Origin of the sequence: Bacteroides sp. An279 (assembly GCF_002159615.1) — a bacterium.
Taxonomy (GTDB): Bacteria; Bacteroidota; Bacteroidia; order Bacteroidales; family Bacteroidaceae; genus Phocaeicola; species Phocaeicola intestinalis.
This window is the reverse complement of the sequence record NZ_NFJA01000023.1, coordinates 1-44002: the sequence shown is the minus strand read 5'-3', so window position 1 is coordinate 44002 and position 44002 is coordinate 1. Positions and strand designations below refer to the sequence as shown.

Here is a 44002-nt window from a genome sequence, read left to right as displayed (position 1 = left end):
TTATTGTTTGGTACCTTTAAAGATATAACATTTTTCCAATTGACCGGCTGATTTGAGATCTGAAGATGCTTATAACATTATTCTTGAATCAATTCAAAACAGTTTCTTATAATTATATTTTTTTCAGATTCATTGTCGTTTGATTTAGGTGATTCGCTCTTGCGGGAGACTGTCATTTCACCAGCACTGTCCCGCCTTCGGGCTGGATGGTCACTTTCACTCCGGACGGTTTCTTTATCCTTGTCTTTCCCGTCTGAAGGATGCGGTCTTTCGTGTCCGAATAGTACGACACTTCGTCCCCTTCGCTGAGCATAGGAAGGTTCAAGGTCAGCTTCAAGGGTTCTTTCCCGGCATTGATTCCGGCGATGTACCAGCGGTTACCGTGGCGGCGGGCCAGTACGCAGAACTTGCCGGGATAGCCGTCGATGAACACAGTCTCGTCCCATGTGGTAGGCACTTCTTTCACGAGGTCCAGTGCGGGACGGGGAGCGTCGGTCAGGTTGTTCGGCGTGATGGGGAAGTTCTGTATCGGATTCTGGAAGAGGACAGCTGTAGCGAGCTGGAATGCATCGGTGGTCTTTCTGATTGCGCCTCCGTCGTTCGTGCGGTTGTACCGCTTGTTCAGGATGCTGCCACCGAACTCCATGCAGCCTACCGTGTTGCGGATGAACGGGTGCAGGCAGGCGTTGAACGCTTCCATATCGTCATAATGCTGGCTGAACATGAAGTTTTCCGAGGCGAGCACCGCTTCGCTGCCCACATAGTTGGGGTACATGCGCTCCCATCCGCGGGGAAGTGTACATCCGTGGAAAATGACCATCAGCCCGTAGTCGTCCGCATCGCTCAGAATGGCTTCGTAGAGGCGCATCGTCTCCTGCTTGTCTCCTCCGAAGAAGTCTACTTTGATGCCCTTCACGCCTATCTTCTTCATCCATTTCATTTCCTTCTTGCGCTCGATGGGGTTGTCCATTCGGTTGGTCGGTCCCTGCACGATGTCGTTCCAGTAGCCGCTCGAGCTGTACCAGAGGAACAGGTCGACGTTCTTAGAGCGTGCGTAGGAGACGAGCCGCTCGATTCCGTCCTTGCCGATGTTCGTGTCCCACCAGTTGTCGACCAGTGTGTACTTGAAACCCATCTCCGAGGCAAGGTCGACAAATTTCACCTGGTCGTCGTAGTTGATGCTCGCGTCCTGCCATACCAGCCAGCTCCATGTGCCCTTGCCGTACCGGTAGACGTGTTCCGAAGCGTAGCGCGGCTCCACCACGTCCCAGGGGACGGTGGTCTCGACTATCGGCTTGAGGTTGTCGCCGACCGTGATTGTCCTCCACGGGGTCGAGCCCGGCAGGGCAAGGCCGGGGGCGACGGTTCCGTTCCCGTTGTTCTCCTCCGGCATGGGGAAGGCGACGGTGAACAGGCCTTCCGGCGTGGCGTCGCTCAGGTGCGAGGCGCAATACCTTGAGTCTACACCGGTTTCGCTCACCAATGCCCATCCGTCATCGCCGATGCGGAACAGGCCGGGGAAGGTAAACCCTTCGCCGAACTGGGAGCGGGTGGTGAGGGGAGCGTCCGTGATGTATTCTTCTTCGTAGCTCGGTTTGGTACGCTTCCATCCTATCATCGGCTTGCTCTGGGGGGTAAGGAACACGGTGGTGTGCGACGGGAAGTCGAATCCCGTGGCCTCACGCTTGATGACGATGCTGCCCGTCTCGCCGTAGCGCGGCATCTCGTAGCGGAAGGCGATGTCGTTGTCGCTCACTCGGAAAGTCACGTCCACCGGCTTCTTCTCCGCGTTTTCGAGGGTCACCGTCAGTTCGTTGGCACGGTATGCGACCTCCGAACGCTTGATGCGGTCCAGCCGGTAGTTCTCCTCGACGGTACGGGACTTCTGTCCGGCGTAGGTCATCTCCCGGCTGAAGTCGCCGACGTTCGAGACGAAGCCGAGGGGGGAGTTCTCGAGGATAGTTTTCCCCCGGTAGGTCACTGAATAGAACGGATTGCCGTCCGTCACTGATATGTCCACTTTAAGCAGGTTGTCCGGTCCGGAAACCGTGGCCTGTTGCGCCCAGAGGGATGCGCCCCCCAGCGCGAGCACGAATAATGCGATTTGTCTTTTCATGGTGAAAGTTTTGTATGGTTTTGTTGATGAATGCAATCGTTCGTTTTTTTTCGTTATAAAATAATGAATCTTCCGGTCGTGCGCAAGTCCGGCACGGCTGTCCTGACCTCTGACAGCTCCAATCCTGCAGGATAAGCACCGTCCCCGCCGGGGGCAACACTTATCCTGACGTTTTGATACTTTCCCGCCAGGGAACAGTACTTATCCTGTATGATTAGTGTTGTCCTCGGGCGGTATCGGCTTTTTTCCTGACGTTTTGCTACTTTTCCCTACCGCGCGCACGTTATTTCGCGGGTGGAGGCTCCGATGCCTTCCCCCTCCACGGTCAGCGTAGCCGTTCCGGTTCCGCCGTCGCTCTGGAGGAGAATCTGCGCCAAGCCGTTGAACGTCTTCACATGGTAGGTGCGGGCGTTGCGGTTCGTCGGACGCTCGTCCTCCTTGTAGGCCGGGTCTCCGTTGCCCACGCCGAGTATGCGTACCGGGCCGTCCACCGTCAGCTTGAGCGGAACGCAGGCGGCCGGGGTGAAGTTCCGCTTCCCGTCCTGAAGTTCTACGCGGACGACCGCCACGTCACGGTTATCCGCGCATATCGTGTCACGGTCCGCGTCCAGCAGGATGCGCCGCGGCGCTCCGGCGGTGCGCACGGTGCGGACCAGCAGGCGTTTTCCGTTCCGATAGCCGACGGCCTTCACCGTCCCGGGCCGGTAGACCGTCTCCCACGACAGATAGCCGTTCTCCGGCATCGGCTTGCGTCCCAGTTTCTTTCCGTTGACTATGAGTTCCACCTCGTCACAGTTGCTGTACGCCCATACGCTCACGCTGTCCCCTTCGTGTCCTTCCAGATTCCAGTGGGGGAAAATGTGCAGCACGGGCTCGTCCGTCCACCACGCCTTCAGGTACCATGCCTCATTCTTCGGGAATCCGCAGTAGTCGAAGATTCCCTTGTGCGAGCCGGTCTGCGGATATCCGATGGGGTTCGGCTCGCCGCGGAAGTCGAATCCTATCCAGTAGAACAGTCCTCCGAGCCAGGGACGTTCGTCGTAGAACCTCCATCCCCGTCCGATGCGGTTCAGCGTTCCGTCCTTTTCGTCAGGGGTGCGGTTGAGTGTGGCTATGTGTCCCTCCTTCGTGTTGTCGTAATAGATTCCCCTCGTTCCGCATCCGGAGATTTCCTCTGTGCCGATACCGATGCGTTTGGGGTATTCCGTCCGGTATTTGTCTATCGGGTTCTGAAGGATGTAGTTGTAGCCCGCCACGTCCGCGGGTATCAGCACGGACGGACCTCCGGCGGAAGCCACGGTCATGAGCCGCGACGGGTCGAAGCGGTGGCAGTATGCACGCATGGAGGCGACGACACGCTCTCCCTGTCCGCTCCATTCCATCCCCCATTCCTCGTTGCCCACGCTCCATAGGATGATGCTCGGATGGTTCCGGTCCCGTTCTATCATGCGTTTCAGCAGGCGGACATGTTCCTCGTTGACCCCGGTCAGGCGGTTTTCTTCGATGACCAGGATGCCCAGACTGTCACATGCGTCCAGCAGTTCCGGAGTCATGGGATTGTGCGAAGAGCGGTAGGCGTTGCATCCGAATTCCTTGAGACGTTTCAGACGGAAAGTCTGCAGCGCGTCGGGAACTGCGGCCCCGGTTCCGGCGTGGTCCTGGTGCATGTTCACTCCTTTCAGCTTCAGGGATTTCCCGTTCAGCAGGAATCCCCGGTCCGCGTCGAAACGGATGTCACGTATTCCGGTGGTGGTCATGTAGGTGTCCACGAGCTTTCCGTCACGTAATACTTCTGTGCGCACCTTGTAGAGGTAGGGCGTGTCCACGCTCCACAATCTTGGATTGTCTACAGTCAGTTCAGTGGAGATTGTCTGCATGGTTTTCGGTGCCAGCGGACTTCCCTCCTGTTCGTAACTCTTCACTTCCCTGCCTTCCCTGTCAAGCAGCGTGTGGCGCAGACGGTAGGAGGGAACCGTCTCCGTGCCGGAATTCTCCATTGTCGTCTCTATGGTGAGCGTTGCCCGGTCATACGGCTCTTTGAGCGTACTGCGGACGAATGTGCCGAATGGGGCCACATGGAGCGTAGATGTCTTGTTCAGCCAGACATGGCGGTAGATTCCCGCCCCTTCGTAGAACCATCCCTCTTCCATGGTTGCGTCCGCGCGGACGGTAATCAGGTTCTCTCCTCCGTAGTTCAGGTATTCGGAGATGTCATACACCTGAGTGGCATATCCGCTGGGTTCTCCGCCCAGATAGAATCCGTTCACCCAGACGCGGGAGTCGCGGAAGATGCCGTCGAACTGCAGGTAGATGTGCCTGCCTTTATCCGTCTCCGGGATAGCTATAGTCTTGCGGTACCATCCCACGCTCGTCTCGGGATATTTGTGCCCGACGGTCTTGTAGCCGTGGCTGTGGCTGGCATCTTTGGAATAGGGCATATCCACCACCCAATCGTGCGGGACATCCACGCGCTTCCAACCCGAAGCGTCGAATTTCGGTGAGTATGGTCCCGTGTTGTGTACGGATGCGGCTTTGGTGAGGTAGTTGAAGGCTTCCGTTCCGCACCCGAAGTCCTTTTCGGGCGATGCGGCGTTCCCGAAGGCGAATTGCCAGTCCTCGTCAAGCCGGATCCGTTCGCGCTGTGCCCGGATGATGGTGCTGTGTCCCAGCATACAGAACAGGACGGCTGCGGCCAGAATGCGGGTAGTCAGTTTCTTGTGACTCATGCTCATTTGAATGTCCAGTATTTGAATTCGATTTGTTTTCCCTTCAATATGAAGAACAGGTCGGCTGTTCCTTTTATCTTTGCCGAAGGCTTGCATTCCAGAACCTGCATCTCCGTATTGTTTATATTGACGGAGGCGAGGAGTTCGCCTTCCGGAGTACTGCGGCGTACTTCGATCGTTCCCTGTCCGCAGGCTTTCACCTGCAGCGCGGAAGGAGCTTTCCCGAACTTTACTCCTCTTACACACAGAATGCCTGTTTCGCCGGAGACGGTCGCCGCCAGCATCTCGCCGGGCTCTTCCCCCTGTACGAACCGGATTTTCTGAGTGGCTGCAACGGTGGATGCCTGCTGGATGGTGAACGGATTCATGGGCTGTATCTGTTCCACGCCTTTCAGTGTCTGGTTCCCCATGTGGATGTCGAGGTTCTTTTCGTCCACCTTGATTTCATCTACACAAATGTTGCGGAACCCTCCGTCCGTATTGTAACTGTGCTGCAGACTCATCGTGTGGTAGAAAATGTACCATTTCCCTCGGTATTTTTCCAGATGGGTGTGGTTGTTGCTGAAATCGAAGCCGTATTCTCCCGGGTTTTTCAGGTAATTGTGACGGTATTCCCAGCTGCAGCTGTCAAGCGGGTTCTTGCTGGTCATGTATGTCATGCAGCAGGTGGTCGGCTTTTCGGTCGGGAAAGGCCAGTCGCTGTAGTCCTGCCAGTCGGTATTGTATGTATATACATAAGTCCCGTTGATGAAGTTCAGTTCATTTGCCTCAAAATGATGGGGAGCATAGATGGGTACTATCGGGCTGTCAATGCTTGTCATGTCTTTTCCTAACCGCATGATGCGTGCGCATGACCCGCCTACGGCCAACCATCCGATACCTTTGTCGTCAATGACGGCTCCGGGGTCGAAAGGAACCCTACAGTCACCCAACTCGGGATTGTTCCCGTCGATGAGGCTTTTGTCGAGCGGGCTGGACCACGGACCGACAGGAGAAGTGGAGGTCAGTACGGCAGTGCCTACTCCACTGTTGGAAAAATAGAGGTAAAAATGTGTCTTTCCGTCTTTTTCTTTCCGTTTGACGATGGACGGAGCCCATGATGCCACAATCCATGGCGCGATGCTGTCTGTCTTGATCAGACCGTGATAAGTCCAATTCACCATGTCGTCCGTTGACATCATGACCAGTGTTTTGATGTGTTCATACGTGTTTCTGCCGTCACGTCCCACTGCTTCATATTGTTGCTGGTCGTTTGTGCCGTAGACGTACAGTCGTCCGTCGTGGACGATTGCTGTCGGATCGGCGGTAAACATGAAATCCAATATCGGGTTCGCGTCTTTTGAAGTCAGTTTTGGAGAAACTTCCGGAACGACAGGCATGTATTTGAAATTGTCAAAGTCCGCATATCCTTGCCCTTCGGCGAAAAGTCCCAGATAGACACCGGTGAACCCTCCGTTGGTCTCAGTGCTCAAATAACGGGTATTCATACGTCCTGCTTCAGTGTAATGTGTGCCGTCTGTAGAATAAGCCAGGGTGTATGTGGCCGCATCTCCTTTGATTCTCAAATAAATGAAATCATCAGGCACCTGGCAGATATCCTTTTCGTAGCAGAGTTCGCTCAGGCGGTAGCGCAGCTTCAGCTTGTTCTCGGAAACGAACAGGTCATAGTGGGCGGAAGGACAAAGGTAGACAGTCATTCCGGCGTTTCCGTTTCCTCTTGCCTGCATTCTTGTGGTGGCCTGGAAATCGATGTCTTCCTGTCTGCGTCCCACGAATGTTGGTGAACAGCCGTAGTCATCCAGTTTTTTTTCGCTTCCTTTTATGCGGAGGAATCCGTTTTTCTCCGTGAGCGAATAGTTTTTTTTGTCTGGGATGCCAATCCAGTTCCATTCCGCTCCTAACTGCGGATTGTTGAAATCCCAGTCCGGACTGTTTTTGACGGTGGTTTGGGGAAGTGTCTTGACATCTTTCATATCCAGATTGATGGTACCGTCTCCGTTTACGACAGGCCATCCGTCTTCATTCCATGCGACGGGAGCCAGAAATGTTTCGCGTCCCAGCACGTGGTGCTGTCCGTTTTGCGTGCGGAAACCGAGGCATACCAGCCACCAGGAACCGTCGTGTGCCTGCACCATATCGGCATGGCCGACTCCCTGTATCGGATTGTTTTCTGCGTTCTGGTTGATGTGGGTCAGAATCGGATTGTCAGGATTGCTCTCATACGGGCCTCCGATGTTCCGGCTGCGGGCGATGGTCACCTTGTGCCCGTATTCTGTTCCGCCTTCGCTTATCATCAGGTAATACCATCCGTCGCGTTTGTAGATGTGCGGTCCTTCGGGGAAACGTCCTCCTGTGCCTCCCCATATACGCTTCGATTCGGAAAGCTGCTCTCCTGTCTTCGGGTTGATTTCGCAGAGCCAGATGGCACCATCGGGATTGCTCACCAGATAGCAGCGGCCGTTTTCGAAATAGAGTGAAGGGTCGATGCCTCCCTGTCTGATCCAGACAGGGTCCGACCATTCTCCATACGGGTTATCGGTATATACCAGAAAGTTTCCCCTGTCTGAAGTGTTGGTTGTAATCATATAGAAAGTACCGTCATTGTAGCGGATAGTGGGTGCGTAGATGCCGCCCCACATGTTTCCTCCTTTGATTTTCAGTTGGGATTCCCGGTTCAGCACGTGCCCGATCTGTTCCCAGTTCACGAGGTCCCTGCTGTGGAAAAGAGGAACTCCCGGAAAATATTCGAACGAGCTGTTCACAAGATAGTAGTCTTCTCCTGCCTTGCAGATGCTCGGATCGGGATGACATCCGGGAATGACCGGATTTTTATATCCTTGTGCAAGGCTATTTCCTGTTGTCAGGAACAATAGTGTGATCAGATAGAATGCCAGTTTCTTCATGTTTCTTGGTCTTGTTTTCGGTGAATAGACAAAGGCACATCGGCACACAGCCTGCGAGACAGTAGTTTGAAGGCCTATGTGTCTTTGTGCCTTTGAGTTTAAGATTTATCTCAGTATGGATATTGTCCTCTTTCCGCTCCTTCTTTCAGCTGGTTGTACACAGTCGGCAGCAGTATCGTTCCGGTACTGCGGTCAAACAGCCCTCCATTTTGTATATCCCATAAGAAAGGAGCCAGTCCGTTGTTCTTGGCTTGTTCTGTAACATAGCCTGTGAAGTAGCCTTGTGACTCATGACAAATCTCTTGAAGTGAATCGACTGGGTGTGTGCGGTACATGGAGCAGTATTCTCCCAATACGAGAGGTATCCCTTTGTCCACAAATTTCTTTTTCATCTTGTCGAACTGTTTACATACGTGCTCTTCCTGCCATCCTTCGTCGATGGGTCCGTATTGGGCGTACGGCTTTCCCCAGAAATAAGTGCTGGTCTCCTCTTCTTCATTCAGACAGAAATTGAACGGGTCGTAATAGTGTACTTCCACGATTGTACGTGCTGAGACAGTATCTTCCGGCAATTCCATCCACATGTCCGTTCTGTTGATGTCGGTCCGCGGGCCTTGGATGACAAGATTGCGGTAAAGGTTGTTCCCACCTGTTCTTCTGACGGCATGCACAAACGCCTGTTCGTATCTGTTGAGGACTGCCATGTCTTCACGGCTTTCTACCACAGGCTCGTTAGCTCCCGCGAAAAGCAATCGTCCGTCGTAGTCTCTGAATGTGGTGGCTATCTGTGTCCATAATTTATATACTTTTGCTTCCACTCTTGCAATGGCATCGGAGGTCATCATGGAAGCATCGCAGGAACCTTCCATCCATCCTCCGTCCCAGTGGATGTTTATGATAGTGTACATGTCTGCATTCATGCAGTAGTCCACCACTTCCTTGACCCTGTTCATCCAGTCTGGTTTGATGGTTATGCCGTCAGCTTCCAGATACTGGTTCCATGAGCAGGGGACACGGATGGCATTGAAGCCCCATGCTTTCATTTGGTCAATTATAGCTTGGGTCGTATGAGGGGCTCCCCAGGCTTCCTCTCCGCCTGTAGCTTCCAGCGTGTTCCCCAGATTGATACCCATCTGGATGGACTTGATGGTTTCGATGGCATCCTTTTCCATTCCCACAGGGTAAGTCTCCGCATTCTTTGAGGTCTGAGTGACTGTGTACTGACGGATATTTCCGCCTGCGTTCATGGTTATGGTTGCTGTACGTCCCGCATCAGTTGTATTCCTTTCTACCGCGATTTTAATGTATTGTTCGTCAGTCGGGTCGCCTGATACATTTGACAAGGTACACCAGGGTTGGTCGCTTGACAGGCTCCATCCCGTATTGGAGGAAAGCTTCGCCATGACGAAAGTCTGTCCGTAGCCGAACGTGATGCTTGTCGATTCTTGTCCGTCAATGCTGAGCGAGAAAACCGCTCCGTCCACTTTGTCGTCCTTGCAGGACTGTAGTCCAAGGACCATTGTCATAAGGAGCAGAAAAAGGTATGTTGTTTTCGTTTTCATATATTTTCAGTTTATATGGTTAATCTTCTTCTTGTTTGATGGGAATAATCCGGATATTGTCTACATATATTTCTACATTTGTGGCTTTAGTGAGGCCGGGATAATTAATATAGAAATTCAATTCGTCACTTATCTTGTTGTTCAGGAACTCACCCCAGGTCTTTTCTTCTACAAGCTTTGTTAACGGAATGCAACATTGCATCCATTTCCCGGTTTCACTTTCTTCTGTAAAACTGTTGATGGGTACATAGTTTTCTAATGTAAAATATGGATCACCCCCCGTATCAGTGCCGTTGGGATGTCCCATTGAAATTTGGATGACTGGGCCATCCATGGGTAATTCCAGATAACATTCAAATTGGAGTTCCAGTTCAGAAATCTGGGTGTATGATGGAATAACATCGGTTGAAGGCCATTTTGCTGTATTGATGAACTGTTTCCACCAAAATAGGTTGCTGGAGTCAATCGTACCTTTTGCTCCTATGCAATTGCCGGTTGAAACATATGGCGGATTTATTCCGTCTGCTACAAACGGAGGATCAGTTCCCCAGCTGAAGCTACCGATTCCATCATAATCTATTATTACATTTTCTATTGGATAGAATATTTCTTCCATCTCAGTCGTTCCGCCTATTGATGTGATGGTAATATGACCGGAATGTGTAGGTGCTTGTGGCATGATAAACGTAAGTTCATCGAAACTTTCAGAAACTGTTACATCCTCTCCCGGAACTTCAAATTCTCCGTTTATGTTGATGTTTGAAACTTCTATGAAGTTTTGGCCAGTTATTGTTACTTCACTTCCGACTACCGGCATTATAGAACTGATATTTGTAATTATAGGTTTGGGCCCGTTCGGTTTAAACTCTATGCTTGCATCGTCTGTGTAGCAATCTAAAATAATCCATCCATCTTGAGTCATTTGGTCTCCCACTGCAAATGTAAGCTCCTCAAAATCGCTATTGATTTGATAGTTCGTTATTTCTTGAGTCACATTAACAGAGTCTGTCGTGTAATAAAGATGCTGTATCTCATAAAAATTAGCACCGATCAGAGTGATGGAATCACCAGGCTGTAGTGGGTAGGTGGCGGCAATTCGGGTTATACTCGGTCCTGGTGAAAGCACATGTAGCGGAAACACGGCAGTTCCATGATTTGTAACGATACGCAATTCGGCCGGTAGTTCCGGATTGGGACCGGATAGTTTAAAATCCTCATCGTATGGGACTGAAATAATCAGACTTGTAGGGGTTGAATATGTAGAATTAAAACTGATTTCTTGTCCATTGATATAGACTTCCATAACACCGCTTAAATTTTCTCCGATAACTGCAATCATTGTTCCCGGATTTACATCCGTAAATGTACTGTCTGCTAATGCAGGATCAGTGAGTCGGATATATTTGATGACAGGCGTTCCGTTTCCATCTCCTTCATTATTTTTACAGGAAGTGGTGGTAAACGCAAAGAATATGGTCAACAATAGTAGGCTTGACCATCCATTTTGGATTATTGTATGAATTATTTTTTTCATAATCTTTTTAGTTTATTCGTTAAAAGTATAAGGAACCGGTTCTTCTCTCAACAATGGATTCTGGATAACGTCAGATTCCGGATAGGGAAGGAATATATCATTATCTGTGATGTTAATTTCTACAGTTGGAGCTGTCCAATGGTCTGGTCCTTCTTGAAAATTACCTTCTGAATCTCGGTTTCCGAAATGTAAATATCCTTGTTTGTCTTTTATAGTGACATCTGCTCTATATCCTCGTTTCTGATTGTTGAAATAGGATAACATTTTTTGAGGTTGCCAGCAATACCATGACACCATATCATACCAATTGCTGAATTCCGCACAATGCTCTATTCTCCGTTCTTTGATGATGTCATCAAATGTAATGGAAGATTTTCTCCAACTCCCTTTTCCGTTAAATCCTCTGTAGCGTACTTTGTTGAAATATTCCAGTCCCGGTCCTGAACTCAAGGACTCGTTGTTACCTAAACAAGCTTCCGCATAGGTCAAGTATACATCTGCCAGGCGCAGGATATAGGTGTTGAGGGGTGAGTTCATGGCAGCTACATAACCGTCGTTGTCATCATCCGGTCCTCCCGGTACTCCTTTTTTTATAGGCGTTCCGGTTCCTGTATAGGTATACCCTCCGTCTGCCATACAAATATATGGATAATAGGACCCGTTGGTGAAAAACGTTGCGTTTCGACGTAAAGTATCTGCCAGTTCATATTGTTCGAGCATGTCTATACCGCCATAAAAGCCTGACCAGGCATTTACTCCTCCTACTACTTCTGGAGAAAAAGCGAGTTCAGACAATAAAGTGTTACAAACTCCCCATTCTCCCAGCGGTACCCATTGCATGGCAAGCAATGATTCTTCGTTGTTTTTGAATTTGTATTTGAACAGGTCTTCATAGTTGGGGAGGAGCTCCAGTCCGCTGTTGTCGCAGACATCTGCGGCGTATTGTCTGGCGAGTTCCAGATCCCCTTCATCGCGTTGTCCTCCTTTCTTCCAGCCGGAACGTGCCAGATAGACTTTTGCCAGCATTCCTTCAGCACCCCAACGGGTTGCTCTTCCTTGTTGGCTTGCTGTTTCTGGAAGATTTTCAGAAGCGTAAGTCAAGTCATTTATAATGAATTGGAATACGTCCTCTTCGCGGTTTAACGGAAGTACGGGATTATCTACAATTTTTTGGTTATCTTCTATAATGATGACAGGTCCCCATGCTCTAACCATATAGAAATAAGCACAAGCTCTCATCAGGCGTGATTCAGCGATAGCTTTTACTTTTGCCTCTTCACTTACATCTGCTGTACATTTAGTATTGACATCATTAATAGTTTGATTAGCCATTGTAATTACACTGTAAAATGATTTCCATGCATTCGCCAAATCCTCGCTTAGTGCAGTCACTTGGAATGTTGTAAATTCGGGGAAAGCCCATGGACTATAAAAATCATTGGCGCGTGTGCTGCCTAAATACATAATGGGTCTACTGTTGTAGTCGAACCATGCTCGATTATATAATGGAGCTGTCGCCGCTTCAAGTGCTTCGTCTGAAGCATAGAAATTGTCGGCGGTATATGAACTCTCAGGAGTTCTATCTAGAAAGCTGTCTTTGCATCCGGACAAATAAATGCCTACGAATACAAGCAGTGTTGATAATATTTTGTTTTTCATTGTTATGCGTTTTTTATGTTTATATTAGAAACTTAGATTCAATCCAAAAGTATAAATACGTTGTGACGGATAGCGTGCAGAATCTACTCCTCGCAGTAATACGTTGTAGTTATATGCTCCGACTTCCGGATCATAACCTTTATATTTAGTGAATGTAAAAGCATTCTGGATATTCATATAGATTCTCAGATTCTCTATTTTCCATTTACGAATCCATTTTTGTGGAAAAGTGTATCCTAACGAAATGTTCTTGATACGCAGATAAGATCCATCTTCTACGAAACGGTCACTCATACGGTTGTTGTCATTGGCGTCTACGGTGCTGAGACGTTGTACAGTTGCAGATTGTGGATTGCTGACTCGTACATTCCAAATGGCATCAGACGGTGAGTTGGGGTCTATCACTTCTACTTTTGCTATACCTGTCGCTTCTTCCAACAGGTTACTGTTTCTCATCGGGTTTGTGAAATCTTGACGAATCAAATTGAGTAGTTTGTTACCATAAACACCATTGATGAAGATGTTTAAGTCAAAACCTTTATAAGTGAACGTATTGTTGAATCCGTATGAGAATTTAGGTTCCGGATTTCCTAAAAAAGTACGGTCCTGCTCGTCTATTACTCCGTCTTTATTCAGGTCTTCGAAGATGAAGTCGCCTACCCAAGTTTCATCAGGAGCGATATGCTGGTTCTCCGGGAGGGCAACTGGAATCCGACTGCCGTTTTTATCAAGAAGGAAATTTCCGTTCCCGTCTCTTTGATAAAAGTCATCTTCTGTTTTGAACATTCCGGTTACTTTATAGCCATAAAATTGTCCGACCGGTTGCCCCACAACGGAGAGGGTCAGAGTTTGTGTTGCATCTAAAACTCCAGACATGCTTGAAGTTTCCGTATAGAGGTCAGTGATCTTGTTTTTGTTGAAAGAGATGGTTAGCCCCGACCTCCATACGAAATCTTTGGTAGAAATATTGACTGTGTTTAATGTAAATTCAGCTCCTCTGTTTTGCATGGCGCCTGCATTTACCCAAGGAGACTGGATAATTCCACTTACGTAAGTGGGAAGAGAAGCACGCATTAATAGATTGTCTGTATTCTTGAAGTAAGTATCGAATATAAATTCTACTCTATTGTCGAAAAGGTTTAAGTCAAGTCCGACATTGTATGCTTTTGTTTCTTCCCATTTAAGCTTATCGTTTGGATAATTACCTGCATAGAATCCTGTTCCCCAGATACTGGCAGCTGATGCCATTGTCACTCCATATGCATAGCTGTCGGCAGATTGATTACCTACCAGTCCCCATCCGAGTCTCAGCTTTAGATTGTTCAGCCATTTTACATTTTTCAGGAATTTTTCGTTGTTGATTCTCCATGCCAATGCAACGGAGGGGAATACACCCCAACGGTTAGCAGGACCGAAAGTGGACGACCCGTCACCGCGAAGTGTAAATGTGGCAAGATAACGTTCGTCATATCCGTAAGTGAATCTTCCATAGTAGGATTCAATGGCAGATGAACCTCTGCCACTGCTGTTTTTGGCTGTAGTTGCATCCCCCATATTCAGCTCGTGTATCGTGTTGAATATGTAGTTTTGACGACTTCCTTGAAGATTCTCCCATGAATTTTCTTGTGCCTCGTGACCGACCATTGCCGAAATGTTGTGTTTCCCGAATGTTCCGTTGTAAGTTAGAAAAGTTTTGAGAGTCCAGTTGGAACCATTGTTGGCACTGCGTCTTCCTTCTGAGGTTTGTGTATAGTGCCCATAGTCATAAAACGGTTGATAGTAATAATTGTTGCTGTAAGAATAATTTCCGGCATATTCTGCACGGAATACGAGTCCTTTCCATAGTGTCAGGTCTGCAAAAAAGTCAATGTACATTTGTGTTCCTTTGTCATAGTTTTCACGTAAAAGGGCTTCTGCAACCGGATTGGCAAAATAAGTTCCGAAATTTTCTGTTTCTTGTGCTCCCCAACTTCCGTCCGGGTTACGCGCTGGTGTATCTGGTAATTGTTCGATGGCTGTGCGGATGATGTTGCCATTGTCTATCGTATTGTGTTGTGTCGTTTTTGCAACGGAAGCTCTCAGTCCCGTAGATAGCCATTTTGTGATCTTGTTGTCGATGTTGACACGTGCGGAGAAACGCTCGAAGTCGGAACCGATAGCGATTCCTTCTTGTTTCAGATACCCGCCGGATATGGAATATTTTACATTGTCATTACCACCGGATATATTTATCTGGTGATTATGCATGGATGCGTTTTGGAAGATCTCATTCTGCCAGTCTGTTCCATTTCCTAACAAACTGGGATCAGCAAATTCTTCACGTTCACCGAATCCTATTATATCGGCACGCATGTTTTGATATTCTGCATATTCGCGTAGGTTCATGACATCCAGTTTTTTAGGAAGTTGCTGTAATCCATAGTATCCTTCGTATGAAATTTTGGTTTTGCCGGCTTGTCCTTGGCGCGTTGTGATCAGAACGACACCGTTTGATGCGCGCGAACCATAGATGGCTGTAGCAGAAGCATCTTTCAGAATTTCCATGGATACGATATCGGACGGATTGATGGCTGAAAGGACGCTTGAATTAGTGCTGTTGTTTCCGGATATAGCTACACCGTCTATAACGTAGAGCGGTTCGTTTCCGTTGAGTGAGTTGATACCGCGGATGCTGACGGAGATACCTCCGCCCGGAGCTCCCGAGTTCTGGGTGACGGATACACCGGCGGCACGGCCTTGAAGTGCCTGGTCAAGTGAGGTGATGACCGACTGTTTGATTTCGTCTTCGCTAATGGAAGTCACTGCACCTGTCAGGTCACTTCTTTTCATCGTACCGTAACCTACTACAACTACTTCATCCAATATTTTTGAGTCCTCTTTCAACTGTACATTAACAATCGTTTTGTTCGCCTTGATTTCCTGGGTTTGGTAGCCGATGTAGGAGAAAATCAGTGTCTCGTTGGAACGGGCTTGAATGGAATACTTTCCATCTAGATCGGTAATTGTTCCTACGTTGGGCCTTTCTTTTACTTGTACACTGACGCCGATAAGTCCTTCTCCATCTGTACTGGATGTAACTGTCCCTGTTACAGTCCTGTTTTGAAGCGGACTAGCGGAAGTGAGATTAACAGGACCAAATAAAAGTAAGGTCCATGCAATGCACCACAGATAAAGACTTCTGTGCCTTGTTCTAAAACTGTTTTTCATGATACAATATTTTAAAAATTAACCGAATTGTTTCTGTTTTCTTGTCTGTTTGTTTTTTTTAGACAAATGTAAGAAAAGTTGTACCGAAGCGGATGCTAGGATGTTTTTGAGGTGTGTTGTTTTTTCAGAATAGGATGTTTGAATGTTTTTTTCAGATGTCTGGAATGTTGCCTGAATTTTTTCATACCCGTTTCAGAGGGTATTGTAGGCAGGGAAACGGACTTTTGGAATCATTGCGTGTGTTGTTCCTTTTCGTGTGCTTGCTGTAAGTCGGAACTTGCGTCGGGCAGAGGGGGTGTGTCAAATAAAAAGTCATTTTTATTTCAGCACACCCCCTTCTCCGGACGAATGTCGGACTTTGGCAGTCGTCTTTCATGTATGTCGGTTTTCATTTGCCGTTGCTTCCCACTTCCTCCCAGAGGAATACGGTTCCGTTCATCCGGCTTGCCGATGTTCCCGGCCAGTCGACGGCATAGGCTTCGCCCGATGCAGGATCAAGCCCTACATAGCGGTGTGTCTTCAATGACATCAGCATACATTGTCCGTGGAGCATGTCCTGCCACATGAACAGGCAATCCTCCGTTTCCACCGGAGACAGGCGTAAGTCACCGGACATGCCCAAACCGGCTACGGTCATATAGCCTGTCCCGTTTACGGCCTTGAGGACGACTTTTCCATTTCCTCTGTCCTGCACTTCAAACATACAGTCGGAAGGGTTGCGCTTTTTCATGTCTTCCCATACGGAATAGACCATTCTGCGCGGGTTTGCCTGCATCCATTGTCTGTTGCCGAGGTTCAGGAAACTGACGGTCTTGCCCAACGGGATATTGCAGCTGCGGTCGGCAAGAGGCTCTTCCACATTGAAATCGTCGAATTCGGCATATCCGCCTTCTTTCCCTTGGCGGTTGAATGCGAACAGTGCGTATCTCGCGCCTTGAAAGATTTTGGTCTGATACGGTACGGGCAACCGTTTCCCTATATTCCGGAAATTGACGCCGTCAAAGCTGTAACTGAATTCTGCCCATTCGTGCTCAAAGTCGCCGGTGATGCGCAGGAATATTCTTGGTTGGTCCAAAGGCATTTCTATAGTTTCGTCCGTGCCCAGATTATAGTAGTGCAGGCAGGGATTTTTGTCCTTTACGGCGATGCCTACCCACTCATAAGGGATGTTCAGCAGTCCGAGACCGGCAATGTCTCCTTCTTTCATGTGGGAAGCGTCCAGCGTTACGGTAGTGACGGAAACCGGACCGATACCCCGTTGGGTCAGGGTGTTCTTTGCCCAATAGAAGTCTTTGGCAGGCATCGTGTGCAGACGGAGTCTGCCTTTCTTTATGGTCCATTTGCTGTCATCGGGGAGATGGTTCCATTGCCAGACGGGCAATAGTTTCCCTGAGTCGAAGTTGTCGCTGCGGACGTATGGGGCGTGGGGCGTGACTTTCGTTGACACATCGGGCTTGAACCATGTTCTCGGAGAGCGTCCCAGGTTGTTTTCAAGTCCGAAATACGGCCATCCGTCCACCCATGTTACGGGTGAAAGGCAAGTGGTGCGTCCGACCGCAAGGAAGTCCAGCATGGAGAATCCCCACCAGTCGCCGTTTTCCAGTTGCACTATCCCTCCTTGGTGAAGTGTCGCACATCCCATATTGTCTGCATTGGGTTTGTAGGTTTCCATCTTCCATTTCTTCATCTCTGGCATGGCACCGTCCATTGGCACGTTCGTGATCCATGTGGAATGTTCGGTTCCCATTGTTTCGCGGTTGCTGATTACACGTGTTTCATAAGGGCCTTCCAGTTTGTCGGCACGTGCGCACATCATCCGTCCCATAGGCGCGTAGTCTGCACTGATTATATAATATTTCCCGTTAATTTTGTAGGCGTGGTGTCCTTCTCCCATAGCGTTTCCACGGGGGATAAGACACCGGTCACTGCCTTCCACAAAGCCACTCAAGTCCGGTTTGATTTCGATGCAATGAACTTCATCATAGCCGTAAATCGCATATATTTTCCCGTTGTCAAACAATACGGAAACATCATGGGTGGCTCCTCCCATATTGTGATGTTCCCATGGTCCTTTCGGGTCTTTAGAAACGAAAACCTGCATTCCGATTCCGTTGATGTTTGAGAATATGTAAAATTTGCCTTCATGATACCGGATACAGGGAGCCCAGATGCCTTGCCCGTATGCTTCTTTTCCGTCTTCTAGGCGGAATCGGGGGTCGTTGACCGGAATATGATCGAATGCGTAGCTACAGAATTCCCAATTCACAAGATCCTTTGATACCAGAACAACTAGACCGGGGTTACAATGCATCGTTGTACCTACAAGATAGAATGTGTCGTTCACCCGAATCATGTCGGGGTCGGAAAATTCATCGTAGAACAAGGGGTTTGTAAATGTTCCGTTTCCGTTGTCGGCTGTCCAGGATTTTTGCTGTCCCCATGCCGTAAAAATTGTCAGATTGAAAATAATGGCAAATGTCAAGACCTTTCGGATTTGTATGCCAGTCATGTTAGGCGATGGATTCCTTTTCATTGTTTTTGTCCTCCTGATTGAATATTATTTATGTGAATCAGGAGGTGAAAATGTTTCCTGATTCACGGTTTAAAAGTCATTTGTATATGTATATCTGTGATGTCTATAAGTCTTCTCTACGTTTCCATTGCCAGAGATTCGGCTGCAACACCAGTCCCGATTTTACGGACGGGGAGATCCTTGCATAATCGGTTGGTCACCGGTTCTTTGAATATACGAAATCGTAAATACCTTGGGAGTTTTGATGTACATTTATCTGTTCGGCGTGACCCAGACCTTGGTCTCGTTGCATTTCAGGTCAATCCACTGGTCGCCGCACTTGAACTTGAAGTCGCCTTCCTCCAGCCGCCATTTTCCGTCGTAGCCCACGAACGCCATATCGCTTCCTTTCAGTTTCAGCGTGACGGTCTTGGTCTCTCCCGGTTCCAGCGAAATCTTGTTGAAGTTGCGCAGGCGGATGTTGTCGGGCGTGCTGCTCGCTACCAGGTCCTTCGAGAACAGGAGCACGCTTTCCTTTCCGGCTATTTTGCCCGTGTTAGTCACGTCCACCGTGAAGGTCAGTTCGTCATCGGCGTTGAAAGTCGTCTTGTCCGCCTTCAGGTTGGCGTATTTATAAGTGGTGTAGCTCAGTCCGAAGCCGAACGGCCACTGGATATCCATCACCGAGTCGTAGTTGTAGTTTCCGCCCATCTGCCCGATGTTCTCGCACGGCTTGTAGTCGTATGTGGCGAGTGCGTTGATGTGTTTCGGATAAGTGAACGGCATCTTTCCGCTGAAGTTGCTGTCTCCGGCGAGCAGGTTGGCGAGCGCGTCACCTCCGTAGTTGCTCGGGAGCATCACGTTGACGATAGCCTTGGCCAGCGGCTCGATGTCCTTGATGAGGCGCGGGCGGCCCTGGTTCAGGATGAGCACGACGGGTTTTCCGGTCTTCGCCAGCGCCTTCACCAGTTCCTGCTGGTTGGCGGAGAGGTTCAGGTCAGTCAGGTTGCCCGGAGTTTCGCAATAGGAGTTTTCGCCGATGCAGGCGATGATGATGTCCGCACGACTTGCGGCTGCCACAGCCTTTCCGATTTCCGGCGTGTTCTCTTCCCACCAGTTGTCGTTCTTGTACGGAGCGTAGGTCACTCCCGGCTCGTAGATGACGTTCCCTTTCCCGTACTTGTCGCACAGTGATTCATAGATTGTATTGTAAGCCTGCGCGCATTCGTCTGCCCGGTGTCCCTGCCAGCTGTACGACCATCCTCCGTTCAGACAGCGCATGGAGTTGGCGTTCGGTCCCGTGAGGAGAATCCGCTTCCCCTTGGCAATCGGAAGCAGGCCGTCCTCGTTCTTCACCAACACTTCCGATTCCTCAGCAGCCTGCAAAGCGACCTTGGCGAACTCTTCCGAGCCAAACTTGTCGTATTCCTTCACGTCCCAATACGGATTGTCGAACAGACCGAGGCGGTATTTCAGGCGGAGCACGCGCGAAACGGCGTCGTCGATGCGGCTCATCGGCACCTCGCCTTCTTCCACTAGTTCCTTTAAGTAGTCGCAGAAACTTACTTCATACGGCACCATTGACATGTCAATGCCCGCATTGATGGCAATCTTGATAGCTTCCTTTTTGGTCGCTGCAATGTGGTCGCGCGTGCAGAGGTTGTTGATGTCCGCCCAGTCGGTCACGATAAGTCCGTCCCAGTTCAAATCCTCTTTCAGCCATTGGGTGAGGAACTCCCGGTTGGCGTGGAAAGGCATCCCGTTGTCCACACCGGAGTTGACCATCACGCTCAGTGCGCCGTGGCGTACCGCTTCGAGGTAGGGGGTGAAATGCTTCTCGCGCATGTCGCTCCGTGAGATGGACGAGGGTGTGCGGTCTTTTCCCGAGACGGGAACTCCGTAACCCATGTAGTGCTTCATGCAGGCCGCCACGTTGTTCTTGCCGATGTGGTTCGGGTCTTCTCCCTGGAAACCCGACACTGTGGCTTTACCCATTTCCGCGTTCACGTAGCAGTCCTCGCCGTAGTTCTCCCACATGCGCGACCAGCGCGGGTCTCTTCCCAAATCGACTACCGGCGCGAAGTTCCACGGAATGTTGCAGGCCTTGGTCTCGTAGGCAGAGATTTCCGCACTCCGTTTTACGAGGTCTCGGTTGAATGTGGCCGCCATGTTCACTCCCTGCGGAAACATGGTTCCGTCCAGCGTGTAGGTTGTCCCGTGTATCTGGTCCACGCCGTAGATGCAGGGGATTCCGATTTCCTTCATTGAGAGTTCCTGAATCTGCCTGATAGATTCGGCCCATTTTTCCTTGGTCTGGGCAACGCTCAGCGGTACGTTCAGCAAGGAGCCGACCTTGTACTTTCCGATTACGGTGTCCAGTTTCGCCTTGTCGAGAGTAAATCCGTTCTTTTGGCTCGCCTCGAAGTCAGTCACCACGTCGATGGTGATTTCGCACATCTGCCCGATTTTCTCTTCCAGTGTCATCTTGTCCAGCCATTGCCGGATGTTGTTCTCTATTTCCGGATCGGAAGGGATGGCGGGAGCAGTCTTTGTCTGCTGGCAGCCGGTCTGCAGTACAGCACTGGTGCATATCATGGATGCCAGTGCGATTTTAGTAATGTTTTTCATGAATCTTTATATGTTTGGGTTTGTTTTATGCAAATGTAGCAGAAGCCTGTTACACAGATACTGATATTTTTGACGATTAGAACTTGAAAACGATGACGGCCTTTTCGCCTTTTTTCAGTGATAGTTTCATGTAATCGTCCGGCTTTTCTTTTTTCCTGTTCACCAGAACCCGGCGTACTTTCCCGGGCATTTTCAGTGTGATGTCCGGATTCCATCCCCCGGTGATTTCCACCCTTTGAGGTTTCCCGTCCTTCCATTCCAGACTAACGGTCGCTCCTCCGCGTACCTTGAAACCGTAGAAACGTCCTTCTGTCCATGAATCAGGGATTGCCGGAAGCAGATTTATGAATCCGTCTTGGCTTTGGAGCAGCATTTCGCTGATACCCGAAGTGCCTCCCCAGTTTCCGTCTATCTGGAAAGGCGGATGCGAACAGAACAGGTTCGGGAAAGTCCCGCTTCCGTGCTGTGAGGGGGTTGTTGGGGTATAGGCCGGATGGAGCAGGTTGCGTAGCAGGGAGTAAGCCCGGTTTCCGTCACCCAGCCGTGCCCAGAAGTTGATTTTCCATGCCCGGCTCCATCCTGTCCCTCCGTCACCACGTCTGTTTAAAGTCTGTCTGCAGGCTTCCGCCAGTTCCGGAGTCTTGACCAATGAAATCTGGTTGCCCGGATGCAGGCCATATAGGTGGGAGACGTGACGATGATGTATGTCTGTCTCTTCATAGTCTTCCAGCCATTCCATCAGATATCCTTTTCTGCTGATTTGATGGGGAGGCAGCTGTTTCAGGGCTTCTTTCAATTGTCGGGTATATGCTGTGTCGGTGTGCAGGACGGCTGCGGCATCAATTACGTTGGTGTACAGTTCGCGTACCAGCTGGATGTCCATTGTCGGTCCCATACATACGCTGACAGGAGTGCGGTCTGTTCCCACATAGAAGGTGTTTTCGGGCGAAGAACTCGGTGCTGTGACCAGCCATCCGTGCCTCGGTTCCTTTATCATGGTTGAGAGAAAGAATTCCGACGCTCCCTTTAGTATGGGATAGATTTCCGACAGGTATCGCTTGTTGCCCGTGTAGAGATAATGTTCCCACAGGTGTGCGCACAGCCAGGCGCCTCCGGTATTGGTCGCTCCCCAGGAGGGATGTCCTCCGGGGGCTGTGTATTCCCATACGTTTGTCATCATGTGGAGCACCCATCCTTTGGCATTTTCGCCATAGAATGCTTTCGCGCTTGCTTCTCCGTTCGGTACCAGTCGTTTTGTCAGGTCGATAAGCGGTTGGTAAAGCTCGGAAAGGTTTCCCGGTTCTACCGGCCAGTGGTTCATTTGAATGTTGATATTGGCATGATAGTCTCCGTTCCATGGTGTTCCCGGTTCGTTCGCCCACAGGCCTTGCAGGTTGGGAGGAAGGCTTCCCGGACGGGTGCTGCTGATGAGCAGGTAGCGTCCGTAGTTGTAATAAAGTGCGGCGAACGAAGGATCGTCCTGCTTCTGGAATGCTTCCAGCCTTCTGTCGGTGGGAAGTGTGGATATCACGGCATTTTCCGGCAGGCTGACTCCTGTCCGTCCGAACAAGTGCCGATAGCTCTGGACGGTTTCCTGTTTTAGTGTATTCAGGCATTCTTCCTTGCCGGTTACGTCGGCAAGCAGGCGTTCCGCCTTGGTCTGGTAGACTTCTCCGGAAAGGAAAGACGTGGCGGCTGAGACGATTATCCACGCTTCATCGGCTGATACAGCTTCAAGTGCGTTCTCCTGTGGACGCAGACGGCTCTTTTCTCCGGATAGTTTCACTTCGGCCACGGCTGCATAGCGCACTCCTTGCCTTTGAGGATTTCCGCTGTCCAGCTCTCCTGTCAGCTCCAGCTTTCCTTCACAAGGCTTCCGCAGAATTCCCCTTTCCGGACGGCTCAGTGTCAGCCGGAAATGGAGGGAGGCGGGGCGGTCGGTTTTCAAGTGTACGGCGATGACATCCTTGTCTCGTGAAACGAAATATCCGCGAACATAGTTTGTACGCCCTTTCGTGAATGTTGTGTAGGCGACACTTTCGTCAAGGTTCAGCTGCCGCCGATAGGAACGGACGGAGCCGGTGTCGGGATAAACGTAATCGACATACATGTCTGCGAGCATCTGGAATGCGCCGTAGGTGTTCCCGGTTTCCGGCTGTACAGGCACGAAGTCAGAAAACATCCGTTCCTGGGCTTCCTTGTTTTTGCCCTGCATCAGCAGTTCCTTGATGGCGGGAAGGCTCTCGGACGCTTTCGGATTTCTGTAATCCGCTTCCGAACCGCTCCACATGCTGATTTCGTTCAGTACGATATGTTCCCTCTCTATTCCCCCGTCGGGCATCATGCCTAATCTTCCGTTGCCTAACGGAAGAGTTTCCTCCCATTGGGATGCGGGCTTGTCGTACCATAAGGTCAAGTCGGGCGATTCTTTTCTTCCGTAGTCCGCGGGCAGGGAGAATGCGGGCGATGAAAACAGCAGGGCCAATGCAATGATGTGTCTCTTGTTGATTTTCATGGGTGTGATAGCCTTTTTATGAATAATGCGGATTGGGAGCACGCCATCCCTGTCGGTATTCCGGCTCCCGGTTTCTGCAAAGGTAAGTTTTTTACTGGAACGGCAAGGGCTTTCCTTACCATATATATAAGGCGGAATGTTTCAGAAAGGAATGCGGGATGTTGCTTGAACAGGCACAGATACAAATGAATACCCTGTTGGTAACATTTCGTCCGACGATATAACAAAACTTCAATTTTGTAGATTAGAGAACAAAATGTCACATAACACCGGTTTTCTCTGACCGGACCCGATGGAATTTTCCCTGAAATAGAAGCCGTTTCTTAATAAATATAAAGCGTAACCCCGTTCAGAAGCTCTCTGGAAGGGGTGGGGACACGGAACATTTCCGCAAAAATGACCCGATTCGAGGAGCAAAATGTCCCGTCGTTTGCTGGAAAGTGACGGGACATTTCCTATAAAACGTCCCGTTACTTTGGGAAAAGTTTCCCGGAAGCCTTTGGAACATGGCGGAGCGCCCGCTTTTTTCTCCGGAATCTCCTTTCCCGAATCGCTTTGTAGAGTGTTATAAAGAAACTAATTTTTGCCCGTCAGTATCTGTAAGGAAATAGAAAAATCGATTGACGTTATATTTGTTCTTTAAAAACCCGAATATGCTTTCAGTCTGTTTTCCTTGCGGCTTCTTCTCTTTTCGTTTTTCCGGATTCCTCCGGGTTTGCTTCCATGCGGACGATTCTCGCCGCCCGGAATTGACATTGTGTCAGAATGACAAAAAGAGTGTCAGGGCTTGGGTATACCTGTCGGAATGTTTCAATGTGTGTCCGGAAACATTTGATACCTTCCGAAGAAACAAATGAAGTTTCGTGTTTGGCATAGGAGACGTATTTTTACTTTCCTAAAAACTTTAAGGCATTATGAACAGGCATTTATCAGGAATGGGATGGACGGCGGTCGCATGGGCGGCCCTTGCCGTGGTGGTTCTCACGGGGTGTGGAAAGAAAGTAAGTAACTGCATATCGGGCGAAACCCCTTACGAAGTGGCGGCAAGTCTGGGACTGGGGTGGAACCTCGGGAACCAGCTGGATGCGTTCCGTGACGGAGTGGCGGAAGAAACCGCCTGGGGCAATGATTCCGTGACGCAGGAACTGTTCGACGGGCTGGCGTCCGCCGGCTTCACTACCGTCCGCATTCCGGTTACGTGGAAAGGACATTTCGGCGGTGCTCCGGACTATGCCGTCGAACCTGCCTACATGGACCGTGTGGCGGAAGTGGTGGGCTATGCGGAGCGTGCCGGGCTGAACGTCCTTGTCAATGTCCACCACGACGGGGACTGGCTCGACATCAAGCGGGCCGCTGCAGACGAAAAGGTGAACGAAACGGTCAAGGCCCAGTTAAAGGCAATATGGACGCAGATTGCCGTCCGGTTCAGGGACAAGGGGAATTTTCTCGCGTTCGAGGCGATGAACGAGATTCACGACGGCGGTTGGGGATGGGGGAACAACCGCAAGGACAGCGGCAGGCAATATGCCGTGATGAACGAGTGGAACCAGGCGTTCGTGGATGCGGTGCGTGCCACGGGCGGGAACAATGCGGACCGTTATCTCGGCGTTCCGGCCTACGTGACCAATATTGACATTGCGGTGGAGAGCTTCGTGCTTCCGGAGGATAAGGCCGACAACCGCCTGATGCTTGCCGTCCACTTCTATGATCCGGTGGATTTCGCATTGAACGCTACCCGTTCGGAGTGGGGGCATACGGGCGACCCCGCAAAGAAGGCTTCCTGGGGCGACGAGGACAATGTGCGTGCCCAGTTCGGCAAGATGAAGTCCGCCTTTATCGACAAGGGAATTCCGGTATATATCGGGGAGATGGGCTGCGTGCACCGTAGCGACGCGCGTGCAGAAGCGTTCCGCCTGTATTATCTGGAATATGTATGCAAGGCCGCAAAGGACTACGGGATGGCTCCTTTCTATTGGGACAACGGCGGTTCGGGAAGCGGAACCGAGATGTCAGGCTTGTTTGACCGTGTCACGGGCGAGTGGCTGAACAATGGTCGGGAGGTGGTCGAGGCGATGAAGCGGGGTATCTTTACGGAGGATAAGTCCTATACGCTGCAATGGGTTTATGAGAACAGGGCACCTGTGGGAATGAAGGATGAACAATGAACAATTAATAATGCGAATCGGGAGTTGATGCACCGATTCGCATTATATATCTGGTAGACGTACCTCTGTGTTCAAAAAACAAATTCGACACGCCCTCACTGCGGGTAAGCGTGAAAAATGAGGGACGTTCATTTGCGGAAAAGCGGATTTTTTCTTTTCTTTGTCCTTAAATCAAGATAAACACACGATGAACAGAACAGTAGCCTTATTTGCTCTCCTGATAGCATTTCTTTCATTATCTGCCCAACCTTTCATGTTCAGACATCTGGAGGTGGCCGACGGATTGTCGAACAATTCGGTCTATTCCATATTCAAGGACAGGGACGGCTTCATGTGGTTCGGCACGAATTCCGGACTGAACCGTTTCGACGGATATACTTTCAAGATTTACCGGCATCTGTCCGGTGATTCCTGTTCGCTTCCCAACAATTACGTCTGGGGGATAATGGAGGAGCCGGACAACTATTTCTGGCTGAAGACAGGCACCGGATATGCCCGGTTCGACAAGGCGAAAGACACGTTTGAACCCGACTTGAAAGGCTTTATGGGGAAGTTGGGGAGCAAAGGAATGCCTGAATGCGTTTATGTGGATTCCTCAGGGTATACGTGGATATCTGTGGCGGGGGAGGGTTTTTACCGTTACAGGGAAGGGGAGGAGACGAAATTTCTTTCCTTGTATGTCTGTGGACTCCCCGATGCGGGAGTGACGGCTATCGGCGAGTGTGCCGGATGTGTCCTGCTGCTGTATAATTCGGGAAAGTTTGTTTGCGTCAACCGGTCTGAAATGACGCAGAAGTGGGTGAAGGATGACATAATGGACGGTAGAAGTTTAGGTGCTTTCTCCTTGTTCGTAGATAAGGAGGGTTGTGTCTGGATTTACAGCTCTTCGGGTTTGTGGGTGTATGATACGGTGGCGGACAGATGGCGGACAGACTTGGCTGCACATTGGAAAGGACAGAACGACATCGTTCATGCCGTGTCGCAGGACGAGGAAGGCCGGATATGGGTAGGCAAGGACTATGGAGGTATCGACGTGTTCGACAAGCGTACCGGTGGAATCGTCCGGGTGGTCAATGATGCGGGCGCTCCCCGAAGCCTGTCGCACAATACGGTTTATTGTCTGTATGTCGACCGCAACGGGCTGATGTGGGTGGGAACTTACAAGAAAGGTGTCTCCTGCTACGGGAAAAGTATGTTCAAGTTCAACATGCACGAGTTGGGGGACATCACCTGCATTGAGCAGGCCGATGAGGAACGTCTGTGGTTAGGGACGAACGATGAGGGGCTTCTTCTGTGGAACATCCGGACGGGCGAGACGGAGAAGCGGTATGACTTTTCCGTTCCTGTCGTGGCTTTGCTGAAATCTGGGGACGGACGTTTGTGGATAGGTACTTTCAACGGCGGGCTTTATTGTCTGGACAAAAGGTCGGGACTGACCGGCTATACTTCCGGAAAGGACGGTTTGCTGGGGAACAGCGTCTGGACGCTGGCCGAAACGGACGGACGGCTCTGGATAGGCTATCTGGACAGAGGGCTCCAATATTGGAATCTGAAGGACAACACGCTGGAGACATACGAGGGGATAAGTGGGTTTGTGGCTTCTTTGAGTGTGTCGGATGACAATACTTTGGCGGTCGGTATGCCCATGGAGGTTGCGCTCGTCGACCCCAGCACGTTGGAGAAGCATACGATTCCCGATGGAAACACGTCGGGCAGGCAGGATGTCAATCAGGTGTATTGCGACAGCCGCGGACTGGTATGGATTGCCATGCGCGAAGGTTTGAAAATGTATGACAAGAAACGTCATTCGGTGAAGGATTTCACGGACATCACCGGCAATCCGGGAGAAATCATGGCGGGAGTGACGGAAGACCATAACCATGACATGTGGATTTCATCGACGAGGCGGATGATTCATCTGAAAGTGTCAAAGGACAGCAAGGGGGAATATACGTTCGAATCGCATATATACAATGACAAGGACGGTCTTCAGAACTGCGATTTCAATCTGAGGGCGATAAAGACTTTGGATAACGGCATGGTCGTGGCCGGTGGCCTTTATGGGCTGAATGTGTTCGATCCGGACGGAATACACTATAACAAGGTGTTGCCGAAAGTGATGTTCTCCGCACTGTATCTGTTCAATAAGGAAATAGAGGCGGGCAAGGAATACGGAGGTCATGTGGTGCTTCCTGAAGACCTGAACGTCCTCCGGAAATTCGAGTTGGATTACGGACAGAATATCTTTACGATAGAACTTGCCTCCGACAATTTCAATTTGCCGGAGAAGACCACTTATATGTACAGGCTGGACGGGTTCAATGACGAGTGGCTTTCCCTGCCGCCCGGCATGAACCGCCTGACATTTACGAATCTGGCATTCGGAAAATATGTGTTGAACGTAAAGGCGATAAACAGTGACGGATATGAGGGCACGGAGGTAGCCCGTCTGGAAATCTTTGTGCATCCTCCTTTCTGGATGTCATGGTGGGCGTACATATGTTATGTCCTGATTTTTGTGCTGGCATTGTTGCTTGCCCGTAGGCATCTGTTGAGGCGGGAGCGGGAGCAGTTCCATATCCGTCAGGTGGAGCAGGAAGCGGCGAAGAACGAGGAAATCAATCAGATGAAGTTCCGTTTCTTTACCAATATAAGTCACGAACTCCGCACTCCGCTGACCTTGATTGTCGCTCCGTTGGAAGAGCTGCTGGCAAAGGAGAAGGACGAATCGCGAAGGTCTATGCTGGTACTGATGTACAGGAACGCGCAGCGTCTGCTGGTGTTGGTCAACCAGCTGCTTGACTTCCGCAAGGGAGAGATGAGCGGACACCAGCTTTCCTTGTCGGAGAACGATGTCGTTCCGTATATACGTGAGGTATGCAATTCGTTCCTTCTGATGGCGGACAAGAAACATATACAGTTCTCTTTCTTTTCCGGCATGGAACATTTTCCGATGGCTTTTGATGCGGACAAGATAGGCAAGGTAGTGATAAACCTGCTTTCTAACGCTTTCAAATATACTCCCGACGGAGGGCGTGTGACCGTTATGCTGGAACATATAGAAAGTGAACCGGAGATGCTGGAAATAAAGGTCTCGGACACGGGCATCGGCATTCCCGATGCGGACAAGGAGCGTATCTTTGACCGTTTCTATCAGACCGACCATAAGGGTATGGAAGAGACCACGGGAAGCGGCATCGGCCTGAGCCTGGTTCGTGATTTTGTCAGCTTGCATGACGGTACGGTGGAGGTATTCGACAATATCGGTACGGGGACGGTGTTTGTCGTGCATCTTCCAGTCCGACATGTGGATGTTGTTGCCGAACTTCCGAAACCGGTCGTTGTCCGGCCGGAAGCGGATGGTGTTCCGGAACAAATGGTGGAACAGACTGACAGGGACAGCTTTCCGCTTTTGCTTGTGGTGGATGACAGCGAGGATTTCCGTCAGTTCATGCAGCACAGTCTGGAACTGCAGTACCGGGTGGAGGTAGCTTCGAACGGTGAAGAGGCATGGAAGAAGATACAGGAAAAACAGCCGGATCTGGTAATCAGTGACGTGATGATGCCGGTAATGGACGGCAATGAATTGTGCCGGCTGATCAAGTCGGACAAGCGGACATCCCATATTCCGGTGATTCTGCTTACGGCGCGTCAGGCGGTAGAGTCGAAAGTGAAGGGACTTGAAACGGGGGCGGATGACTATGTGACTAAGCCTTTCAACATGATTGTATTGGTTTTGCGTATCCGCAAGCTGATTGAATTGAGCCGTTACCGTCAGGTTACCCATGCGACGATAGATCCGACTCCCAGTGACATTGTGATTACCTCGTTGGACGAGAAACTGATAGAAAAGGCAGTCAAGTATGTCGAGGACAATATTTCGAGAAGCGACCTGTCCGTTGAGGAACTGAGCCGCGAGCTCGGGATGAGCCGGGTGCATCTTTACAAAAAGCTGCTGCAGATTACCGGAAAGACACCGATTGAGTTCATCCGTGTGATTCGTCTGAAACGTGCCGCCCAATTGCTGCGTGAAAGTCAGCTTCATGTATCGGAGGTGGCGTATGAAGTAGGCTTCAACAGTCCGAGATATTTCAGCCGTTATTTCAAGGACGAGTTCGGTGTACAGCCTTCTGTCTATCAGGAAAAGGAGGGGAAATAACAAACGGTACCCTATGTAGAAACATATGGGATGGGCGTGGGTTAAATAGGAACCTTGTATAAAACATTTGAATTCATAAATCTGATTGATAACCTCTATTTTTGTAAAAGAGAAAAGAAGTCTTATCGTTTAACTTTAAACATCAGTTGGGTATATGAATATGAAAGGCATTTCTTATTGTCTGCTGGCCGGCTTGCTGCTTGGTTCATGCTCCGGCGTTTACGAACAGACAGATAATGGAGTGATAGTGAAGGTGCGGACAAAGAAAGATGATGCAGGTGCACGTCTGGTCCGTCTGCAGGTGATGGGCGACAAGCTCATCCATGTATCGGCCACACCTGAAAACAGGTTTGCCGATTCGCAAAGTCTGATTGTCGTTCCGCAGAAGGAACGAACTCCTTTTACGGTCATCCAGAAGGGAGATACGGTGACGGTTTCCACGGATGAAGTCCGTGCTTCCGTTCTTGCATCGACAGGGGAAGTCTGGTTCACCGATGAAAATGAGAATATGATTCTTCGGGAAAACGAGGGAGGAGGCAAGACCTTCACGCCGATAGAAGTGGAAGGAACAAAAGGTTACACAATCCGTCAGGTGTTCGAGTCGCCGGATGACGAGGCGTTCTACGGATTAGGCCAGCACCAGGCCGATGAATTCAATTATAAGGGAAAGAACGAAGAGCTGTTCCAGTATAATACGAAGGTTTCCGTTCCGTTCATTGTCTCAAACAAAAACTATGGCGTGCTGCTTGACAGTTATTCGTTTTGTCGTTTCGGGAATCCGAACGATTATTCTCAGTTGGGGGATGTGTTCAAGCTGTATGACAAGGACGGAAAAGAGGGAGCGATAACAGGTACTTATGTCCCCGCTCCGGAATCGGGTGCCGGGACATTGGTCCGCCGGGAGGACTCGCTTTATTTTGAGCATCTGGTCAGAGGCGACCTGAATCATGTGGTGAATTTGCCGGAAGACTTTCCTCTGTATGGCTCAAAGGTCACTTATGAAGGGGAGATTGAACCTTCGCAGAGCGGGGAATTCAAGTTCATCCTCTATTATGCAGGCTATACCAAAGTGTATATCGACAACAAACTGGTGGTTCCGGAGCGCTGGCGCACGGCATGGAATCCGAACAGCTATAAGTTCTCCGTGAATCTGGAGGCCGGAAAGCGTGTGCCGTTGAAGGTGGAATGGAATCCGGACGGAGCGGTTTCTTATTCCGGGCTGCGTGTGTTCAGTCCGGTTGACCCGAAAGAGCAGGGCAAACAGTCGTGGTGGAGTGAAATGACTCCTCAGCTGGACTATTATTTTGTCGCCGGTGACGATATGGATGATGTAATCAGCGGTTACCGTACCTTGACAGGCAAGTCTCCCATCATGCCTAAATGGGCGATGGGCTATTGGCAGAGCCGGGAGCGTTACAAGTCGCAGGATGAAATGTTGGGTGCGTTGAAAGGTTTCCGTGACCGGAAAATTCCGATAGACAATATTGTGCTCGACTGGAGCCACTGGCCGGAAAACGCATGGGGAAGCCATGAGTTCGACAAGGCACATTTCCCGAATCCGAAAGCGATGGTCGATTCCATTCATGCAATGCACGGGCACATAATGGTGTCCGTATGGCCGAAGTTCTATACCACGACCGAGCATTACAAGGAATTTGACAGGAACGGCTGGATTTATCCGCAGTCCGTGAAGGACAGCCTGAAGGATTGGATTGGCAAAGGGTACACATACGGCTTCTATGACGCATACAGTGCCGAGGCACGCAAGCTGTTCTGGAAACAGATGTACGAACATTATTATCCGTTGGACATCGATGCGTGGTGGATGGATGCCAGTGAACCGAATGTGCGTGACTGCACGGATATGCAGTACCGTAAGGACTTGTGCGGACCTACGGCATTAGGTTCCTCTACGGAGTTCTTCAATGCCTACGCGCTGATGAATGCGGACGCAATCTATAACGGGCAACGGGGTGTGGACAACAACAGGCGTGTCTTTTTGCTGACCCGTTCAGGATTTGCCGGTTTGCAACGGTATTCTACGGCTACCTGGAGTGGTGACATCGCTACCCGTTGGGAAGACATGAAGGCACAGATTTCCGCCGGGCTGAATTTCGCAATGAGCGGCATTCCTTATTGGACGATGGACATCGGTGGCTTCTGTGTGGAAAACCGTTATGTGGAGGGCCAGAAACAATGGAACGAAACGAGGACGGAAAATGCCGACTATAAAGAATGGCGCGAACTGAATACGCGCTGGTTCCAGTTCGGAGCGTTCTGTCCGCTGTATCGTGCACACGGTCAATATCCGTATCGTGAGCCGTGGGAGATTGCCCCCGAAGGTCATCCCGCCTACAATTCCATTGTTTATTATACAAAGTTACGCTACAATATGATGCCGTATATTTATTCGTTGGCGGGCATGACGTGGTTCAAGGACTATACCATCATGCGTCCGCTGGTGATGGATTTTACAGCTGACGCGAATGTAAACAACATTGGTGACCAGTTCATGTTCGGTCCTGCTTTCATGGTTTCTCCTGTTTACCGTTATGGAGACCGCAGCCGTGAGATGTACTTCCCGAAGTCGGAAGGCTGGTATGACTTCTATACAGGGAAATATCAGAAAGGCGGAGTGAAAGCCGAGGTGGAGGCACCTTATGAGCGCGTTCCGCTATATGTGCGTGCAGGTTCTATCGTGCCGTTCGGCGAAGACATTCAATATACGGGCGAGAAGCCGGCCGACCATATCAGGCTGTATATATATCAGGGAGCGGACGGCGAGTTTACACTCTATGAAGATGAGGGCGTGAACTATAACTACGAAAAGGGAATGTATGGGATGATTCCGATGGAATATGACGATGAAACCCGTACTTTGACAATCGGCGAACGCAAAGGTTCGTTCCCTGGCATGTTGGAGGAGCGCACGTTTACGGTGGTTGTAGTTAATGAGGACAAGCCGCAGGCTTTTGATATTAATGCAAAAGGCATTGAAGTAAAGTATACGGGAAGCGCACAGACTGTGAAATTGTAATATTATAGGATTTGTTTATATGGTTAATAGATTAGTGTTGTTTGTGTCGGGAATCTGCTGCATGTTTTTTATGGCATGTGGCACATCTCCCGATGTTCCTCGTGAACGAATTGATTTTACCGAAGGCTGGCGTTTCCGATTGGGAGACACTCCAGAAGCTGCCGATGCAGACTTTGTGGACGAGGAGTGGAGGATGTTGAATCTCCCCCATGATTGGGCCATAGAGGGTGATTTCAGTAAAGATAATCCGTCCGGAACGGGGGGCGGTGCACTTCCCGGAGGTATCGGATGGTACAGAAAGACTTTTGTCCCTGAAAAGTCCGATGTGGACAAGAAAATCCGGATTGTATTTGATGGTGTCCATATGAATTCGGATGTGTATCTCAATGGGGTCCTGTTGGGGCATCGTCCTTACGGCTATATCACTTTCGGCTACGACCTCACCCCACATCTGAAATGGGGAGAGAAGAACGTACTGGCCGTGCGTGTGGACAATTCGGAACAGCCCAATTCCAGATGGTATTCCGGTTGTGGCATCTATCGGAATGTATGGCTCGTGAAGACGGCTTCCGTGCATGTCGGCGAATGGGGAACTTATGTGACCACTCCTGTGGTTAATGAGTCGGAAGCAGTGGTGAACGTACAGACAATCGTCTTTAATGAAACGGATGCAAGTACGCAGATTACCGTCTGTTCGTCATTGTTCGATGCGGAAAACAAGTGTGTGGCCAAAGCCGATACATTATGCACGGTCGGCGGAGGAACGGACACAATAACCGTACAACAGCTGAAAGTGGCAAGTCCGCAGCTTTGGGGAATAGAGGAACCTTATCTTTATACACTGGTGACGGAACTGTTTGACGGAGACCGCTGCGTAGACCGTTACGAGACTCCGGTGGGCATCCGTACTTTCAGCTTTGATGTGGAGAAAGGCTTTTCCCTCAATGGAAAGCCGATGAAAATAAACGGAGTGTGCATGCATCATGACTTGGGTTGCCTGGGCGCAGCGGTGAATATTCGTGCCATCGAACGCCAGCTGGAGATTCTGAAAGAGATGGGATGCAATGGCATACGCTGCTCCCACAATCCTCCGGCTCCGGAGTTGCTCGACTTGTGCGACCGTATGGGATTCATTGTGATGGATGAGGCATTTGATATGTGGCGCAAAAAAAAGACAACTCACGACTATTCCCGTTATTTCAACGAATGGCATGAGCGGGACTTGCGCGATTTCATTCTGCGTGACCGCAACCATCCTTCTATTTTCATGTGGAGCATCGGAAATGAGGTGTTGGAGCAGTGGAGTCATGCTGATGCGGACACTCTGAGTCTGGAGGAGGCGAACCTGATACTGAACTTCGGGCATTCGAAGGATATGTTGGCAAAGGACGGGGAGATGAGTGTGAATTCGTTGCTGACAAAGAAATTGGCTGATATAGTGAAACAGCTCGACCCGACACGCCCTGTTACGGCAGGATGCAATGAACCGAATCCGTTCAACCATCTGTTCCGGTCGGAGGCGCTTGACATTATAGGTTACAACTATCATAATGTGAATGTCCCGGACGTACCTGCAAATTTTCCTGGGAAGCCTTTCATCATTACGGAGAGTAATTCGGCGTTGGCTACCCGGGGGTATTACCGGATGCCGAGCGACAAGGTGTATATTTGGCCGGAAAGATGGGACAAGCCGTTTACTGATTCCAGCTATTCGTGCTCTTCTTATGACAATTGTCATGCGCCTTGGGGGAATACGCACGAGGAAACTATCAAGCTGATACGTGACAATGACTTTATCAGCGGACAATATTTGTGGACAGGGTTCGACTATATAGGCGAGCCTACTCCGTTCGGATGGCCTGCACGCAGTTCCTATTTCGGTGTTGTCGATTTGGCGGGCTTCCCGAAGGACGCTTATTATCTTTATCAGTCGGAATGGTCGGACAAGCAGGTGCTTCATCTGTTCCCGCACTGGAACTGGAAGGAAGGCCAGGACGTGGATATGTGGTGTTATTATAACAATGCGGACGAAGTGGAGTTGTTCGTTAACGGGAAGTCGCAAGGTGTGAGGTCAAAGACTCCGGACTGTTTGCATACTGTGTGGAGAGTCAGGTTTGAGCCGGGAAGTGTGAAGGTTGTAGCCCGAAAAGCCGGGAAGATTGTAGGCGAGAAGGAACTTCGTACAGCAGGCGAACCGGCCCGGATTCGTCTGACTCCCGACCGTTCTCAATTGGCGGCAGACGGAAAAGACTTGAGTTTCATAACAGTAGAGATTCTGGATAAGGACGGAAACTTATGTCCGAATGCCGATAATTTGGTAAACTTCAACGTGAAAGGAGATGCTTTCATTGCCGGGGTGGATAACGGAAATCCGATTTCAATGGAGCGTTTCAAGGACACTAAGCGTCGGGCGTTTTATGGAAAATGTCTGGTTGTGGTTCAGAATAAAGGAAAGAAGGGCATGGTGCATTTAATGGCGATGTCTGACGGGTTGCAGCCGGCTGATGTGGAGATTGTGATTGACTGATTCAACGATTATAAAGATTCATAAAAATAAAAAAAGAAATAGTCATGAATTTAAGAGCAAGGAAATTCTGGACCTTTTTCGGATTGCTGGTCCTGGGTCTTTCTGTATCGGCGGAGACAGGCAAACGGAATGAAGAGTCCTTGTTGAAACCTCGTATTGTCGTCTTGACAGATATTGCTCCGGCTGATGTTGAGCCTGATGACATGGAATCCATGGTCCGCTTGTTGGCTCATGCAGATATGTTTGAGATAGAAGGACTGGTCGCTACAGGCGGATGGAATATCTGTGGCGGTACCTATCCCGAAAGTTGGATGGACAGTTTGATGACGGTCATCGACGCTTATGAAAAAGATTTACCCAATCTGATGAAACGGTCGGAGCAGGAAGACTTTTTACCGGAAAGTCAGGAGAATGGTAAGCAGGAATTGGGCTATTGGCCCAGTGCCGGTTATTTGCGCAGTCGTACGATGTTGGGAAGCAGGGGTCTGGGAATAGAACGGATTGGTGAAGGCAATGATTCTCCGGGAAGTGACTTGATAATCAAGTTAGTTGATGAAGAGGATAGTCGTCCTTTATGGATTACTGTATGGGGTGGTGCCAACACATTGGCACAGGCTGTGTGGCGGGTTAGAAAGGAACGGAGCGAATCGGAGGTGCATAAGTTTCTGGATAAACTGTGTGTATATACGATTACAGATCAGGACGTATGTGGGGGGCCTCCTGTAGATTATGCGTTCAGTTCCCATCAATGGCTGCGTAAGACTTGCGGAAAGGAGTTGCGTTTCTTCTGGGATGAAAGTGCCTGGCTTGTGCAGAACACGCTTGGAAGTATGAATTGGAATGAATATGCCACCCATATACAGGGACATGGCCATTTAGGAAAGGTCTATCCGAAAAACAAATATGGAGTAGAAGGGGATACGCCTTCTTATCTGCATGTCTTTCCCAATGGGTTGAATAATCCTGCTGTGGGCAATCAGGTGGGTTGGGGCGGCTATTTCCGTTGGGCGCTTTCGCCTGACAGCCTGACGGAGTGTTACACCAATGCAGCTCCGGATGTTAAAGCTGTATCCGAGAAATACGAGAAATATTTTTATCCGGCCATCTTTGCTGATTTTGCGGCCCGGATGGATTGGGCGGCTTACGGAGAAGGAAATCATAATCCGTCTGTCTGCATAAATGGCGAAAGAGGTTTGGAGTCGGTCATGGTTTCTCCGAAAGTGGGTCGGAAAATACGGTTGGATGCATCTGAATCTTTTGATGCGGATAATGATTCATTGGCATATCATTGGTGGATATTGCCGGAGGCCGGTACCTATACAGGCCGTATGGATATTATGCAGGCCGACAGGTCTGTTGCAATCTTGGGTATACCACGGGATGCGGCAGGTAAGGAAATACATGTGATTTGTGAAGTGACGGACAATGGTTCTCCTGCACTGACTGGGTATAGGAGGGTGATTATACGTCCGGTTAATTAGACAGATTTGGGCATAACCAACATAGTAGTCAATCCTGCCGATGTACCGACTATGAGTAAGGAAAAACTTCGTAAGACAGATGCCGTTGACTGCAACAAGCTGGCTCGTGAATTACGTTCCGGTTCATTGGTTGGAATATACGTTCCCGGAGTGGAAACTCTGGAACTTCGTTCTTTGATAAGGATGAGAAACCTGATAGTAAAAGACAGCATCCGTGCGAAGAACCGCATCAAGTCTCTTCTTCGTTTTCATGGCGTAGAGATACCGGAAGAGTTTACCCGCTGCTCCATTGGCTGTTGGTCCAAACGCTTCCTTTCCTGGTTACAGGCTCTTGAACTGTCCACTGAGTATGGCAAGAAGACTTTGGAACTGCACCTGGAACAGTTCGTGCGTCTTCGTAAGATGCTTCTACAGGAGACACGTGCCATCCGTGAGATTTCACGTAAAGCTCCTTTTGAGAAGCCGATACGCCTTCTGACTTCTGTTCCCGGAATAGGCGTTACTACAGCTGCCACCCTGATGGTTGAGCTTGATGATATAGTGCGTTTTAAGAATGCTGACCATCTGGCTTCTTTCATCGGTCTGGTACCAATGTGTCATTCGAGCGGTGAAAGTAACGGCACAGGAGATATAACTGTACGCCGGCATTTCATGCTTCGGTGTCTTTTGATAGAAGCCGCATGGATTGCAATCCGCAAGGATCCTGCAATGACCGTAGCCTATACGGAATACCGTAAACGTATGAATCCTCAGAAATCAATTGTAAAGATAGCCAGACGGCTTGTAAACAGAATATACTATGTACTCAAACATGAAAAGGAATATATACCGTGTGTTGTCAAATGATACAGAATCCTATAAGGTAAAACAGCTTTCTTTTGAGGGAAATACTATCATATTTATGCGGCTTTGAAGTCCGCTCAAAAAAGTTTGTAACCCTCATTAATGGTTTGACTGATAAAGGAACTTGCAGCCCCTTATGCGGTGTCTGCTGTGGAAAGTTTGTTTTACCATAGGATTATGATTAGGTTTTCTTAGCCATATCAGACGATATCAGTAATACAAAAAGAGAGGCGTCTTACCGCCTCCCCAAGTAGCATTACTGCGTACCGTCAGGATGTTTATTGCTGGCAGGTTGCTCCTCAGCAGAGCCTACTTCCTCTTAACATCCTGATACAAAGATATAAAACTAAAGTTAATTAATAATGAATTATCCAACTTTGTTTGGATTTTAAATGGAAAGGATATATGAAACATCATTTTTTTATAATAAGCTGCCTGATGCTGCTTTGTATTTGCAGCGCGGGATATGCCTAAAGTCATCAATCTGAACCGGGAATGGAAGTATATGCGCGGAGACTGCCGGGGAGCGGAGCAGACGGGATATGACGACAGCGGTTGGGAGCGTATCGGACTGCCCCATTCCTTCAGCATTCCGTACTTCATGTCGAGAGATTTCTACACAGGATACGGATGGTATCGCAAGCATGTCGCCTTTACGGAAAAGAATCTCTCGGGAAAAATCTTTATGGAGTTCGACGGCGTGTTTCAGGAGGCGGAGATATTTGTAAACGGAAAGTTCGTCGACCGCCATCGCGGGGGATATACCGGATTTTCAGTCGACATAACGGAGGCGGCGCAGGTGGGAGACAATCTGATTGCGGTGCGGGTAAACAATTTATGGCAGCCGACTCTTGCGCCGCGCGGCGGAGAACATGTATTCAGTGGGGGAATATACCGGAATGTCCGGTTGGTATTGAAGTCGTCCACCTACATCGACTGGTACGGAACGTTTGTCACGACATCCGGACTGGACACGAGCAACGGCGGATATGGGATTGTGAACGTTTCAACCGAGGTCAGGCATTCGGGAAACGATACTGACAACTTCCGTCTGGTATCCAATGTGCTGTCTCCCGACGGCCGGATTATCGCATCGGCCGAGAAAGAGATAGAGATGAAGTGCAATACGGCTCAAACCGTAAGGCAGACGACGGAAAAGATTGAGAATCCCTGCCTGTGGCATCCGTCACATCCGGTATTGTATAAGCTGGAGAGTCTGCTTTTCAAAGGCGACAAACTGATAGACCGGGATGAAACTTCGTTCGGCTTCCGCTGGTTTGAGTGGACAAAAGACCACGGCTTCTTTCTGAACGGGGAACATCTGTATTTTAAAGGAGTAAACGTACATCAAGACCAGGCCGGATGGGGCGATGCCGTAACGGACGCCGCCGCGCGCCGCGATGTGGCTCTGGTTAAGGAAGCGGGATTCGACATGATTCGCGGTTCGCATTATCCGCATTCCCCGGCATTCGCGAAGGCGTGCGATGAAGAAGGCGTGCTTTTCTGGTCGGAAGCTCCCTTTTGGGCCACGGCCGGAGAAAAGAAAGACGGGTATTGGACGGCAAGCGCCTATCCCGTCCGGCAGGAAGACTGCGATGCTTTTGAAGAAAATGTCCTGCAACAATTGGAGGAGATGATACGCATCCACCGAAACCATCCTTCCATCATTGCATGGAGCATGTGTAACGAACCTTTTTTCACCACACCGGAAACGATGGACGGAGTAAGGAAACTGCTGAAGCGGATGGTAGACTATACGCATCTGCTTGATCCGACTCGACCGGCCGGCATAGGCGGAGCACAGCGTCCGTTAGGAGAAGAACGGATTGATCTGATAGGCGACATCGTGGGATATAACGGCGACGGAGCCACTATCCTCGATTTCCAGCAGCCTCCCATACCGAGCATGGTGACGGAATACGGGAGCACAAACGCCGACCGCCCGGGCGAATACATCCCGGGATGGGGAGACCTGGAGAAGAATGACGCATGGAAAGGCGTGGAGTGGCGGAGCGGACAGGCCATCTGGTGCGGGTTCGACCACGGAAGCCTCTTTGGGGAAGGAATGGCCAAACTGGGCATAATCGACTATTTCCGCATCCCGAAGCGCTCCTGGTACTGGTACCGCAACGTTTATGCCGGTGTCAACCCTCCGGTATGGAGCGTATCGGGTACCCCGGCCAAGCTGAGACTGGAAGCATCGCGATATACCGATATCAAGGCCGACGGTACAGACGATGTTCATCTGACCGTGACAGTCCTCGACGAGGAAGGCAGGGAACTGAGCAATTCACCGGATGTAAAACTTACTCTGATATCGGGTCCGGGAGAGTTTCCTACCGGCGGCAGCATCCTGTTCGAGGCGGGAAGCGACATCCGCATCATGGACGGAAAGGCGGCGATAGCCTTCCGCTCCTATTATGCAGGCGAGTCCGTCATCGAAGCCACCTCACCGGGACTGGAGCCTGCCCGCATCAAGCTGACTTTTACCGGAGCACCGGCCTACAAAGAAGGGGTCACTCCGAAGGTGGCAGACCGTCCGTATGTTCCTTTCTCCTTGCAGAAAAAGGGGAAGATACAGAGCTTCGGGCTGAACAATCCCGCATTCGCGAGCAGTGCTGCTGACGGACACTCCACAGGATATGCTGCCGACGGCAAGTTTGATACGTGGTGGGAACCCGAAAGTTCTGACCAAAATGTCTATTGGACGCTTGATACGGAACGTTCCCTGATGCTGAGTGAAGTCAGCATACGGTTCGCTTCTACAGACCGATACCAATATAAGGTGGAAGTGTCAGAAGACAACAAGAATTGGATGCTGGTCTCAGACAAGACAGGCAACAAGAATCCGGTCGGATCGGACAAGATAAAACCCGAAAAGACGGTGAAGATGCACTATCTTCGCCTCAGCTTCCCCCAGACCGGGAAATATGTAACGCCGAAGCTTGCCGAGGTGGAAATTCTGGGACAATTGGATTAAGCAGGTTTGGACAGCATCCGCCTGCGCGATGATGCGGTCAGAACAGATTTTTGACCGTAACAAGAATTTTCTCATGTCCGACGGACGGAACGGAAACAGAAAAGAGTCTTGCTCTGGGATGCCCTCAAGAGCAAGACTCTTTCCTGTTTTCAGTCAATCTGCAAGCTGATGTCCTTGCCTTCCGCAACAATCAGCAGTTCTTTCCGTTCCGCATCATACTGCCAGTCGGCCGCATCCTTTACCGAGGACACGGCAGGCATATTCCGCAATATAAAGGCATAGCGGGATGAACGGTCTGATTTCAGTCGGAGCTCACCCTTAGCTTCATCAAAAGAGACCGTGCAATCGTAATATTCCGTACCGTCGCCCTGCGGCAGATGAAGCGTGCGGGCGGAAAGGCCGTTCGGACAAATCAGGAAAGAGCGGCAGCCTTCCAGCTTTTCACAGCCGATGCCTGTTGCCCCCGACCGGATATCCATCGGGATGATTGCCCCCTTCCGGATGAACAGCGGGAACTCGTCCAACGGATACCGGCGCGAAATCCGGGTGTCTGGGGCAAAAGAGTCGCCCGTCCAGAAGTCAATCCAGGTTCCTTCAGACGGAAGGTGGAAGACCACCGGACCGGAACCGGCCGAAGTAATGGCTTTCGTAAAGATATAATCGCCCACCTGGTGGCTTTCCTCACTAAAAGAAACATTCTTCAGGAGCGAACCTCCGTGCAGATGCGCGTCGACAACCGTAGAGAACAGATAAGGCACCAGTTCATCGTGCAATACCACGCAAAAGCGGTAGATATCCTCCACATCCTGTCCGTGAAACCAGGGCAGATGGTTGGTAAACGCTCCGTTTTCCCCGCCGTTGATCATGGCGGCCGTCATGCAGCCGAACTGGGCATAGCGGACAAATTCCTCCTTGCCGGCACGCCGCATGAAGAAGCCCGCCACTTCGCAGGCCGGCGAGGCATATCCGCGCAGAGCCGACCGGTAGATATTGTCGATTTGCAGCTTCAGGCCGCTCCAGTCTCCCGAGAAATCGCCGCACCATCCCAGATTCATCTTGTCCGGACTGGCGGAATAGCCTCCCTGATGGGAATAAGGACGCGCAATGATGATTCCTTCCGGATTCCGGCCGTGGTATAGTCGTACATGGCATCGTAATAATACGGGCGAAACTCGGCATTGCTCATCGTTCCCTTGCTGGTCTGGAGATAGTCTCCGAACCAAAACTCGCCCTGATCGACCTTCCATCCCTTCCATCCGTATACTCCGTCAACAAATACTTTGTCCAACTGCGTATGCCACCATTCCACGGCCTTCGGGTTGGTAAAGTCGATGTGAATGCCGTATCCCTTCCACCATTCGTGCGGTTCGCTGCCGTTTATCCCCAGTTTGTTGCTGCGCACATAGTCGTAAGCCTCGCACTGCTGCAGCGGAGTGTCCTTTCCTTTCTGGTTCACCACGCCGGTCAGCCACAGGATGACCTTTACATCCTTCCGCTTGAAGTAGGAAAGCATCCCTTCAGGGTCGGGATACCGCGCTTTGTCCCAGTTGAAGTCATTGTAGGCAGTCGACCAGGGGCTGTCGATGATGGTAGCTTCCACCGGAATGCCCCTTGACAAATATCCGTCGACCAGTTTCTTTGCTCCCGTTTCCGTGTTCAGGATGTCTTCCCATACGATGTGCCTGAACGCCCATGCGGGCGTTATGGGAGGAGTCTGGGCATGAACCGCAGTCAGCATGCCCAAGCCAAACAGACTTGCTATGACAATCCTTTTCATGGCAAGACTATTTCAGGATTCTTATATCAGGCCCCACATACGTTTGCTTCAGTCCGCCCCAGTCTGCGATAATGCGCTGTATCATCACGTCGTGGTCTCCGCAACTTAAAGTCAGCGTGTGCTTCTCGCGGCTGCGGTCGATCGGGAAAGTAAACGTTGCCTTGACTCCGTTTTGAAGCACATGGTCTTTCCATTCCTTCGAGTATTCCACCGGCACATTGTTCGTTACCTGCACAGGCTGCCCGTCAACCGACACGCCGAAGCGTGTACCTCTTCCCTTATAAATCGGGAAAACAGGCAGAGAATATACATGCAGTGTCACCGAATCGGCATCTATTGCTGTTGAAAGGGTTTGCGCCACGCACGGGTCTTTGCATCCTTTCCCCGGTATTGAAAGACACGATGCAGATAGAAGGCGGAGGATATTGGCCGCTGCTCACCTTGAGAGGTGCCTGCGCGACAGCTGCCGCTGAAATCCGCCTGAAAGCGTCGGGCATGAATCCGGATACCTTGAGGGTGAACAAGACGATGTTCTTTTACAAAGCCATAGAGGCGGTGTCCGATGAAGACACCCTCGCCACGGATGCGATGGCACGGATAGCCGGCGGCATAGGGTGTTTCGGAGAGTTGTATGCCTCCGTCGGGATACATGGCTTCAAGCTTGCATCGGCACGCAACACGCCCCTCAACCAGGCCACGCCCCTTGACATGGCTTCGTTGCTGGGCAGGCTGATGCGTTACAAAGACCACCTGTTCCGGGAGCACCCTGACATCTATGAAACGCAGGACTATCTGGAGCAGAGTTTGGAGAACAAAGGTTGGCCTACTACCGATTACACCTTAGCCTGCGCAGAGGTAGGAGGACGGCGTGTGCTGAACGTCATTGCTTCGGTGGGCGGCCACCTGCTGGTTGTCTTTATGGAAGGAACGGATGTATCCGAAGAAACGCTGATGAAGAAGGCGGGCGAGCTGATACAGGTTGCCAAGGATAATTTGCCTTAAACACGTCTTCCCGTTCTCATCCCACCACACTGTCAACATCCACATAATAATTGGAAGGATTATTGCGGTCAACATAGACACGCACCTTCCTTTGGGGATCTATCTCGTAACTCTCATACCAGAAAGAACCGCTGTGAAACAGGTATATACGCCCGTCGGATGCCACATAACGGCAACTCACGATGATGGGATGCCGTCCGTTCATGCTTTGGTTGTCATCTTCACGGATGCCTGTTATCTCCGCCTCCACTGTATCGCCGGTAGCAAGCAGGCGGGCTATTTTCTGCCGGTGTTTCCGCCTTACCAGAATAAAAGCCAGTCCCATACCGGCAAACACGAACGCCATGGCCATCAATAGGCCGATTATCCAATTGTTATCATCCAGATAACGCACCTCTTGGGGATTGCCATTGCGATAATAGACAGTAATCTGCTTGCCCGGATGCATGGACGATGAAGACAGATTGAGCGTGGAAGTATAGGTCTTTCCGCCGACTGTGTATTCCACCACCGGTGTGCCCAGCGATTCGTGATTTGCCCCACGCATGGCCAGGATAACTGCCTGCACAGGTGTAGCTTCTGCTTTGAATGTGTGACCGCTGGTATAGATGAAGATACAGACGGTAAACAGGATGATGCCCACCAGCACAAATATTCCGCCGAAGATGC

Annotated in this window: 21 protein-coding genes and 2 pseudogenes; 8 read left to right on the top strand and 15 right to left on the bottom strand. The window is 50.2% G+C overall.

From position 1 onward, the window contains the following. Positions 1–172: 172 nt before the first annotated feature. From B5F78_RS06105 to B5F78_RS06060, 11 genes and pseudogenes are all read right to left on the bottom strand, one after another. A complete protein-coding gene (locus B5F78_RS06105) occupies positions 173–2116 on the bottom strand; it encodes a glycoside hydrolase family 97 protein (protein WP_087406290.1) in 1944 nt (647 codons plus the stop codon). A 269-nt stretch (positions 2117–2385) separates the two neighbouring features. Continuing rightward, positions 2386–4842: a beta-galactosidase GalA gene (gene galA, locus B5F78_RS06100; protein ID WP_239473391.1), complete on the bottom strand. Its 2457-nt coding sequence runs from the start codon at positions 4840–4842 to the stop codon at positions 2386–2388. A gap of 2 nt (positions 4843–4844) precedes the next feature. Further along, positions 4845–6113: pseudogene (locus B5F78_RS17780) on the bottom strand (glycoside hydrolase family 43 protein); the annotation flags it as partial. A 108-nt stretch (positions 6114–6221) separates the two neighbouring features. After that, positions 6222–7745: pseudogene (locus tag B5F78_RS17560) on the bottom strand (glycoside hydrolase family 43 protein); the annotation flags it as partial. A 110-nt stretch (positions 7746–7855) separates the two neighbouring features. Further along, positions 7856–9307, bottom strand: a complete 1452-nt coding sequence (locus B5F78_RS06090; protein WP_087208906.1) for a cellulase family glycosylhydrolase — start codon at positions 9305–9307, stop codon at positions 7856–7858. Between the two features lie 19 nt (positions 9308–9326). Then, the gene (locus B5F78_RS06085) at positions 9327–10841 is read right to left on the bottom strand and encodes a glycan-binding surface protein (protein WP_087406288.1); all 1515 of its coding nucleotides are present in this window, start codon (positions 10839–10841) and stop codon (positions 9327–9329) included. A gap of 12 nt (positions 10842–10853) precedes the next feature. Next, positions 10854–12500, bottom strand: coding sequence for a RagB/SusD family nutrient uptake outer membrane protein (locus tag B5F78_RS06080; protein ID WP_087406287.1), 1647 nt, complete (start codon positions 12498–12500; stop codon positions 10854–10856). Between the two features lie 24 nt (positions 12501–12524). After that, positions 12525–15707 carry a SusC/RagA family TonB-linked outer membrane protein gene (locus B5F78_RS06075; protein ID WP_087208900.1) on the bottom strand — a complete coding sequence of 1061 codons (3183 nt, stop codon included), beginning with the start codon at positions 15705–15707 and terminating at the stop codon, positions 12525–12527. 388 nt (positions 15708–16095) lie between these two features. Next, a complete protein-coding gene (locus B5F78_RS06070) occupies positions 16096–18240 on the bottom strand; it encodes a glycoside hydrolase family 43 protein (RefSeq protein ID WP_239473392.1) in 2145 nt (714 codons plus the stop codon). Between the two features lie 252 nt (positions 18241–18492). After that, positions 18493–20847, bottom strand: coding sequence for a glycoside hydrolase family 3 N-terminal domain-containing protein (locus tag B5F78_RS06065; protein WP_087208896.1), 2355 nt, complete (start codon positions 20845–20847; stop codon positions 18493–18495). Positions 20848–20923: 76 nt separating this feature from the next. Continuing rightward, complete coding sequence (locus tag B5F78_RS06060) at positions 20924–23362, bottom strand: glycoside hydrolase family 95 protein (protein ID WP_087208894.1); 2439 nt, start codon at positions 23360–23362, stop codon at positions 20924–20926. 914 nt (positions 23363–24276) lie between these two features. Here B5F78_RS06060 and B5F78_RS06050 point away from each other — a divergent pair. From B5F78_RS06050 to B5F78_RS06020, 7 genes are all read left to right on the top strand, one after another. Next, positions 24277–25527, top strand: a complete 1251-nt coding sequence (locus B5F78_RS06050) for a glycoside hydrolase family 5 protein (protein WP_087208890.1) — start codon at positions 24277–24279, stop codon at positions 25525–25527. Positions 25528–25714: 187 nt separating this feature from the next. Further along, positions 25715–29686, top strand: a complete 3972-nt coding sequence (locus tag B5F78_RS06045) for a hybrid sensor histidine kinase/response regulator transcription factor (protein ID WP_239473393.1) — start codon at positions 25715–25717, stop codon at positions 29684–29686. A gap of 154 nt (positions 29687–29840) precedes the next feature. Further along, positions 29841–32723 carry a glycoside hydrolase family 31 protein gene (locus B5F78_RS06040; protein ID WP_087406285.1) on the top strand — a complete coding sequence of 961 codons (2883 nt, stop codon included), beginning with the start codon at positions 29841–29843 and terminating at the stop codon, positions 32721–32723. 19 nt (positions 32724–32742) lie between these two features. Then, complete coding sequence (locus tag B5F78_RS06035; protein WP_087406284.1) at positions 32743–35250, top strand: glycoside hydrolase family 2 TIM barrel-domain containing protein; 2508 nt, start codon at positions 32743–32745, stop codon at positions 35248–35250. A 44-nt stretch (positions 35251–35294) separates the two neighbouring features. Then, the gene (locus B5F78_RS06030) at positions 35295–36731 is read left to right on the top strand and encodes a DUF1593 domain-containing protein (RefSeq protein WP_087208884.1); all 1437 of its coding nucleotides are present in this window, start codon (positions 35295–35297) and stop codon (positions 36729–36731) included. 6 nt (positions 36732–36737) lie between these two features. Next, a complete protein-coding gene (locus tag B5F78_RS06025; RefSeq protein WP_241148257.1) occupies positions 36738–37577 on the top strand; it encodes an IS110 family transposase in 840 nt (279 codons plus the stop codon). Between the two features lie 463 nt (positions 37578–38040). Continuing rightward, complete coding sequence (locus B5F78_RS06020; RefSeq protein ID WP_087406283.1) at positions 38041–40554, top strand: glycoside hydrolase family 2 protein; 2514 nt, start codon at positions 38041–38043, stop codon at positions 40552–40554. Between the two features lie 149 nt (positions 40555–40703). Here the strand turns inward: B5F78_RS06020 and B5F78_RS17950 are convergent, their stop codons facing one another. The 3 genes from B5F78_RS17950 to B5F78_RS06005 are packed head-to-tail and all read right to left on the bottom strand — an operon-like array spanning position 40704 to position 42653. Beyond that, positions 40704–41609 carry a TIM-barrel domain-containing protein gene (locus tag B5F78_RS17950; RefSeq protein ID WP_087406282.1) on the bottom strand — a complete coding sequence of 302 codons (906 nt, stop codon included), beginning with the start codon at positions 41607–41609 and terminating at the stop codon, positions 40704–40706. Beyond that, positions 41606–42331, bottom strand: a complete 726-nt coding sequence (locus B5F78_RS17945) for a TIM-barrel domain-containing protein (RefSeq protein ID WP_087406281.1) — start codon at positions 42329–42331, stop codon at positions 41606–41608. The genes B5F78_RS17950 and B5F78_RS17945 overlap by 4 nt, the downstream gene beginning before the upstream one ends. 7 nt (positions 42332–42338) lie before the next feature. Next, entirely contained in the window at positions 42339–42653 is a 315-nt protein-coding gene (locus B5F78_RS06005) for a hypothetical protein (protein WP_140400057.1), read from the bottom strand. On the opposite strand from B5F78_RS06005, the gene B5F78_RS06000 reads away from it, so the two are divergent. Beyond that, complete coding sequence (locus B5F78_RS06000) at positions 42647–43333, top strand: hypothetical protein (protein WP_140400055.1); 687 nt, start codon at positions 42647–42649, stop codon at positions 43331–43333. The genes B5F78_RS06005 and B5F78_RS06000 overlap by 7 nt on opposite strands. A gap of 16 nt (positions 43334–43349) precedes the next feature. Here B5F78_RS06000 and B5F78_RS05995 read toward each other — a convergent pair. Next, on the bottom strand, positions 43350–44002 hold a 653-nt coding region (locus tag B5F78_RS05995), incomplete at its 5' end, for a DUF3592 domain-containing protein (protein ID WP_087406279.1).

Coding starts and splice junctions, on each gene's coding strand:
- B5F78_RS06105 (WP_087406290.1), bottom strand. CDS start 2,116: ATGAAAAGACAAATCGCATTATTCGTGCTCGCGCTGGGGGGCGCATCC.
- galA (WP_239473391.1), bottom strand. CDS start 4,842: ATGAGTCACAAGAAACTGACTACCCGCATTCTGGCCGCAGCCGTCCTG.
- B5F78_RS06090 (WP_087208906.1), bottom strand. CDS start 9,307: ATGAAAACGAAAACAACATACCTTTTTCTGCTCCTTATGACAATGGTC.
- B5F78_RS06085 (WP_087406288.1), bottom strand. CDS start 10,841: ATGAAAAAAATAATTCATACAATAATCCAAAATGGATGGTCAAGCCTA.
- B5F78_RS06080 (WP_087406287.1), bottom strand. CDS start 12,500: ATGAAAAACAAAATATTATCAACACTGCTTGTATTCGTAGGCATTTAT.
- B5F78_RS06075 (WP_087208900.1), bottom strand. CDS start 15,707: ATGAAAAACAGTTTTAGAACAAGGCACAGAAGTCTTTATCTGTGGTGC.
- B5F78_RS06070 (WP_239473392.1), bottom strand. CDS start 18,240: ATGAAAAGGAATCCATCGCCTAACATGACTGGCATACAAATCCGAAAG.
- B5F78_RS06065 (WP_087208896.1), bottom strand. CDS start 20,847: ATGAAAAACATTACTAAAATCGCACTGGCATCCATGATATGCACCAGT.
- B5F78_RS06060 (WP_087208894.1), bottom strand. CDS start 23,362: ATGAAAATCAACAAGAGACACATCATTGCATTGGCCCTGCTGTTTTCA.
- B5F78_RS06050 (WP_087208890.1), top strand. CDS start 24,277: ATGAACAGGCATTTATCAGGAATGGGATGGACGGCGGTCGCATGGGCG.
- B5F78_RS06045 (WP_239473393.1), top strand. CDS start 25,715: ATGAACAGAACAGTAGCCTTATTTGCTCTCCTGATAGCATTTCTTTCA.
- B5F78_RS06040 (WP_087406285.1), top strand. CDS start 29,841: ATGAATATGAAAGGCATTTCTTATTGTCTGCTGGCCGGCTTGCTGCTT.
- B5F78_RS06035 (WP_087406284.1), top strand. CDS start 32,743: ATGGTTAATAGATTAGTGTTGTTTGTGTCGGGAATCTGCTGCATGTTT.
- B5F78_RS06030 (WP_087208884.1), top strand. CDS start 35,295: ATGAATTTAAGAGCAAGGAAATTCTGGACCTTTTTCGGATTGCTGGTC.
- B5F78_RS06020 (WP_087406283.1), top strand. CDS start 38,041: ATGCCTAAAGTCATCAATCTGAACCGGGAATGGAAGTATATGCGCGGA.
- B5F78_RS17950 (WP_087406282.1), bottom strand. CDS start 41,609: ATGAATCTGGGATGGTGCGGCGATTTCTCGGGAGACTGGAGCGGCCTG.
- B5F78_RS17945 (WP_087406281.1), bottom strand. CDS start 42,331: ATGAAAAGGATTGTCATAGCAAGTCTGTTTGGCTTGGGCATGCTGACT.